The organism is Brevundimonas sp. TWP2-1 (genome assembly GCF_049897645.1).
In the GTDB taxonomy this organism is placed as follows: domain Bacteria; phylum Pseudomonadota; class Alphaproteobacteria; order Caulobacterales; family Caulobacteraceae; genus Brevundimonas.
Genome location: NZ_JAFCWR010000002.1, coordinates 1 through 55512 on the forward strand (window position 1 = coordinate 1; position 55512 = coordinate 55512).

The 55512-nt window shown below is 67.0% G+C and carries 57 protein-coding genes and 1 tRNA gene; 43 read left to right on the plus strand and 15 right to left on the minus strand.

What is annotated here, in order from left to right; translation table 11 throughout:
* Positions 1-205: 205 nt before the first annotated feature.
* Positions 206-631, minus strand: a complete 426-nt coding sequence (locus ACP7BH_RS10195) for a CBS domain-containing protein (protein ID WP_425984847.1) — start codon at positions 629-631, stop codon at positions 206-208.
* Between the two features lie 94 nt (positions 632-725).
* Complete coding sequence (locus ACP7BH_RS10200) at positions 726-1409, minus strand: rhomboid family intramembrane serine protease (RefSeq protein WP_425984850.1); 684 nt, start codon at positions 1407-1409, stop codon at positions 726-728.
* 118 nt (positions 1410-1527) lie between these two features.
* Here ACP7BH_RS10200 and hfaA point away from each other — a divergent pair, with 118 nt between their 5' ends.
* The 4 genes from hfaA (at position 1528) to ACP7BH_RS10220 (ending at position 7166) form a co-directional block, all read left to right on the plus strand.
* A complete protein-coding gene (gene hfaA, locus ACP7BH_RS10205; protein ID WP_425984852.1) occupies positions 1528-1968 on the plus strand; it encodes a holdfast anchoring protein HfaA in 441 nt (146 codons plus the stop codon).
* Positions 1965-2981: a holdfast anchoring protein HfaB gene (gene hfaB, locus ACP7BH_RS10210; RefSeq protein WP_425984855.1), complete on the plus strand. Its 1017-nt coding sequence runs from the start codon at positions 1965-1967 to the stop codon at positions 2979-2981. Before hfaA ends, hfaB begins: the two co-directional genes overlap by 4 nt.
* On the plus strand, positions 2908-4167 hold the full coding sequence (gene hfaD / locus ACP7BH_RS10215) for a holdfast anchor protein HfaD (RefSeq protein WP_425984857.1): 1260 nt from the start codon (positions 2908-2910) through the stop codon (positions 4165-4167). The genes hfaB and hfaD overlap by 74 nt, the downstream gene beginning before the upstream one ends.
* Before the next feature lie 110 nt (positions 4168-4277).
* Positions 4278-7166, plus strand: a complete 2889-nt coding sequence (locus tag ACP7BH_RS10220; protein ID WP_425984860.1) for a M16 family metallopeptidase — start codon at positions 4278-4280, stop codon at positions 7164-7166.
* Positions 7167-7295: 129 nt separating this feature from the next.
* Here the strand turns inward: ACP7BH_RS10220 and ACP7BH_RS10225 are convergent, their stop codons facing one another.
* On the minus strand, positions 7296-8213 hold the full coding sequence (locus ACP7BH_RS10225) for a hypothetical protein (protein ID WP_425984862.1): 918 nt from the start codon (positions 8211-8213) through the stop codon (positions 7296-7298).
* 301 nt (positions 8214-8514) lie between these two features.
* Here ACP7BH_RS10225 and ileS point away from each other — a divergent pair, with 301 nt between their 5' ends.
* From ileS to ACP7BH_RS10250, 5 genes are all read left to right on the plus strand, one after another.
* Positions 8515-11436 carry an isoleucine--tRNA ligase gene (gene ileS, locus ACP7BH_RS10230; protein WP_425984863.1) on the plus strand — a complete coding sequence of 974 codons (2922 nt, stop codon included), beginning with the start codon at positions 8515-8517 and terminating at the stop codon, positions 11434-11436.
* A 936-nt stretch (positions 11437-12372) separates the two neighbouring features.
* Positions 12373-13626 carry a cation:proton antiporter gene (locus ACP7BH_RS10235; RefSeq protein ID WP_425984865.1) on the plus strand — a complete coding sequence of 418 codons (1254 nt, stop codon included), beginning with the start codon at positions 12373-12375 and terminating at the stop codon, positions 13624-13626.
* Positions 13627-13666: 40 nt separating this feature from the next.
* Complete coding sequence (locus tag ACP7BH_RS10240; RefSeq protein ID WP_409714099.1) at positions 13667-13867, plus strand: DUF2093 domain-containing protein; 201 nt, start codon at positions 13667-13669, stop codon at positions 13865-13867.
* Positions 13864-14721 carry a M23 family metallopeptidase gene (locus ACP7BH_RS10245; protein ID WP_425984867.1) on the plus strand — a complete coding sequence of 286 codons (858 nt, stop codon included), beginning with the start codon at positions 13864-13866 and terminating at the stop codon, positions 14719-14721. Before ACP7BH_RS10240 ends, ACP7BH_RS10245 begins: the two co-directional genes overlap by 4 nt.
* Before the next feature lie 66 nt (positions 14722-14787).
* Complete coding sequence (locus tag ACP7BH_RS10250; protein ID WP_425984869.1) at positions 14788-15294, plus strand: response regulator; 507 nt, start codon at positions 14788-14790, stop codon at positions 15292-15294.
* Here the strand turns inward: ACP7BH_RS10250 and ACP7BH_RS10255 are convergent.
* Entirely contained in the window at positions 15240-16220 is a 981-nt protein-coding gene (locus ACP7BH_RS10255; protein ID WP_425984871.1) for a lysophospholipid acyltransferase family protein, read from the minus strand. The two genes, ACP7BH_RS10250 and ACP7BH_RS10255, sit on opposite strands and share 55 nt — an antisense overlap.
* A complete protein-coding gene (locus ACP7BH_RS10260; protein WP_425984873.1) occupies positions 16210-16980 on the minus strand; it encodes an SDR family NAD(P)-dependent oxidoreductase in 771 nt (256 codons plus the stop codon). The genes ACP7BH_RS10255 and ACP7BH_RS10260 overlap by 11 nt, the downstream gene beginning before the upstream one ends.
* 109 nt (positions 16981-17089) lie before the next feature.
* Here ACP7BH_RS10260 and ACP7BH_RS10265 point away from each other — a divergent pair, with 109 nt between their 5' ends.
* The gene (locus ACP7BH_RS10265; RefSeq protein ID WP_425984875.1) at positions 17090-18364 is read left to right on the plus strand and encodes an EAL domain-containing protein; all 1275 of its coding nucleotides are present in this window, start codon (positions 17090-17092) and stop codon (positions 18362-18364) included.
* A 61-nt stretch (positions 18365-18425) separates the two neighbouring features.
* On the opposite strand, the gene ACP7BH_RS10270 is transcribed toward ACP7BH_RS10265, so the two are convergent.
* The 4 genes from ACP7BH_RS10270 to ACP7BH_RS10285 all read right to left on the minus strand — a co-directional run bounded on the left by ACP7BH_RS10270 (position 18426) and on the right by ACP7BH_RS10285 (position 19721).
* Positions 18426-18731, minus strand: a complete 306-nt coding sequence (locus tag ACP7BH_RS10270; protein ID WP_425987059.1) for a hypothetical protein — start codon at positions 18729-18731, stop codon at positions 18426-18428.
* A 150-nt stretch (positions 18732-18881) separates the two neighbouring features.
* Positions 18882-19157: a DUF2312 domain-containing protein gene (locus ACP7BH_RS10275; RefSeq protein WP_135195123.1), complete on the minus strand. Its 276-nt coding sequence runs from the start codon at positions 19155-19157 to the stop codon at positions 18882-18884.
* 159 nt (positions 19158-19316) lie between these two features.
* Positions 19317-19442, minus strand: a complete 126-nt coding sequence (ykgO, locus tag ACP7BH_RS10280) for a type B 50S ribosomal protein L36 (RefSeq protein ID WP_008263184.1) — start codon at positions 19440-19442, stop codon at positions 19317-19319.
* Positions 19443-19644: 202 nt separating this feature from the next.
* Positions 19645-19721, minus strand: a tRNA-Ala gene (locus tag ACP7BH_RS10285).
* A gap of 182 nt (positions 19722-19903) precedes the next feature.
* Between ACP7BH_RS10285 and ACP7BH_RS10290 the strand changes: the two genes are divergently transcribed.
* Positions 19904-21187 (plus strand): lytic murein transglycosylase, encoded by a 1284-nt coding sequence (locus tag ACP7BH_RS10290; RefSeq protein ID WP_425984877.1) that lies wholly within the window; start codon positions 19904-19906, stop codon positions 21185-21187.
* A gap of 643 nt (positions 21188-21830) precedes the next feature.
* On the opposite strand, the gene cysS is transcribed toward ACP7BH_RS10290, so the two are convergent.
* Entirely contained in the window at positions 21831-23240 is a 1410-nt protein-coding gene (gene cysS, locus ACP7BH_RS10295) for a cysteine--tRNA ligase (protein ID WP_425984879.1), read from the minus strand.
* Positions 23241-23369: 129 nt separating this feature from the next.
* Between cysS and folE the strand changes: the two genes are divergently transcribed.
* The 16 genes from folE (at position 23370) to ACP7BH_RS10375 (ending at position 37278) form a co-directional block, all read left to right on the plus strand.
* A complete protein-coding gene (folE, locus tag ACP7BH_RS10300) occupies positions 23370-23987 on the plus strand; it encodes a GTP cyclohydrolase I FolE (RefSeq protein ID WP_425984880.1) in 618 nt (205 codons plus the stop codon).
* Positions 23988-24156: 169 nt separating this feature from the next.
* Entirely contained in the window at positions 24157-24591 is a 435-nt protein-coding gene (locus ACP7BH_RS10305) for a biopolymer transporter ExbD (protein WP_346496361.1), read from the plus strand.
* Positions 24592-24734: 143 nt separating this feature from the next.
* Entirely contained in the window at positions 24735-26576 is a 1842-nt protein-coding gene (locus ACP7BH_RS10310) for a gamma-glutamyltransferase family protein (RefSeq protein WP_425984882.1), read from the plus strand.
* 233 nt (positions 26577-26809) lie between these two features.
* Positions 26810-27538 (plus strand): SPFH domain-containing protein, encoded by a 729-nt coding sequence (locus ACP7BH_RS10315; RefSeq protein WP_425984884.1) that lies wholly within the window; start codon positions 26810-26812, stop codon positions 27536-27538.
* On the plus strand, positions 27535-27897 hold the full coding sequence (locus tag ACP7BH_RS10320; protein ID WP_425984886.1) for an MmcQ/YjbR family DNA-binding protein: 363 nt from the start codon (positions 27535-27537) through the stop codon (positions 27895-27897). Before ACP7BH_RS10315 ends, ACP7BH_RS10320 begins: the two co-directional genes overlap by 4 nt.
* A gap of 36 nt (positions 27898-27933) precedes the next feature.
* Positions 27934-28776, plus strand: coding sequence for an aldo/keto reductase (locus ACP7BH_RS10325; RefSeq protein WP_425984888.1), 843 nt, complete (start codon positions 27934-27936; stop codon positions 28774-28776).
* 15 nt (positions 28777-28791) lie between these two features.
* On the plus strand, positions 28792-29457 hold the full coding sequence (locus ACP7BH_RS10330; RefSeq protein ID WP_425984890.1) for a Pr6Pr family membrane protein: 666 nt from the start codon (positions 28792-28794) through the stop codon (positions 29455-29457).
* Positions 29458-29553: 96 nt separating this feature from the next.
* Positions 29554-29964, plus strand: a complete 411-nt coding sequence (locus ACP7BH_RS10335; protein WP_425984892.1) for a helix-turn-helix domain-containing protein — start codon at positions 29554-29556, stop codon at positions 29962-29964.
* Between the two features lie 30 nt (positions 29965-29994).
* Positions 29995-31524, plus strand: coding sequence for a UbiD family decarboxylase (locus tag ACP7BH_RS10340; protein WP_425984894.1), 1530 nt, complete (start codon positions 29995-29997; stop codon positions 31522-31524).
* Between the two features lie 30 nt (positions 31525-31554).
* Positions 31555-32187, plus strand: coding sequence for a hypothetical protein (locus ACP7BH_RS10345; RefSeq protein ID WP_425984896.1), 633 nt, complete (start codon positions 31555-31557; stop codon positions 32185-32187).
* A 38-nt stretch (positions 32188-32225) separates the two neighbouring features.
* Positions 32226-34058 (plus strand): M14 family metallopeptidase, encoded by a 1833-nt coding sequence (locus ACP7BH_RS10350; protein WP_425984898.1) that lies wholly within the window; start codon positions 32226-32228, stop codon positions 34056-34058.
* A gap of 3 nt (positions 34059-34061) precedes the next feature.
* Positions 34062-34469, plus strand: a complete 408-nt coding sequence (locus ACP7BH_RS10355) for an MAPEG family protein (RefSeq protein WP_135195108.1) — start codon at positions 34062-34064, stop codon at positions 34467-34469.
* Positions 34470-34508: 39 nt separating this feature from the next.
* A complete protein-coding gene (locus ACP7BH_RS10360) occupies positions 34509-35864 on the plus strand; it encodes a TldD/PmbA family protein (RefSeq protein ID WP_425984900.1) in 1356 nt (451 codons plus the stop codon).
* Complete coding sequence (locus ACP7BH_RS10365) at positions 35861-36658, plus strand: 3'(2'),5'-bisphosphate nucleotidase CysQ (protein ID WP_425984902.1); 798 nt, start codon at positions 35861-35863, stop codon at positions 36656-36658. The genes ACP7BH_RS10360 and ACP7BH_RS10365 overlap by 4 nt, the downstream gene beginning before the upstream one ends.
* Positions 36659-36764: 106 nt before the next feature.
* Complete coding sequence (locus tag ACP7BH_RS10370) at positions 36765-37010, plus strand: DUF4170 domain-containing protein (protein WP_135195105.1); 246 nt, start codon at positions 36765-36767, stop codon at positions 37008-37010.
* A 64-nt stretch (positions 37011-37074) separates the two neighbouring features.
* On the plus strand, positions 37075-37278 hold the full coding sequence (locus ACP7BH_RS10375; RefSeq protein ID WP_425984904.1) for a hypothetical protein: 204 nt from the start codon (positions 37075-37077) through the stop codon (positions 37276-37278).
* A gap of 154 nt (positions 37279-37432) precedes the next feature.
* Here the strand turns inward: ACP7BH_RS10375 and ACP7BH_RS10380 are convergent, their stop codons facing one another.
* The gene (locus ACP7BH_RS10380) at positions 37433-38098 is read right to left on the minus strand and encodes a fused DSP-PTPase phosphatase/NAD kinase-like protein (RefSeq protein WP_425984906.1); all 666 of its coding nucleotides are present in this window, start codon (positions 38096-38098) and stop codon (positions 37433-37435) included.
* 87 nt (positions 38099-38185) lie between these two features.
* On the opposite strand from ACP7BH_RS10380, the gene ACP7BH_RS10385 reads away from it, so the two are divergent.
* Genes ACP7BH_RS10385 through lpxK form a run of 5 tightly spaced genes read left to right on the plus strand, consistent with a single transcriptional unit; the run spans position 38186 to position 43564 of the window.
* Complete coding sequence (locus ACP7BH_RS10385) at positions 38186-38707, plus strand: hypothetical protein (RefSeq protein WP_425984908.1); 522 nt, start codon at positions 38186-38188, stop codon at positions 38705-38707.
* 31 nt (positions 38708-38738) lie between these two features.
* Complete coding sequence (locus ACP7BH_RS10390) at positions 38739-40568, plus strand: ABC transporter ATP-binding protein (RefSeq protein WP_425984910.1); 1830 nt, start codon at positions 38739-38741, stop codon at positions 40566-40568.
* Positions 40565-41248, plus strand: a complete 684-nt coding sequence (locus ACP7BH_RS10395; protein WP_425984911.1) for a lysophospholipid acyltransferase family protein — start codon at positions 40565-40567, stop codon at positions 41246-41248. The genes ACP7BH_RS10390 and ACP7BH_RS10395 overlap by 4 nt, the downstream gene beginning before the upstream one ends.
* A 10-nt stretch (positions 41249-41258) precedes the next feature.
* The gene (locus tag ACP7BH_RS10400; RefSeq protein WP_425984913.1) at positions 41259-42551 is read left to right on the plus strand and encodes a 3-deoxy-D-manno-octulosonic acid transferase; all 1293 of its coding nucleotides are present in this window, start codon (positions 41259-41261) and stop codon (positions 42549-42551) included.
* Positions 42548-43564: a tetraacyldisaccharide 4'-kinase gene (gene lpxK, locus ACP7BH_RS10405; protein WP_425987060.1), complete on the plus strand. Its 1017-nt coding sequence runs from the start codon at positions 42548-42550 to the stop codon at positions 43562-43564. The genes ACP7BH_RS10400 and lpxK overlap by 4 nt, the downstream gene beginning before the upstream one ends.
* Here the strand turns inward: lpxK and ACP7BH_RS10410 are convergent.
* Positions 43549-44874 carry an amidohydrolase family protein gene (locus tag ACP7BH_RS10410; protein ID WP_425984915.1) on the minus strand — a complete coding sequence of 442 codons (1326 nt, stop codon included), beginning with the start codon at positions 44872-44874 and terminating at the stop codon, positions 43549-43551. The two genes, lpxK and ACP7BH_RS10410, sit on opposite strands and share 16 nt — an antisense overlap.
* Here ACP7BH_RS10410 and ACP7BH_RS10415 point away from each other — a divergent pair.
* Positions 44774-45013, plus strand: a complete 240-nt coding sequence (locus ACP7BH_RS10415; RefSeq protein WP_425987097.1) for a hypothetical protein — start codon at positions 44774-44776, stop codon at positions 45011-45013. The genes ACP7BH_RS10410 and ACP7BH_RS10415 overlap by 101 nt on opposite strands.
* 17 nt (positions 45014-45030) lie before the next feature.
* Positions 45031-45681: a murein L,D-transpeptidase catalytic domain family protein gene (locus ACP7BH_RS10420; RefSeq protein ID WP_425984917.1), complete on the plus strand. Its 651-nt coding sequence runs from the start codon at positions 45031-45033 to the stop codon at positions 45679-45681.
* Between the two features lie 3 nt (positions 45682-45684).
* On the opposite strand, the gene purD is transcribed toward ACP7BH_RS10420, so the two are convergent.
* The 3 genes from purD to ACP7BH_RS10435 all read right to left on the minus strand — a co-directional run bounded on the left by purD (position 45685) and on the right by ACP7BH_RS10435 (position 47704).
* The gene (gene purD / locus ACP7BH_RS10425; RefSeq protein ID WP_425984919.1) at positions 45685-46959 is read right to left on the minus strand and encodes a phosphoribosylamine--glycine ligase; all 1275 of its coding nucleotides are present in this window, start codon (positions 46957-46959) and stop codon (positions 45685-45687) included.
* Positions 46960-47032: 73 nt separating this feature from the next.
* Complete coding sequence (locus tag ACP7BH_RS10430; RefSeq protein WP_425984921.1) at positions 47033-47464, minus strand: hypothetical protein; 432 nt, start codon at positions 47462-47464, stop codon at positions 47033-47035.
* Between the two features lie 15 nt (positions 47465-47479).
* Positions 47480-47704, minus strand: coding sequence for a hypothetical protein (locus ACP7BH_RS10435; protein WP_425984923.1), 225 nt, complete (start codon positions 47702-47704; stop codon positions 47480-47482).
* Between ACP7BH_RS10435 and xseA the strand changes: the two genes are divergently transcribed.
* The 9 genes from xseA (at position 47703) to ACP7BH_RS10480 (ending at position 55334) form a co-directional block, all read left to right on the plus strand.
* Positions 47703-49298 carry an exodeoxyribonuclease VII large subunit gene (gene xseA, locus ACP7BH_RS10440; protein ID WP_425984925.1) on the plus strand — a complete coding sequence of 532 codons (1596 nt, stop codon included), beginning with the start codon at positions 47703-47705 and terminating at the stop codon, positions 49296-49298. The genes ACP7BH_RS10435 and xseA overlap by 2 nt on opposite strands.
* Before the next feature lie 65 nt (positions 49299-49363).
* Entirely contained in the window at positions 49364-49870 is a 507-nt protein-coding gene (gene lspA / locus ACP7BH_RS10445) for a signal peptidase II (protein WP_425984928.1), read from the plus strand.
* A 71-nt stretch (positions 49871-49941) separates the two neighbouring features.
* Positions 49942-50508 (plus strand): DUF3035 domain-containing protein, encoded by a 567-nt coding sequence (locus ACP7BH_RS10450; RefSeq protein ID WP_425984930.1) that lies wholly within the window; start codon positions 49942-49944, stop codon positions 50506-50508.
* 74 nt (positions 50509-50582) lie between these two features.
* The gene (locus tag ACP7BH_RS10455; protein WP_425984932.1) at positions 50583-51026 is read left to right on the plus strand and encodes a PaaI family thioesterase; all 444 of its coding nucleotides are present in this window, start codon (positions 50583-50585) and stop codon (positions 51024-51026) included.
* Between the two features lie 109 nt (positions 51027-51135).
* Positions 51136-51816 (plus strand): Tat pathway signal sequence domain protein, encoded by a 681-nt coding sequence (locus tag ACP7BH_RS10460; RefSeq protein ID WP_425984934.1) that lies wholly within the window; start codon positions 51136-51138, stop codon positions 51814-51816.
* On the plus strand, positions 51817-53619 hold the full coding sequence (gene argS, locus ACP7BH_RS10465; protein ID WP_425984935.1) for an arginine--tRNA ligase: 1803 nt from the start codon (positions 51817-51819) through the stop codon (positions 53617-53619). It abuts the gene before it with no gap.
* A 50-nt stretch (positions 53620-53669) separates the two neighbouring features.
* On the plus strand, positions 53670-53906 hold the full coding sequence (locus ACP7BH_RS10470; RefSeq protein ID WP_425984937.1) for a FitA-like ribbon-helix-helix domain-containing protein: 237 nt from the start codon (positions 53670-53672) through the stop codon (positions 53904-53906).
* Positions 53903-54331, plus strand: a complete 429-nt coding sequence (locus ACP7BH_RS10475) for a type II toxin-antitoxin system VapC family toxin (RefSeq protein ID WP_425984939.1) — start codon at positions 53903-53905, stop codon at positions 54329-54331. Before ACP7BH_RS10470 ends, ACP7BH_RS10475 begins: the two co-directional genes overlap by 4 nt.
* Positions 54321-55334, plus strand: a complete 1014-nt coding sequence (locus ACP7BH_RS10480) for an adenosine deaminase (protein WP_425984941.1) — start codon at positions 54321-54323, stop codon at positions 55332-55334. Before ACP7BH_RS10475 ends, ACP7BH_RS10480 begins: the two co-directional genes overlap by 11 nt.
* The last annotated feature ends 178 nt before the right edge of the window (positions 55335-55512 follow it).

Genomic DNA, 55512 nt, shown 5'->3' on the forward strand with positions numbered 1-55512 from the left:
AGTGAAACCAACCGATGAAAGCAAGAAGTTTTTCGCTTCTGTCTTCCGTGAAACCGTGAGGATCAAGACCCCCGCAGCCCCGTCGGCCAGCCCGTTTCCGAGCGAGGCGGCTCTATACGGACCACCCGTTTTGTCAGCAAGCGGATTCTGACAAGACCGCGAAACTTTCTCAAAGAGTCACGGTCGATGATCATGACCAGCAGCATCAGCCCGCTATGTAAGTGCGCAAGCTCGCCGCCTCCTCAGCGTGCTCGGCGATCTGACATTTCACCACGTCGCCGATGGAGATGACGCCGACCAGCCGCTGGGCCTGCATAACCGGCAGATGTCGGATACGCCTATCGGTCATGCGGGTCATCAGGGCCGACATCTCCTCGCCGGGTTCGGCGAAGATCACCTTGGCGGTCATGTAGTCGGCGACCGGGCGATCCAGAGCCTTGGCGCCATCGGCGGCCAGGGCCTTGACCACGTCCCGTTCGGAGAAGACGCCGACGACATGGTCGCCGTCACAGATGACCAGCGCTCCAACCCGTTTCTGCTCCAGCTCCGCGCAGGCCTGCGTCACCGTCAGGTCGGGCGTGATGGAGAAGACGGCGTTTCCCTTGGTCTTGAGGATTTCGGCGACGAACATCGCGGCTCCTTCTCTCTATAGAAGAGACGACCGCAGGGCCGGAATGGCGACAGGGCCGCTCGGGAACCGATGATTGCTCAGCACACGCCAGGAATCAAACGCCGCCGATGGATTTCGACGCGACGCCCTTGCCGAACAGCCGACCCAGCGGCCCGATCGCCAGGAAGCCGACGACGAAACCGATGGCATGGGCCTCCCAAGCGATGCTCGCGCCCTCGACGCCCGGCGCATAGCCAATCAAGCCGGTCACCGCATTGATCGCCATCCAGGCGAGAGCTGCTGTCACCACGCGACGGTCGGTCATGGGCAGCACCCTGCCCTGCCCTCCAAGCAGCCGCGTCGCCGCCCCGATCAGGCCGAACACCGCGCCCGATGCTCCCACCATTGGCTCGGTCGAGCCCCAGTGGATCAGCCCATAGCCCAGCGCGGCCAGCACGCCGCACGCCACATAGAAGAGCAGAAAGACCGTCGGCCCGATCTTGTCCCCGAACAGCCGCGCCACCGGCGTTCCGAACGCCAGCGCCGCGACCGCATTCATGATGGCATGGGCCCAGCCGCCGTGAAGCAGCATGGCCGTCAGCAATCCGCCCCAGCGTCCCTGCTCCAGATCGATCGGCGCGAAGGCCATGCTCATGCCCCTGTCGGGCAGATCGCGCTGGAAGAAGAACAGCGTCGGCATCGACAGTACGATCAGCAGCACGACCAGCGGCACGTTGAACGCGGGTTCTCTGACGGGCTGGCTGTTCTGCGGGTCGAATCGACCGGGTGCGTCTGACATCGCGCACAAATGCTCAGTGACCCTCATCACATCAAGCGCTTCTTAATAACCTTAATGCAGGTTGGGGTGCGGATCTCCCCTGGGATCCGCCGTTCGTTTGCGCGCGAGGAACCCTGTAATGCCCGCCAAGAGGCTGTTTCTATCCACCGCCGTCATGGCTCTCGCCGCTGCGGCGAGCCTGCCGGCTGCGGCCCAGTCCACCGGATCCGGCAGCGCGTCGCGCTTCCAGCAGGGTTACGGCGGCGCGCGTTCGGCCGCCAGCACGGCGACCACAGGCTATACCCGCGACGCCAAGGGCAATCGCCTGATCGTCAACGGCATCATCCAGTCAGGCGCCTCCTCCTATTCCAGCCAGTCTGGCGGCGTCGCCTCGGCCTATGCTGGCGCGGGCTCGTCCAGCAACGGCGGCACGACCATCGGCGGCTCCACCGCCATCGGCAATCAGCTGAACGTGGTGGTCCAGGGCAGCCGCAACACCGTCATCGTCAACTCGACCCAGACCAACACCGGCGCCATCAACGCCGGCACGGCCCTGAACGGGAACATCGACCTGCCATGAGCCGCCGTCATCTCATCAAGGGGTCCGCCGCCGTGTCGGCCGTCGCCCTTCTCCTCGCCGGCTGCGTCAGCCCGGTCGCGGGTCCGTCGGGTCAGTATGCGACGCCGATCGGCAATGCGCCGGTGACGGCCAACCCCACCCCCTATTCCGCCGCGCTCTATTGCCTGGCCGACTACGCCCGTCGCTATAACCTGCCCTCGCCGCGCATGGCCGTGGGCCGGATCAGCGACTACACCGGCACGGTCTCTTCGGACGGCGGCCGTCAGATCACCGGCGGCGCCTCTCTGATGGCCAACTCGGCCCTGGCCAAGGCCGGCGCCCGCATCGTCGAACGCTACGACACCTCGGTGTCCGAGCTTGAGCTGCGCTACGCCAACAACAAGCTGATCGGCGACCAGGCTCCCGAAGCCCAAGGCCCCGAGGACACCCAGTATCGCCGCATCCTGGCCGGCCAGGTGCCCGGCTCGGACTTCTATGTCGTCGGCGGCATCACCGAGGTGAACTACAACATCCGCTCCGGCGGCTTCGACATCGCCGGCGGCGAGGTCGACAGCAACCGCCCGGGTTCGGGCATCGTCAACCACCGCGTCTATGTGATGAACATCGCCATGGACCTGCGCCTCGTCCAGACGACCACGCTCGAAGTCGTCGATGTCGTCTCCTATCAGAAGCAGATCATCGGCCGCGAGATTTCGGCCGGCGTGTTCGACTTCCTGAACGGCAACGTCTTCGACATCTCGGCCGGCACGGGCGGGATGGAACCGACGCAGCTGGCCGTCCGCGCCCTGGTCGAACGGGCCACGGTCGAGTTCATGGCCAACCTCTATGGCGCGCCCGGCCCCGAAATCTGCCTCAACCCCGCCAACGATCCGCTCGGCGATTCCACCGTCGGTCCGACCGGCGGCTATTATCCGGCCTACCCCACTCAGGACACCAACAATGGCCAGACACGCGCCGATCCGTCTCGCTGGCATGATGGCCGCGACGGCGACGTTCGCCGCACTCGCCACTGAAGCGAGCGCGCAACAGACGCCGGCCTGCGATCCGCAAGCCGGCGAAGCCTGTTCCAGCACCCAGACCCAGTCCGGCGACGTCACCGGCCTGGTGGACATCGACCTGTCCGTCGATCAGGTGACCGTCAGCACCAGCGCCCAGGGCAATTCGCTCGCGGGCGGGGTGACGGCCGCCTCCGCCGGTCTGGTCTCGCGCCAGACGATGACCGGCTCCGCCGTGGCGACCAGCAACGTCGTCGTTAACGGCGAGGCCGACGGTCAGCTCAGCGTCGAAACCACCGCGCGCGGCAACTATCTGGGCGTCACCACCAACGGCGCGACCTTCGCCGTCGATGCGACCCAGTCCGCGACCGGCGACCGCGTCCAGGCCGGAACCTATGTCCAGGCGCCGGGCGGGCGCGTGTTGCAGGGCGGCTTCGCGACCAGCACGGCCGTCGCCAACACCGTCGCCATGGGCGGTCCCTCCTCCTCCCTGACGGGCGTGATCGACCAGACGGCCCAGACCACCGTCTTCGCCGAGACCGTCGCCGACGTTCAGTACATCCCCGCGCCCGCCAACTTCTCGTCCCAGGCCGTCGCCAATGCGGTCCAGACCAACACGACCGGCGCCTCGCACCAGGACCTGGCCATCCGCCAGTCCAACGGCCCTTCGACGACCGAGGCCCGCACCGACGTCTATGTCGACAACGCCTGGGACCTGACGGTCGGCGCTAACGCCGGCGCCAACCAGGCCATCACGGCCAACGCCGGCGGCTCCATGCTGATCGCGACGGACCAGACCAACGCCGGCCGCGTTCGCGCCGACGCCCGCGTCCAGACCAATCTTCAGGGCCAGACGGTGCTGCGCGCCCGCAGCGTCGCCAACGAGACCGTCGCCGGCAACAACGACATCTATCTGAAGCTGGACAACACCCAACTGAACTCCGGCGGGGTCGAGGCCAACGCTGCCTATGTCGGCGTCAACGGCTATGACGCCTATGTCGGGGCCGACGCGGTCGGCAATGCGGTGACGGGCTACGCCTGTTCCCAGTGCGGCGGCGACGTCAACATCACCAACAACCAGACCAACAGCGGCAATGTCACCGCCACGACCAGCGCCACGGTCGCCTCCGGCCGCACTGCCGTCGTCGGCGCCAACGCCGTCGGCAACACCGCCAGCTTCTACATCAGCCGCCCGGGGGGCTGACCCAAACATGACAAGTCGGTAAGGTTCGTCGGTCCAGCTTGCCGGGAAGGCAAGCTCACTTTACACATCCGGGATCGCGCCATCGGGGGTTGCGGTTTCGGAGTGATACCATGCGTTCTGCGCGTCATCTGCTGCTCGTCGCCGTCTCGGGACTGGCCCTTACCACCGGGGCCTTAACCGCCCCTGCTCTCGCCCAGACCGCAGCGCCCACCGCCGCAGCAGCCGGCCAGGTCGCGCCGTCCGCCCCCTGGGCCCAGGCCGCCAGCGACATTCCCGCCGATCCCGCCGTCCGTTACGGCCTGCTGCCCAACGGCATGCGCTACGCCCTGCTGCACAATGCGACGCCTCCGGGCCAGGCGTCGTTCCGCCTGCGCATCGACGCCGGTTCGTTGATGGAGCGCGACGACCAGAAGGGTCTGGCCCACTTCATGGAGCACATGGCCTTCAACGGCACCAAGGAGGTGCCGGAAAACGAGATGCTGCGCATCCTGGAGCGCCTGGGCCTGGCCTTCGGCGCCGACACCAACGCCTTCACCAGCTTCGATCAGACCGCCTATATGCTGGAGCTGCCGAACACCAAGGACGAGACGGTCGATCCCAGCCTGCACATCCTGCGCGAGATGATGTCGGCGGCCCTGATGGCGCCGGACGCCATCGACGCCGAGCGCGGCGTCATCGTCGGCGAGGAACGCACCCGTGACACGCCGCAGCTACGCGTGCTGAAGACCCAGCTGGGTCTGCTGGCGCCCGGCCAGCGCCTGTCCGAACGCCTGCCGATCGGCGACCTCGACATCATCCGCAACGCCCCGCGCCAACGATTCGTCGACTTCTACGACGCCTATTATCGCCCCTCGCGCGCCACCTTCATCGCCGTGGGCGACTTCGACGTGGACGCCATGGAGGCCAAAGTCCGCGCGGCCTTCGCCGACTGGAAACCCACCGCCGCCGATGGCCCGGAACCCGATCTCGGAACTGTCGCCGCGCGTGAACCCCAGACCAGCATCCTGGTCGAACCGGGCATCCAGTCCTCGATCCAACTGAACTGGATCAAGAACCCCGACCTGGACCCCGACACGGTCGCCGAACGCGCCGCCGACATCCGTCGCGGCCTGGGTCTGGCCGTGCTGAACCGTCGCCTGGGCGAGATTGCCCGCGCCGACAACCCACCCTTCATCGGCGCCGGCGCCGGCTATCAGTCGCTGTTCGACAGCCTGGACGCCGGCACCCTGTCGGTCGCCTTCAATCCCGGCGGCTGGCAGCGCGCGCTTGAGACCGTCGAACAGGAAAGCCGTCGCCTAGCCGAATACGGCGTGACCGACGCCGAGCTTCAGCGCGAGATCGTCAACACCCGCACCGCCCTTCAGAACGCCGCAGCCTCGGCGGCGACCCGTTCGACGCCCGCCCTGGCCACCGGCCTGCTCGGCGCCGTCAACGACGATCAGGTGTTCAGCGCGCCCCAGACCAATCTCGACATCTTCGACAAGGCCGTCGAGGGCCTGACCGTCGATCAGGTCAATCAGGCGACCAAGGCCGTGTTCGAGGGCCAGGGCCCGCTGGTGCTGTTCAGCTCGCCGGTCCCGGTCGAGGGCGGCGAAGCGGCTGTCACGGCCGCGCTGGAGGCCTCGCGCAACACCCCGATCCAAGCCCGCGCCGTCGAGGCCGAGCTGAAATGGCCCTATGACAACTTCGGCGCCCCCGCCGTCCCGGCCTCGCGCACCGAGATCGCCGACCTGGGCGCCACCCTGGTCCGCTTCCCGAACGGCACCCTGCTGAACATCAAGAAGACCGACTTCCGCGCTGAACAGATCCTGGTCAGCGCCCGGACCGGCATCGGCGAACTCGGCCTGCCGTCCGATACGCTGTCGCCTCTGTCGATGGCCAGCACGGTCCTGACGCCGGGCGGCCTGGGCAAGCTCAGCCTGGACGAAATCAACCGCGTCCTCAGCGGCCGCACCTACAGCGCCTCGGTCAACCAGGCCGGCGACGCCTATATCTTCTCGGGCGCGACCAAACCCGCCGACCTGCAACTGGAGCTTCAGGTTCTGGCCGCCTATCTGACCGATCCCGGCCTGCGCGCCGCGCCGTTCGAACAGACCAAGGCCATGTTCCCACAGATCCTGGCCCAGCTGGGCGCCACGCCGCGCGGCGTGTTCCAGCGTGACGCCTCGGGCCTGCTGGCCGGCGGCGATGCGCGTGAGGTGACCCCGACGGCCGAACAGGTCGCCGCGATCCAGATCGACGACGTCCGCAACGGCGTCCGCTCGGCCCTGGCCCAGGGTCCGGTCGAGATCACCGTCGTCGGCGATGTGGACATCGACGCCGTCATCGCCGCCGTCGGCTCGACCTTCGGCGCCCTGCCCGCGCGCGGCGCCGAACCGACCCCGCCCGCCGGCTCGACCGAGCGCAAATTCGCCGCCCCCGTCGCCACGCCGGTCCAGCTGTATCACACGGGTCCGGCCGAACAGGCGCTGGGCTTCGTCGGCTGGCCGACCACCGACCAGATCGCCGATCGCAAGACCGCACGCCAGCTGTCGATCCTGTCGGACGTCCTGCAACTGCGCCTGAACGACGAGATTCGCGAAAAGCAGGGCCTGGCCTATTCGCCCAGCGCCGGCTCGACCGCCTCGGACGTCTATCCGGGCTACGGTTTCATCTCGGTGACGGCGGAAACCCCGCCCGCCGCCCTGCCCAAGCTGTTCGAGACGGTGGACGCCATCGCCGCCGACCTGCGCGACAACCCGGTCAGCGACGATGAGCTGAACCGCGCCCGCCGCCCGGCCGTCGAACGCCTGCGCCGCAGCATGGCCGACAACGGCTACTGGATGACCCAGCTGGCCGAGGCCCAGTCCAACCCGGCCACGCTGGACCAGACCCGCAACCAGGTCGCCACCCTGGAAGCCGTCACCGCCGCCGACCTTCAGACCCTGGCCCGCCAGTATCTGAAGCCCGACGCCGCCTGGCGCGCCACCGTCACGGCCCAGGCTGCAGCGGCTCAATAAGCGACCAAGAAAAAGGCCCCGGTTCTCGCGAACCGGGGCCAGTCGTCAGGATCGTCGACGGAGAGCCGACAGTCCTCTTGTCTCACGCACCGCCTGATCGGCGGCTGAACGCGCCTGTTAGGCCGCCGTTCAGAACACCCGGCCGCCGACGCCGCCGTCCAAGGTGATGACCCCGGTCAGCACGGTCGCGCTCTCGACCTGTTCCTCGCGGTATTCGGTGTATTCCTCTTCGCGATACATCGTCAGGATCTTCACCCCGGCGCCGTAGCGACGCAGCAGCGACCGCTCGTTGCAGTCGCGCTCGGGCTTCTCGGGACGGCATTCCAGCTTGCCGCCGGGGCCGTACCACAGCGCCTCATGCTTACGGCAGGTCAGGGTCGTGCCGTGGTCGAAGCTGATGTCGCCGTTATAATCCGCGATGGTCGCCTGCAGCCATGTGCCCGACAGGCAGCGATAAAGCTCGCCCTCGAATCCGTCCGCGATCTCGCGATCCGGCCGCACCTGCGAGGCAGGGTGCGGCACCTGGCGGGCGTCGATGCAGACTGCCTGGATGACGACCCGTTTCATCATGCTGCGGAAGGCGGTGTAGGGGGTGCGCACGGTCTGGGCGATCATGCCCTCGACGGCCAGGCCCTGGATCGTGGTCGGATAGGGCTGATCGACGCTGACATAGGCCGCGCCGCCGCCCCCGCCGTAGCTGCCCGAAAACCCGCCGGCCCGCGCATTCAGGTAAGACCGTGCGCCAGAGTTAGCGTTGGCGTTGGCGCCCGCGTTCGCATTGGCGCTCGCGCCAAGGTTCACGTTCACATTGACGTTGGTGTTGATGTTGCCGTTCCAGTTGCCGCCGCCGCCGCCGCCGCCACCACCGGGACCGCAGTTTCCACCCCCGCCGCACGGGGGCGGCTCGGGCGGAGGCGGCGGCTCGCACGAGGTGCAAGGCGGCGGCTCGCAGCCTGATGTGCATTGCGCCAGCGCCGCGCCGGCGCCCGCCGAGACGGCGAGACCGGCCGCCAGGCCCAGCATCCATTTCGTGATCCGCAGCCGCATCGGCGGGAACTCCCAAACGTAGATTTCGTGTCGACTGGGCAAGACGCCGGCCGATCCTGCATTCACCAAAACGACAAAAGCCTTTCGTTTCCGTTGATGACGCCTGCGCTTCGGGATGGCGCAATGCCGCATCCGTCTGCTAGACCGCCCGCATAATGACCGTCCGCGTCTCCATTCGCCTGATTTCGATTAGCCGCCCGGCGTAGCGCTTCTGGGCCGCTTGGCCCCGTGCACGCCGGGACGTCCGCCCATCAGGGCGAAAGAGAACAGCGAACGACAAATCTAGACGCCGAGACGACACATGGCCGACGCCACCGAATCCAAAGACACCCCTGCCGGCCGCGACTATCGCGACACCGTCTTCCTGCCCGAGACGCCCTTCCCCATGCGCGGCGGCCTGCCCCAGAAGGAGCCGGTCATCCTGGAACAGTGGGGCGACCTCTATGGAACCCTGCGCGCCGAGCGGCAGAAGCAAAACGCCCCCCTCTATGTGCTGCACGACGGCCCGCCCTACGCCAACGGCGACATCCACATCGGCCACGCGTTGAACAAAACGCTGAAGGATTTCGTGGTCCGCAGCCGGTTCCTGCTGGGCTATGACGTCGATTATGTTCCCGGCTGGGACTGCCACGGCCTGCCGATCGAATGGAAGATCGAGGAACAGTTCCGCGCCAAGGGCCGCCGCAAGGACGAAGTGTCCAAGGACGAGTTCCGCGCCGCCTGCCGCGAATACGCCGGCAAATACATCGATCTGCAACGCGACCAGTTCAAACGCCTGGGCATCACCGGCGATTTCGCCAACCGCTACGCCACCATGGACTTCACGTCCGAGGCGGCCATCGTCGCCGAGTTCCACAAGTTCAAGAACTCGGGCCAGTTGTATCGCGGCTCCAAGCCCGTCATGTGGTCGCCGGTCGAGCGCACCGCCCTGGCCGACGCCGAGATCGAATACCACGATCACGTCTCCCCCACGATCTGGGTCAAGTTCCCGGTCACCGGCGCGTCGGACGACCATCCCGACGACCTGCTGGCCTTCCGCACCAGCACCCCGTCCATCGTCATCTGGACGACGACGCCCTGGACCATCCCGGCCAACCGGGCCATCAGCTACGGCCCCGAGATCGCCTATGGCCTGTATGAGGTCACGGCGATGGAAGAGGGTCTGGAGTTCGCGCCCTGGGCCAAGCCGGGCGACCGACTAATCGTCGCCGACAAGCTGGCGGAAGACGTGTTCAAGGCCGCCAAGATCGCCGCCTGGACCCGCATCTACGACATCAATCCGTCGGGCCTGGAATGCGCCCACCCCCTGGCCGCGCTGGACAGCGGCTATGGCTTCTCGGTGCCTTTGCTGGCCGGCGACCATGTCACCGACGACGCGGGCACGGGCTTCGTCCACACCGCGCCGGGCCACGGCGCCGACGACTTCGAGGTGTGGAAGGCTCACGGTCATCACGAGGTGCCGGACACGGTCGATCCGGACGGTGCCTATTACCCCTCCGTTCCCCTGTTCGCCGGCCTGAAAGTGCTGGAGACCGAGGGCAAGAAGACCGGCAAGTTCGGTCCCGCCAACGGCGCGGTGATGGAGAAGCTGATCGAGGCCGGAAACCTGCTGGCGCGCGGCCGGCTGGAACACTCCTATCCGCACTCCTGGCGGTCCAAGGCGCCGATCATCTTCCGCAATACGCCCCAGTGGTTCATCCGCATGGACGAGTCCCTGGCCTCGGGCGACAGCCTGCGCGAGACGGCGCTGAAAGCCATCGACGACACCGCCTTCCACCCCGCCGCCGGCCGCAACCGCATCCGGTCGATGGTCGAGGGCCGTCCCGACTGGCTGGTCAGCCGCCAGCGCGCCTGGGGCACCCCCCTGGCCATGTTCATCGACAAACAGACCGGCCAGCCCCTGCATGACGCCGAGGTCGACGCCCGGATCGTTTCGGCCGTCGCCGAACACGGCGCCGACATCTGGTTCACCGCCCCGGACAGCGACTTCCTGGGCGCGCATGACCCGGCCCGGTATGAAAAGGTCGAGGACATCCTGGACGTCTGGTTCGATTCCGGTTCGACCCACGCCTTCACCCTGGACCCGCGCCTGCCCGAGCATGGCTATAAGGGCGATCGCCCGGCCCACTGGCCCGCCGACCTCTATTTGGAAGGTTCGGACCAACACCGCGGCTGGTTCCAGTCGTCCCTGCTGGAGGGCTGCGGCACCCGTGGCCGCGCCCCGTTCAAGGCGGTCCTGACCCACGGCTTCACCCTCGACGAGAAGGGTGAGAAGATGTCCAAGTCCAAAGGCAATACGACCGACCCCCTGACCATCATCAAGGAGAGCGGCGCCGACATCCTGCGTCTGTGGGTGTCGCTGGTCGACTATTCCGAGGACCAGCGGATCGGCAAACAGATCCTGCAGACCACGGTCGACGCCTATCGCAAGCTGAGGAACACCGTCCGCTATCTGCTCGGCGCCCTGTCAGACTTCGACGAGGCCGAGCGGCTGCCGCTGGATCAGATGCCGCCGCTGGAGACATTCATCCTGCATCGCCTGCATGAACTCGACGCCCATGTGCGCCAGGCCTATGCCGAATACCGCTTCCAGGACGTGGTGCGCCCGGTGCTGGAGTTCTGCTCCAACGACCTGTCGGCCCTGTATTTCGACATCCGCAAGGACGCCCTCTACTGCGACCGCCCCGACAGCCTGCGCCGTCGCGCCGCCCGCACGGTGATGGACGAGGTCTTCATGCGCCTGACCGCCTGGCTGTCGCCCCTGACGCCGTTCACGATGGAAGAAGCCTGGACGACGCGCTTCCCGGAGGCAGGGACCAACTGTGCGCGGGTGATTCCGGAGACACCGGCGGAGTGGAAGAATCCGGCAGAGGCCGAACGCTGGGCCGCGATCAACACCGTCCTCGAAGTGGTCAATGAATCTCTGGAAGCCGCCCGTCGCGAGAAGCTGATCGGCGGCGCCCTGGACGCCTGGCCTACGGTCACCACCCCGGCCTCGGCCTTCGCCCCGTTCGAAGGGCTCGACGCCGCCGAAATCTTCCGCACTTCGGGCGCCGACCTTGTCGAAGGCGAGACCATCTCCGTCACCGTCGCCACCGCCGACCACCCCAAGTGCGCCCGCTCCTGGCGCCGCGTCCCCGACGTCGGCTCCGACCCCGCCTACCCCGACCTCTCGGCCCGCGACGCTGATGCGGTTCGGTATTGGGACCAGACGCACGGCTGACGAACCCTTCTCCCCTCGGGGGAGAAGGTGGCTCGCGGAGCGAGACGGATGAGGGGGCTGTTTCCGCAGTCTCACCCTCACCGTTTCGAGGCGGACAGAAACCCTCATCCGAGGCCTCCGGCCCCACCTTCTCCCCCAAGGGGAGAAGGACGCGTGGCGGACGGTTGTCGAAGAACCGCAGGCGTCTCGCCTATTTTATAAGTCCGTCATCCTCGGCCTTGTGCCGAGAACCCACGGTAAGGCGAACTCGAACGTGGAAGAAGGCGCACAGCGGTTCATGCGCCCCGCCTGGTGACCATGCGGCCGAAGGGTGGGTCCTCGGCACAAGGCCGAGGATGACGGGTTTTGAGGGGCGTGAATTGCGCTCCAACCATCATAATGACGCTGGTCCATCCTGAACGAATCCAATCGCTTGCCGATTTATGTCCCCGTTCTCCCATCCCCCCTCCGAAACGCGCGTATTCTAAACCCGTCTCGTCGCATGGAGGGCTCGCTTGGCCTGCGACCTTGCGGCGGCGGGAGCGGATGGAGCGGGAGCGGGTCTGGAACGGCCCGCGCCGACATCGACTCATGGAGCGGTGTCGGAGGGTCGAGGGGGATACTCGATCGCACTCGGGACAGTCCTCGCAGGGGCTGCCGACCCGTCGCAGGCTTATGGGGTTAGGCGATAAGACCGCCACCGCTCGACGCCCCGAGCTTGCAGGCCAACCACCCGCGCGGAGCGTCATACCCTTCGTCGAAACGGTACTTACAAATTCACACTCCGGGCGAAGGCCCGGCGCTCCGCCCAGCCCTCCAATACCTTCGCAGCGAAAGCGCGAAGACGAAGCCGTTTTCCCGCCTCGCGCGACACTGCGTCATCTTGTCAAACCTAACCTCGCGCCCCAACTGCAAAGCCTAGCCAAAATCACACCTTCGCTCGCGACAGGAGCCCTGATGCCGCATGCCGACAGCCTGATCCTCACCCTGGTCGGCGGCTTCGTCCTCGCCTTCGTGTTCGGCATGCTGGCGCATCGGCTGAAACTGTCGCCCCTGGTCGGCTATCTGGTCGCCGGAGTCATCGTCGGTCCCTATACGGGCGGCTTCGTCGCCGACACCGAACTGGCGCCCCAACTGGCCGAGATCGGCGTCATCCTGCTGATGTTCGGGGTCGGCCTGCACTTTTCGCCCAAGGACCTGATGCAGGTCCGCAAGGTCGCCATTCCCGGCGCCCTGGTCCAGATCAGCGTCGCCACCGTGCTGGGCTGGGGTCTTGGCCGGTTCGTCCTGGGACAGGGCGACGTCGAGGCCCTGCTAATGGGCTTCGCCCTGTCGGTCGCCTCCACCGTCGTCCTGCTGCGGGCGCTGGAGGAGCGCAAACAGGTCAAGGGCGAGATCGGCCGCATCGCCGTCGGCTGGCTGATCGTCGAGGATCTGGTCATCGTCATCGCCCTGGTCATGCTGCCCATGGTGGTCATCCCCGCCGGAACCCAGACCGACCTGGGCACCCTGGGCCTGAACGTCGGCTGGACCCTGCTGAAGGTCATCCTGTTCGTCGTCGGCATGCTGGTCGTCGGCGGCAAGGTCATTCCGTGGCTCTTGATCCGCATCGCCCACACCAAGTCGCGCGAGCTCTTCACCCTGGGCGTTCTGGCCATCGCCCTGGGCATCGCCTGGCTGGCCTATTTCCTGTTCCACTCGTTTGCGCTCGGCGCCTTCCTGGCCGGTCTGGTCATGAACGCCTCGCCCCTGGGTCACAATGCGGCCGAGCGGTCGCTGCCGCTGCGCGACGCCTTCGCCGTCCTGTTCTTCGTCTCCGTCGGCATGCTGTTCGACCCGATGATCGTGGTGCGCCAGCCCTGGGCGGTCCTGGGCGTGCTGGGCATCATCATCGTCGGCAAGTCGGTCGCCGCCCTGGTCATCACCAAGACCTTCAAGCTGGATCGCCCGACCGGCTTCACCGTCGCGGCGTCGCTGGCCCAGATCGGCGAGTTCTCCTTCATCCTGGCCGCGCTCGGCGTGTCCCTGGGCGCCATGAGCCGCGAGACCCACGACCTGATCCTGGCCGCAGCCCTGCTGTCGATCTCGTTGAACCCGTTCGTCTTCCTGTTCGCCGACCGGATGGGCGGCAGGCCCAAGCCGCCCCCGCCCGGCGCGATCCGCCCCGCCGCCGCGGACGGCCCGATCACGGATGCGGTCGCCACGACCTGAACCCCTTTTCGCACCGCCCGCCGCCCGCTATCGTCCGATCATGGACATGACCGCAGCAGACCAGGCCGTTCTTCACTATGGCGACGGCGAGTTCGCGGTGCTGAAGCCCGGCCGCTTCGTGCGCTGCGCCGTGACGGACAAGCCGATCCCGCTGGAAATCCTCCGCTACTGGAGCCCGACGCGACAACAGCCCTATTTCGGACCGGCCGAATTCATCGCGGCACAGCAAGCCTCGACATGATCCCGTCGCGCCGCGCCCTGCTGATCGGCGCGGGCGCCAGCCTGATCGCCGCGCCGCTGGCGGCCCAAGATCGAAGCTCTCTTCCGCTTTCCCTGAACGGGGCCTGGCGTCAGGGCGGCTACGCCTTCGGTCGCACCACGCCGCGCGCTCTGATCTTCGTCGATGGCGAGGCCCTGACCACCGCCTCGGCCGCCGGCCTCTTCGTGATCGGCTTCGATCGCGACGCCGCCGCCAGCGTCCAGATCGAAGCCCGCGCGGATGGCCGCTCGGCCCGACGCACCCTCGACATCGCCCCCTACGCCTTCCCCTCGACCACCGTGAACGGTCTGCCGCCCTCCACCGTCGAGCCCAGCGATCCCGCCCTGCTGGCCCGCATCCAGCAGGAGATCGCCCTCAAGACCGAGGGCTTCGCCAGCCGCATCGACGACGACGATTTCAAGGACGGCTTCATATGGCCGCTGGAGAGCTATCGCGTCTCCAGCGCCTGGGGCGCCCAGCGCATCCTGAACGGCACGCCCGCCCGCCCCCACTACGGCATCGATCTCGCCGCCCCCCAGGGCAGCGTGATCCGCGCCCCCGCCGACGGCCGCATCGCCTTCGTGCGACCCGACATGCATTTCGAGGGCGGCCTGACCCTGATCGACCACGGTCAGGGCCTGATCTCCTGCTATCTGCACCAGTCGCGGCTGGATGTGCAGCAGGGCCAGCGCGTGCGGCGCGGCGATCCGCTGGGCCGCGTCGGCATGACAGGCCGCGCCACCGGCCCGCACCTGTGCTGGCGCATGAAATGGCGCGACCGCAATCTGGATCCGTCGCTGATGGTCGGCGCCTTCGCGCCGCAGACGCTGGCCTGATCAATGGCTACGCTTGCGGGACTAGGTATACCCCCTTAGCGTCCGGTCGCCATTTGTCGGGGACCGATGTTTTCTCTCAGATCGTTGAACGTCCTGCTGGTGGACGACAATCAGAACATGCGCGCCATCGCCGCCGCCGTGCTGCACTCGGCCGATATCCGCAACGTCCATGAGGCGGCCGAGGGCGCGACCGCCTTCGACCTGCTACGCCGGCACCCCATCGACCTGGCCATCGTCGACTTCAACATGTTCCCGCTGGACGGGGTCGAGTTCACCCGCCTGGTCCGCACCAGTCCCGACAGCCCCAACACCTTCCTGCCGATCATCATGATGACCGGCCATTCCGAGCGCAGCCGCGTCTATGAGGCCCGCGACGCCGGGGTGACCGAATTCATCGTCAAGCCGCTCACCGCCAAGGCCGTGCTGGACCGGATCAACGCCGTCATCATGCGTCCCCGCGCCTTCATCAAGACCGACGACTATGTGGGCCCCTGTCGCCGACGCCGCGAGACGCCGGACTACGCCGGGCCGTTCCGCCGCGCGTCAGACGCCTCCCGCTCCAACGCCGCATAGACCTTGTCGGGCCAGCGCTTGTGGACCCAGAACCAGTCCACGGGACGCTCCCTCACCCGGTCCTCCACGAAACGGTTCGCGGCCTGAATCCCCGCCAGCGTATCGGCCGCCTTGTCTTGGCTCTGGCTGACCACGATCGGTTCGTGCGCCGTCACCCGGAACCGCACGCCAGGCAGCCGCACCACCGACAGCGGCAGCATGACCGTGTCGAACTTCAGCGCCAGCCGCGCCGCACCGGGCGAGGCGTTCACCGGCTGGCCGAAGAACTCGACTTCCGGCCCCTGATTGTATTTCTGATCGACCAGCAGGGCGATGGAATCGCCGCGCTTCATCCCCGCCATCAGCTCGCGCGTCCCGTCGCCCTTGGGCGCGAACAGGCGGATGCCGTACCGTTCGCGGCTCTGGCGGATCAGGGCGTCCACATACGGATTGTTGGCGGCGCGATAGGTCACCTGGCACGGCACGCCCGAGGCCATGATCACCGCCGCCATCACCTCGAAATTGGCCAGATGGCCCGAGATCAGCACCGCCGGCCGGCCGCTGTCGCGCAAGGCGTGCAGCCGCTCCATACCGACCACCTCGACCCGCCCGCCCTCGGGCGTCAGACGGTCCATGACCGCCAGTTCGGCGAAGGTTCGCCCCGTCTGATCCCACTGGGCCAGCGCCAGCGCCTCGCGCTCGGCGGCTTCCATGTCGGGAAAGGCGATCCGCAGATTGCGCATCACCGTCTTCTGCGTGCCGGTCAGCGGCCCCAGGGTGCGCAGCAGCCAGCCGCCCAGCCCCGACGCGCCCTCGACGCCCAGCAGACGCAGGAAACCGAACAGCGCCTGGAAGGCCAAGGCCTCCAGACGCCAGATCAGATCTTGCTTTACACTCGCGGCGCGACCGTCAGTCGGGCTGCTTGAGCGCGTTTCTTCACCAGGCAATCGTCAATCCACCGTCCACCACTAGGGTCTGGCCGGTCACATAGGCCGACGCAGGGCTGCACAGATAGACCGCCGTGCCCGCGATTTCATCGGGCTGGCCGATCCTTTTCAGCGGCGCGGGCTCCGTCACCGTCTTCAGCAGCTCGGGGTTCTCCCACAGATATTTGGCGAAGTCGGTCTGCACCAGGCCCGGCGCGATGCAGTTGACCCGCACGTTCGACGGCCCCCACTCCACCGCCAGGTTCCGCACCAGCTGCATATCGGCCGCCTTGGAGATATTGTAGGCGCCGATCAGGGCGTTGCCGCGCAAACCCCCGATGGACGAGATCACCAGGATCGCCCCGTCTTTCCGCTCCACCATCTGCGGCGCGACCATCTGGATCAGCCAATGGTTCGAGATGACGTTATTCTGCAGGATCTTGTCGAACTGATCGTCGGCGATGCCCGCCATCGGCCCGGCATAGGGATTGGTCGCGGCGTTGCAGACTAGGATGTCGATCTGACCAAAGGCGGCGTTGGTTTCGTCCACCAGCCGCTGCAGGTCTTCCTTCGACGCGATATTGGCCGGCACCGCGATGGCGCGTCCCTCGCCATACTTGCCGTTGATCTCGGCGGCGACCTCGTCGCAGGGTCCGGCCTTGCGCGACGAGATGACGACCTTGGCGCCATGCTCCGCCAGCCGTTCGGCGATCGCCTTGCCGATTCCGCGCGACGATCCGGTGATGATTGCGACCTTGCCGGTCAGATCGAACAGTTCCATTGCGTTTCCCGTAGGTTTGGCGGGGATATTTGTTTTCCCGCTCTAGCCGAATGACATTGATAGCCTGATACTCGGGCGATTCCATCCGGGAGTGGCCGACCGCCAGCCGATGCGCAACGTAACAACGGGCTTTCTGTATTTCGCCTACCTGTTCCTCGGCATGACTGTGGGCGCCTTCCTGTGGCGCGCCGGCCTCGGGATCGGCGCAGGCGTGGCCGGAACGCTCGGCGCGCTGGGCCTGCTGGGCGCCTTTCACGGCATCGTCACCGGCATCGCCGAGCGCCGCGTCCTGAAGAAGGAAATCGGTCAGGTCCGCGAGGCCCACCGCCTGCTGGCCGATGCGATGGAGTCCACACAAGGGGCCCTGACCGAGCTGGCCCACGCCATCGAGAGCGGCGTCCTGTCCGACACCGACGCCCTGACCGGCGAGGTCCGCATGCTCGAATCCCTGGTCCAGCAGATGAGCGAGAGCATCGACGAACGCCTGTCGGCCGCGCCCCACATCGGCGTCGAGACCTTCGAGGGCCGTCGCGTGGCCCAGTCCAACGTCCTGCTGCGCACCATCCATGAGGCCCTCAGCGAAGGTCGCGTCGATCTGTATCTCCAGCCGGTCGTCTCCCTGCCCCAGCGCCGGACCATCTTCTACGAGAGCTTCACCCGCCTGCGGGACTCGACCGATCGGGTCATGATGCCGGCCGAGTATCTGTCCCTGGCCGAGGGCGAGGGCCTGGTGCCGGCCATCGACAACCTGCTGCTTTTCCGCTGCGCCCAGATCGTCCGCCGCCTGGCGCGCCAGGATCGCAAGGTCGGCGTCTTCTGCAACGTGGCCCTGACCTCGCTGGGCGATGAGACCTTCTTCCCGCAGTTCCTGGATTTCCTGTCCGAGAACCGCGACCTGAACCAGGCCCTGATCTTCGAGCTGGGCCAGGCCACCTTCGACGCCCGCGGCGCGGTCGAGGCCCGCAACATGGCCAAGCTAGCCGACCTCGGCTTCCGCTTCTCGCTGGACAAGGTGCAGACGTTGGATCTCGACTTCGCCGACCTGCAGCGGTCCGACGTCAAGTTCATCAAGGTCTCGGCCGACCTGATGATCGAACAACTGCTGGACCTCGACGGCGGCGCGCCCCTGCGCTCCATGCCCGACATCCAGGCCGCCGACTTCGCCGCCCTGACCCGTCGCTACGGCGTCGAGGTGATCGCCGAAAAGGTCGAGAACGAGCGCCAGGTCGTCGACATCCTGGAGCTCGATGTTGCGATGGGCCAGGGCCACCTGTTCGGCGAACCCCGCGCCATCAAGGACGAGGTCCTCGCCGAGACCGACCCCCCGGCCGAATTCCTCCGCTCCACCCTGCGCAGCGCCGAACAGCGCCGGCGGTTCAGCTAGACCTTTCGGACCTCTCCTCGTCTTGCGGAAAGCCGCCGCCGTTGCTCGACGGCGGCTTCGATCAGTTTTCGCTTGACGTCGCTTCAGAGCCGCCACGCCTCTTTCGCCCCCACCGGCGCCGGGGGTCTTCACCGTTGGCCTTGGCGGTGATTTCCTTGAGCTTGCGTCCCTGCATCGCGGACAGAGCCTGACCCGGCGCGCCCTTTTCCGGGTCGGCGAAGGCGCGGCCGTGGGTCTTCACCCGCTCGCTGACCGAGTCGATGAACTCGCCCTCCCATTCGGACAGCGAAACGCCCGCCTTCTCTGCCGAGCGGCGGGCGCGTTTCAAAGCATTCAGCGCGGCGCGTTTAGCCGCCTCGCGCTGCATCTCGAAGGGGCTGGGCGCGGACTTTTTTGAAGCGTTACCGCCCTTCGGGCTGCTTGAGCGCAGCTTGGATGCGCCATCGCCCTTGATGCCGCCTGAGCGCGACAGCCCGCCTCCTGGCTTGAAGGGGGTGCGCTTCAAGCCGGGTCAGCCTCAGATCTCGCCGAGGGCCGACAGATAGAGGTCCAGGATGGCGTCCTCTTCCTGGCGCTTGGCCTTGTCCTGCTTGCGGATGCGGATGACCTTGCGCAGGATCTTGACGTCGTAGCCTTCGCCCTTGGCCTCGGCGAAGACCTCCTTCATGTCGGTCATGACGGCCTGCTTGTCCTCTTCGAGGCGCTCAAGGCGTTCGATGATGGTGCGCAGGCGGCCCTGGGCCGTCGCGTTGAGAATGTCGGGACCACCGTCGAAGGACGCGTCGTCAGCCATGAGGGATACTCCAGAAATCAGGCGCGGACGCTAACCATGCCGACAGGTGCGACTCAACCGCGAACACGAAAAAGGCCGCGGACAAACATCCGCAGCCTGTGGATCGTAAGTAGGACCCAACGTGCGCACGCCGCCGAAGCGACGTGCTGCAAACGCTGCTTAGCCCTGCTTCGCCTTGAAGCGCGGGTCGGTCTTGTTGATGACGAAGACGACGCCCTTGCGACGCACGACCTTGCAGTCGCGGTGGCGGGTCTTGAGGGACTTGAGGGAGCTACGGACCTTCATCGTCGGACGTCCTGAGAGAAACCAATAAGAAAGCCGCTGACCCGGTCGGATCGCGGCGGAGGCGGTCGTATAGAGAGAGGGGTTCGGAAGGTCAACCCGCCAAAGGCCAAAACCGCATAGAACCCAGGCTCAGCCTGCCTGGCGACGCATTTCCTCTCACGTGCTCAAGTAGCCCGAAGGGCGATAGCACGTTCAAGAACTATGGAGGCCTGACCTCCGAGTCGAACGGAGGGTTTACGGGGTTGCACGCCCGTTGCGTCGCCACTCCGCCATCAGGCCGTCAGAGGGACTGCGCTAATACGCCGCATGCCTTTAAGGCGTCGATCAAAATCGAGGTTAATGACGCCAACGAGGGAGCGACAGGGCAACGCTTTCGCCTCATTGGCGCTTTATGGCCCTGAAATGGACGTTCTCGCGGATGTCATTTCACGTCTGACCCTGGGGGCTTTAGTTTGAATCTCATGCGCTTTTCCTATCGCCTTCTCCTCATCGGCTGTGTTTCGGCCTGCGCCCCCATGTTGCCCGAGCCGCAGGTGGGTTTGCCGACGCCGCAGCCCCAGCCGCAACCGGGCGCCCCCGTCACAGCCCCTGCCCCCGCGCCGCAGACGCCGCCGCTGGCCGCCTATGACCAGCAGGGCTTCGAGGGCTGGAAACAGGGGTTCCTGGCGCGCAAGGGCGGCGCCCGCCGCGCCGACTACGCCCGCGAGCTGGACGGCCTCGCGCCCGATCCGACGGTGATCCGTCTGGACCGCAACCAGCCGGAGTTCTCCAAGCCCGCCGGCGCCTATATCCAGAACGCCGTGACGCCGGTGCGAATCGCCCAGGCCAAGCAGCGAATCGACCGGGTGCCGTGGTCGGTGGTCCAGCGGTTCGGCGTGCCCAGCGAAATCCTGGTCGGCGTCTGGGCGCAGGAGAGCGCCTTTGGTCAGGTCCAGGGCGACTATGACGTCATCCGCTCGCTGGCGACCCTGGCCTATGACGGTCGCCGCCGCGACTGGGCCGAGGGTCAGTTGAAGGATGCGCTGGACATCGTCGTGGACGGCCGACGCGAGCGCGCGGGCCTGAAGGGCAGCTGGGCCGGGGCCATGGGCCAGACCCAGTTCATGCCCGACAACTATCTGCGACTGGGCGTGGATCAGGACGGCGACGGCAAGGTCGACATCTGGCGTGACGACGCCGACGCCCTGGCGTCCGCCGCCAACCTGCTGGCCCAGGCCGGATGGAAGCGTGGCCAGAGCTGGGGATACGAAGTCACCCTGCCCTCTGGCTTCGACTATGCCGAGGCGGAAGGGCCCAAACACAATTGGGCCTATTGGGCGGCCAAGGGCGTGCGTCTGGCGCAGGGCGGCACGCCGAACGGAGCCGAGGCGTTGGAAGAGGCGACCATCCTGCTGCCGCAGGGGGCAAACGGCCCGGCCTTCCTGGCCCTGCCCAACCACTATGTGATCCGGCGCTACAACAACTCGGTCAGCTACGCCCTGGCGATCGGCCTGACGGCGGACGGGATCATGGGCAAGCCGGCCCTGAGCAAGGCCTGGCCCAACGATCCGTCGATGTCGCGCGAGCAGAGGATCGGGGCGCAGCGGGCGCTGACGCAGCTGGGTTATGACACCCAAGGCGTCGATGGGGTGATCGGGACCAACACCCGCGCAGCCCTGCGCCGCTGGCAGGTGGCGACGGGTCGGATCGCCGACGGCTATCTGACGCCGACGCTGGCGGACGAACTGATCCGCCGGGCGAACTGAGGACGTAAATCCGGGCATGGTTCGGCGCTCCTGCCTTTGCGGGCGGAGATGTTGGAGGGCTGGGCGGAGCGCCGGGCCTTCGCCCGGAGTGTGAGTTTGTAAGTACCGTTTCGACGAAGGGTATGACGCTCCGCGCGGGTGGTTGGCCTGCAAGCTCGGGGCGTCGAGCGGTGGCGGTCTTATCGCCTAACCCCATAAGCCTGCGACGGGTCGGCGGGGTCTGCGAACCCCGTCCCGAGTGCGATCGAGTATCCCCCTCGACCCTCCGACACCGCTCCATGAGTCGATGTCAGCGCGGGTCGTTTCAGACCCGCTCCCGTTCCATCCGCTCCCGCCGCCGCAAGGTCGCGGGCCTTACGAGCCCTCCGATGCGACGGAACGGGTTTAGAATACGCCGGTTTCGGAGGGGGGATGGGAGAACGGGGACATAAATCGGCAAGCGATTGGATTCGCTGAGAATGGACCAGCGGCATTGTGATGGTTGGCGAGCGTTCTCTCCCTCCCCTTCATGGGGAGGGGCGGCGAAGCGGAGCGAAGCCGGGGTGGGGCAGTATGAAGCGTCTCCGCTGCCCTCACGGCCCCACCCGGATCGCTGCGCGATCGTCCCTCCCCATGAAGGGGAGGGAGAGGCGTCTGTGGGGCTTCAGCCCTTCATCCGCCAGGTGGCGCCTTCTGGGCCGTCCATGACGACGACGTTCAGTTCGTTCAAGCGGTCGCGGATGCGGTCGGCCTCGTGCCAGTCCTTGGCGGCGCGGGCGGCGGCGCGTTGCTCCAGCAAGGCCTCGACCTCGACGCGCAGGGCGTCGGAGACGTCGCCTTCCAGCCAGGCGGCCGGGTCGGCCTGGAGCACGCCCAGGATGGAGGCGCAGGCGACCAGGCGGCCGCGAGCCTGGGCCACGGCGGCCGCGTCGCCGGCCGTCATGCCGCGCTCGATCTCGCTGGACAGGGCGAACAGGGTCGCCATGGCGCCCGGCGTGTTCAGGTCGTCCTCGATGGATTTGAGGAAGTCGGCGGGCGGATCGAGATCGACGACCTCGACGCCGCTGGAGCGATGCAGGGCGCCGTACAGGCGATCCAGCGACTTCTTCGACTGATCCAGCAGCCCCTGGTTCCAGTCCAGCGGCTGGCGATAGTGGGCGCTCAGCAGCGCCCAGCGGACGACCTCGCCCGGCATGGCCTGGACCAGGTCGTGCAGCAGCAGGACGTTGCCGACGGACTTGGACATCTTCTCGGCGTCCACGGTCAGGAAGCCGTTGTGCATCCAGTAGCGGGCGTATGCGTCGTGGGCGTGGTCATCATGGGCGTGGCCGTGGGCGCAGACGCCTTGGGCGATCTCGTTCTCGTGGTGGGGGAAGACCAGGTCGATGCCGCCGCCGTGGATGTCGATGGGCAGGCCCAGGGTCTGTTCGATCATGGCCGAGCATTCGATGTGCCAGCCGGGCCGCCCCTCGCCCCAGGGCGACGGCCAGGACGGTTCGTCGGTCTTGGACGGCTTCCACAGGACGAAGTCGTGGGGGTTCTTCTTGTAGGGGGCGACCTCGACGCGGGCGCCGGCGATCATGTCGTCCAGGTTCCGGCCCGACAGGGCGCCGTATGATTTGTAGGACGAGACGTCGAACAGGACGTGCCCCTCGGCCGCATAGGCGCAGCCGGCGTCGACGATGGCCTGAATCTGATCGACGATGGCCGGGATATAGTCGGTGACGTGGGGGGCGAGGTCAGGCGGCGACACGTTCAGCAGGCCCATGTCGGCCAGATAGGCGGCCTCGTAGCGGGCCGTGACCTCGCCGATGGGCACGCCCTCGCGGGCGGCCTTCTGATTGATCTTGTCGTCCACGTCGGTGACGTTGCGGGCGTAGATGACCTTGTCGGCGCCATAGGTCCGGCGCAGCAGCCGCACCAGGACGTCGAACACCACCGGCGGGCGCGCATTGCCGATATGGGCGTAGTCATAGACCGTCGGGCCGCAGACATAGAGGGTCACCCGGTTCGGATCGCGCGGTTCGAACAGGCGCTTTTCACGGTGCAGGGTGTCGTGGATGTGCAGCGGCATAAGATAGCTAGACTTCGTTTTCTTGCAGGACGGAGGGTCCGTCCCATATAGCGGCCTGATATACAGTCCCGACGGATTGTAGAAGGTAAACCGGGCGCACCCGCCCGCCCCGGCCGGAAAATCGAGTCCATGAGCGTCATCCCCGCCAAGCCCGTCCTCGTCAGCAGCGATGAGACCGTTGTGCGTCCCAGCCGCGAACAGGCGCTGGAGGCCGTGCGGACCCTGATCGCCTGGGCCGGCGACAATCCGAACCGTCCCGGCCTGATCGACACACCGAAACGGGTGGTGGACGCTTACGGCGAATGGTTCGACGGCTATGACGCCGATGCGGGCAAGGAGTTGAGCCGCACCTTCGAGGACGTGACCGGTTACGACGACATGGTCATCCTGCGCGACATCGAGGTCGAGAGCCACTGCGAGCACCACATGGCTCCCTTCCTGGGCAAGGCCTATGTCGCCTATCTGCCCGGCGAGAAGGTGGTTGGAATCTCCAAGCTGGCGCGGGTGGTCGAGATCTATGCCCGGCGGCTGCAGAACCAGGAAACCCTGACCAACGACATCATCGACGCCATCGAATCGCACCTGCAGCCGCGCGGCGTGGCGGTGCTGGTGGACGCCGAGCATCAGTGCATGACCACGCGTGGGGTGCATCATCGGCACGTTTCGACCATCACGACCCGCTTCACCGGCGCCTTCAAGGACGATCCTGCCTTGGCGGACCGTTTTCTGAAGCTGGCCAAGGCCTGAGGCCTGAACTCGGGGACGACTGTCGCGTATAATTGACGTTCGGGAACGGCAGATCGTTTAGAACCGCTTTACAAGCCCGCATCGGGACGCCAAGAACCGATCAAGCCTTCGGGCGATCCATAGGGAAATGTCGGCGCGGATTGCAGCCGGCGAGTAACGGAGACGATGCATGGCTGCCAAGCTGGGTGGTTCCGGTGGGGACAAGCACACGATCGAACAGACGGCGGATATCAACATCACGCCGTTCATCGACATTCTGCTGGTGCTCATGATCATCTTCATGGTCGCCGCGCCTATGGCGACCGTGTCGATCCGTCTGGACCTGCCGCCGGCGCAGCCGCCCACCAATCCGACCGAGGAAAAGGAACCGGTGTACATCACCATCCAGGACTCGGGTCAGCTGTTCATCGCCGAGAACCAAACCTCCATCGACAACCTGGCCGCTGACGTCTGCACCGCCCTGGGCGGCGGTTCCTGCCAGGAAGAGCGCGTCTTCGTCCGCGCTCAGCCGGAAGTGAAATATTCGCAGTTCATGGAAGTCATGAACACGATGCAGGAGAACGGCTTCTTCAAGGTCGGTCTGCTGAACGAAGACATCGAATAGGGCTTTTGTCAGTTCAAGAATTTGGGCCGCGTTCCGAAAGGGACGCGGCCTTTTTCTTTGGCTGCGTGCTCGACGAGATTGGGGCTTGCCGGATGGACCGGACCCCGCCTTGATGCCCCATCGGCCGTTCGAGGAGTTCGCCCATGCATCGTCGCACCTTCCTGTCCGCCCTGCCTGCTGGAGCCTTGACGGCCGGAGCAATGGCGGCGTCGGCGGCTCAGGCCCGACAAGCCTCCCCGACCGCCAAACCGACCGAAGCGGCCCCCGCCCCCGCCCGTCCTGATCCCTATGCCGGCGTCGGCATCGGCGACCGGATCACCGGGCCGAAGTTCATGGGGCGGTCCACCGTCTGGGGCGCGAACGGGGCGGCGGCCACGGCCCACCCGGCAGCCAGCCTGATCGGGATCGACACCCTGAGACGCGGCGGATCGGCCATCGACGCGGCCATCGCCATCAATGCGGCGCTAGGCTTTCTGGAGCCGGTGGCCAACGGGATCGGCGGCGACGCCTATTGCATGCTGTGGGACCCGAAGCAGAAGAAGGTCGTCGGCCTGAACGGCTCGGGCGCCAGTCCGCGGGGCCTCAGCCTGGCGACCGCGCGGTCCAAGGCCATCGACGGCTATCTGCCGCGCTATGGCGCGGTGACGGTGAACGTGCCGGGCACTGTGGACGCCTGGTGGAGCGCGCATCAGAGGTATGGGAAACTGCCCTGGAAGGATGTGCTGCTGCCGGTCGCCGAACTGTGCGAACAGGGCGTCCCCATGCCCCAGGTCATCGCCTACTACCTGGAACGCAATATGGCCGCCTTCGACCGGGGCGTGATCCCGATTGAGGAGAACGACAACAGGAAGCGCATCTGGGCCGCGAACGGCGCGACGCCGAAAGTGGGCGAGATGTTCGCCAATCCCTTCCTGGGCAAGACCCTGCGGATGATCGCCGAGGGCGGGCGCGACGCCTTCTACGACGGCCCCCTCGCCGACCAGATGGAAGCCTATTTCAAGCGGATCGGCGGCTGGATGACCCGCGCCGATATGGCCGCCCACCACACCGAATGGGTCGAACCGATCCAGACCAACTATCGCGGGGTGGACGTCTTCGGCCTGGGTCCGAACACGCAAGGGCTGTCGACCAACCAGATCCTGAACATCTGCGAACAGTTCGATCTGAAATCCATGGGCTTCCAGTCCGCCGCCTCGCTGCACGTCCAGGCCGAGGCCAAGCGGCTGGCGTTCGAGGACCGGGCGCGCTGGTTCGCCGACGACCGGTTCTCAAAGACCCCGGTCGAATGGCTGAACTCCAAGGCCTATGCCGCCGAACGGGCGAAACTGATCCGGCCGGACCGAGTGATGGACCGGGTCATGCCCGGCGACGCCCCGCACCATGGCGACACCACCTATTTCAGCGTCGCCGACGCCGACGGAATGATGGTCAGCTGGATCCAGTCCAACTATCGCGGCATGGGCTCGGGCCTGGCGCCGGACAATGGGTCGGAGCCGCTGGGCTTCATGTTCCAGGACCGGGGCGAGCTGTTCGCCCTGACCGACGGCCATCCCAATGTCTATGCGCCCGGCAAGCGCCCGTTCCAGACCATTATCCCCGGTTTCGCGGTCAAGGACGGCGAGCCCTGGATGGCGTTCGGCGTCATGGGCGGCGCCATGCAGCCCCAGGGCCAAGCCCAGATCATCATCAATATGGTCGACTATGGGCTGGAGCCCCAGGCGGCCGGCGACGCCCCCCGCTGGCAGCACTATGGCTCGTCCGAGCCGACCGGCCAGCCGCAGGAAGGAACCGGCGTGCTTCATCTGGAAAGCGGCGTGCCCGAGGCGACCAAGGCGCAGCTGCGGGCCATGGGCTGGACGCTTGGCGAACCTGACGGTGGGTTCGGCGGCTATCAGAACGTCATGAAGCAAATGAACCCCGGCGGTCGCTGGACCTATGGCGCGGCGACCGAGATGCGCAAGGACGGGATCGCATTGGCCTACTGAAGGCTGGACGATGGGTCGCGTGGCGCTAAGGTGAGGCGGGGCTCTTGCCCCGTCAGAGGCCGTCTCGGCGCGACGCCCGGTCACGGGCGCGGTCAGCCAAAAAGGGGCGCCTCTCGTGTTTGGTCACAAGAAGGACGCCCGGCGCCGGCCGAAAGGCAAGCCGTGGACGGGCCCTGCGGGCTTCGCGCCCCCGCCCCTCCGCTGCGGCGCCGGGCATCCCGATCGGAGGATGCATGTTCGATCCCTGGGGTCTGCTGGCCGTCGCCGTCGTCGTGGTGATCGCCTTCGGTGTGGCGCTGCTGCTGAGCGGCCGTCGGCGCATCAGGATCAACGCCTGGCAGCGCGGGGCCCTCTATGTGGACGGTGTCTATGAGCGTCTGCTGGATCCCGGCGTTCACTGGCTGTGGAAGACCGGCCGCAACCTGCATGTCCAGCCGGTCACCCTGGATCGTCAGGTGCATGTGATCCGCGCCGACGTGATGTCGTCCGAACGCATGGCTTTGAGGCTGTCCGCCGCCGTCATCTACCGGATCGAGGACGCCGAAAGGTCGATCCGGGAACCGGTCGAACCCCTGCTCGACCTGGCCGCCGGCGTCGCCCTGACGCGGCTGGCGGGCGAGATGACGCTGGAGACCCTGCTGGCGCAGTCGCCCGACGCCGACGCCGCCTTCGCCGCCCTGCTGGGCGACACGGTCGGCGCCGCACGCATCGAACAGGCCCAGATCACCGGGGTCATCCTGCCGCCGGAGTTGCGCCGCCTGATGACCGAGGTCGAGCGTGCACGTCTGGAAGGTCTCGCCGCGCTCGAACGCGCCCGTGGCGAACAGGCCTCCCTACGCTCCCTCGCCAACGCCGCCCGACTGCTCAAGGACAATCCCGAACTGGCCCAGTTGCGCCTGCTCAAGACGGTCGAGAACGCCAAGGCCGCGACCGTAGTGCTGGGCGACGACCGACGCCGATGACCCGCGACGAGGTCCGCGCCCTGCTGCTGTCGTTTCCGGGCGTCGAGGACGGCGTGTCCTATGGTGAGGCGTCGTACAAGGTGGCGGGCAAGTTCTTCACTTGGATGCGGCCCCAGTTGGACGACAGCATCCTGGTGCATCTGGACAATCGCGATGAGCGTGACCTGCTGATCGAGATGGACCCGGCGACGTTTCATTTCACCGACCACTATCGCGACTATCCCATCGTCCTGGCGCGCATCGCGACGGTCGATCCGGTCTGGCTGAAGGCGGCGCTGGACAGGCGATGGCGCAAGGTCGCGCCGAAAAGTCTGTCGAAACAGCATCCGCGTCTTACCGGAACGGGATCGGGCGCCTAATTACACGCTCCCCTGAACGCAGCGAAGGCGCGCCCCATGGCCTATGGCGACCAACCCACGATCACCGTCGATGGAATCGAAATCCCCCTGCTCGGCTTCGGCACCTGGCAACTGGAGCCGGCGGATGCGCGGCGCATGGTCGCCGAGGCGTTGCGGATCGGGTATCGCCACATCGATACGGCCTGGATCTACAAGAACGAGCAGGCGGTGGGCGAAGGCATCAGGGATTCCGGCGTGGCGCGCGAGGACCTGTTCCTGACGACCAAGATCTGGGTCGAGCATTTCACCCATGACGCCCTGCTGAAACAGGCCAAGGAATCGGCCGACAGCCTGGGCACGACGCCGGACCTGTTGCTGCTGCACTGGCCCAAGACGACGCCGTCGTTCGAGGAGACGCTGGGCGCGCTGAACGCCGCCAAGGACGAGGGGCTGACCAAGTCGATCGGCTTGTCCAACTTCCCGTCCAGGGAGTTCCGCCAGGCGCAGGGCCTGTCCAAGGCGCGATTGATCACCGACCAGGTCGAGCACCATCCCTATCTCGGCATCGACCAGCTGGTCGCCACGGCGGCCGAGCTGGGCTCGTCGATCACCGCCTGGTCGCCGCTGGCCCAAGGCAAGATCGCCGACGACGCCACCATCAGCGAACTGGCCAAGGCGCACGGCAAGACCAACGGTCAAATCACCCTGCGCTGGCTGATCCAGCACGGGATCATCGCCATTCCCCGCACCACCAAGGAAAGCCGGGCGCGCGAGAACTTCGACATCTTCGACTTCGCCCTGACGGACGAGGAGATGCAGCGGATGGATGCGCTGGATCGCGGCGAAAGACTGGGCGACTGGCTGGACCCCGCGTTCGAATGGGACAAGACTGCCGCCTGATCGACGGAGGCGCCGGTGTTTCGCAAACGGGACCAGCCCAGGCTGTGGCGCGCGACGTTCGCCGTCGTGGGCTGGACCGCGCTCGCGCTTCAATATCTGCTGATGGTGGCGCCGGTTCAGGGATGGTCGGTGCTGGAGCGGACGATCAACTATTTCAGCTTCTTCACCATCCTGACCAACATCCTGGTCGCCCTGGCCTTCACCGGCCCGCTTTTGGGCGAGGGCTCCAGACTGGGCCGTTGGAGCGCCAGCGAGGGCGTCCGCGCGGCCGTCGCCATGTATATCGTGGTGGTCGGGGTGGTTTATCATTTCCTGCTGCATCCCTACTGGAACCCCACCGGCTGGTCGCTGCTGGTCAATGTGGTGCTGCATTACGTCATGCCCGTCGCCTTCGTGCTGGACTGGCTGTGGTTCACGCCCAAGGGCCGTTTGCGCTGGATCGACCCGGCGAAATGGCTGGCCTTTCCCTTGATCTATGGCGGGTGGACGCTGATCCACGGCCTAGCGACGCATTGGTGGCCGTATGGGTTCGTCAATGTGGATCAGCTGGGTCTGGGGCGGGTCGTGATGATCTTCGGCGGGCTGCTGGTCTTCTTCCTGCTGGTCGGACTGGCGCTGGTCGGACTGGATCGCGTGTTCGGCCGGGCAGTGCGTGACAGCGAGGCCGCAGCCATTCGCTAGTTGATCAAGAAAAACGACCAAGACAGGAGTTAGATTTCTCTTGCTTATTCACTTTATTTTTGAAAAATGGAGTGAGTTTAAAGCTGGAATACATTTATGACCCAATTTTCTGATCGTTTAGTTGAGGCCTGTGATCGAAAAGACATCATGGGACATGGCCGTCAAAGCGAAATCCGACGAAAGTTGAAAACTAAATTTGATTTAGACCTAAGCGCCCAGTGTGTAAGCAACTGGTTTAAAGGAGCCACCACACCTCGAGGCGGTCATCTTGAAAAACTAGCTGAAGTTCTCTCTGTCTCGCCCTCGTGGTTGATATTTGGGAATGACGCCGAACCGTCGCCGCTGATTGACGTAACGGCGCAGGAATCCAACGAGCGTAATGTCCGCTTAACCGACGGACTGTGGCAGTTCGTCGATGATCTCGTGGCATCCGGCGGCTATGAGGACAGCAGTGATGTTGTTCGTGCGGCGTTGCGCAATTTCAAGATTGAGCAGCCCCCTGCTTAGTTCGACATCCGACACGGATAATAGCGAGCCATGGCCTACAAATCCCTGCGTGACTTCATCGATCAGCTGGAAGCCCAGGGCGAGCTGGTGCGGGTGTCCGAACCCGTCTCCACCGTGCTGGAGATGACCGAGATCCAGACCCGGCTGCTGCGGAACGGCGGGCCGGCGGTGCTGTTCGAAAAGCCGGTCATGCCGGACGGAACGATCAGCCCCATCCCCTGCCTGGCCAATCTGTTCGGCACGGTGAAGCGGGTCGCCATGGGGGTGACGCTGGAGGGCAAGAACCGGACGACGGCGGGCGAGCTGCGCGAAGTCGGGGAACTGCTGGCCTTCCTGCGCAATCCGACACCGCCGCGTGGGCTGGGCGACGCGATGGAGATGCTGCCGCTGATGCAGACCGTCATGTCGATGCGGCCCAAGGTGGTGAAGAAGGCGCCGGTGCAGGAGGTGGTGCTGAATGGCGACCAGATCGACCTGACCGCCCTGCCCGTCCAGTCCTGCTGGCCCGGCGAGCCGGCGCCTCTGATCACCTGGGGCCTGGTCGTGACCAAGGGGCCCAGCGAGGACCGCGAGGATGATTTCAACCTGGGCATCTATCGGATGCAGGTCCTTGGCAAGGACAAGGCCATCATGCGCTGGCTGGCGCACCGCGGCGGGGCGCAGCACTATGCGCGGCACAAGAAGGCCCGGCCCGCTGAGCCCCTGCCCTGCGCCGTGGTGCTGGGCGCCGATCCAGGAACCATCCTGGCGGCGGTGACGCCGGTGCCGGACACCCTGTCGGAATATCAGTTCGCCGGCCTGATGCGCGGCGCCAAGGCCGAGCTGGTCGCCTGCAAGACCGTGCCGCTGATGGTGCCGGCCCAGGCCGAGATCGTGCTGGAAGGCCATGTCCTGCTGAACGAGTTCGAGGACGAAGGTCCGTATGGCGACCACACCGGCTACTACAATTCGGTCGAGAAGTTCCCGGTCTTCCAGGTCAGCGCGATCACCATGCGCAAGAACCCGATCTATCTGACCACCTTCACGGGCCGCCCGCCCGACGAGCCGTCGGTGCTGGGCGAGGCGCTGAACGAGGTGTTCATTCCGCTTTTGCGCCAGCAGTTCCCGGAGATCGTCGACTTCTGGCTGCCGCCCGAGGGGTGCAGTTACCGGATCGCCGTGGTGTCGATGAAGAAGGCCTATCCGGGCCACGCCAAGCGGGTGATGCTGGGCGTCTGGAGCTATTTGCGCCAGTTCATGTACACCAAATGGGTCATCGTGGTGGACCACGACATCGACGCCCGCGACTGGAAGGACGTCATGTGGGCCATCTCGACCAAGATGGACCCGGCCCGCGACATCACCGTGATCGAATCGACGCCCATCGACTATCTGGACTTCGCCAGCCCCGAAAGCGGTCTGGGCTCCAAAATCGGCCTGGACGCGACGGACAAATGGCCGCCTGAGACCAAGCGCGAATGGGGCGAGGAAATCCGTATGGACGAGGCTGTGATCGAACGGGTTTCCGACATGTGGGACCGGCTGGGCCTTCCCGGCGACGGAACACCGATCTGGAAGTAAGCTTGGCTCTTGGTCACGCCGGGGGGCGATGTGAGCGCGTTCGAATTCTTCTTCAGCTTTTATGGCCTGCTGCTGGGCCTTTCGGTCGCCGAACTGGTGGGCGGGTTTGCGCGGGTGCTGCATGAGAAGCAGCGGATCCGGTTCGGCTGGCTGACGCCGATGCTGGCCCTGTTTGTGGCTATCGACATCGCCACCTTCTGGAACCAGGCCTGGGTCATCTTCAGGGGCGCGCCGTTCAACACCTTCGTGCTGATCGTCTCGCTGGCCATCGCCGCCACCTTCTACGTTGCGGCCAGCGTGACCTTCCCGCGCGTCTCGGCCGAAGGCGGCGACGAGCGGATCGACCTGGACGACCATTTCTGGGCCCACCGACGGCTGGTGTTCAGCTGTATTCTGGCGGCCAATCTGATCGTCGCCGTGATCGTGATCATCCTGGCCCAGCTCAATCCCGGCTTTGCCCAAGTCGCCAGTTCGGTGCGCCTGTGGACCGGCGTCGCCATCTTCGTGATCGGCACGGCGACGGCGGCGTTCGCAACCTGGCGCAGGGTTGCGGTCGGAGCACTGGTCGTAGTGCTGCTCTACAGTCTTTGGCAGATGGGGAACTCGGCGGCGCTGCTGCTGAAGGCCGGCGGGTGGGCGCCCGCGCTGGGCGGCGGCGGTTGACGCCTTGTCAGGTCGAAGCAATCGGCCCACGAAAGGCCATGCAGTCCCCTCTTCTGGTTTCGGCGCTGGTCGCCGCCCTTGCCTGTAGCGTGAGCCCCGCCATGTCCCAGACGATCCCCAACACCGCCCCCTGGGACCAAGCCTTCCTGCCGCCCGCGCCGGCCTGGGACGGGGCGTCAAAGAGCCTGTTGCGCCCCGCCTCCGACCCCTGGGTCACGGCGTTCGAGGCCGATCCGGGCCATGACTTCAGCCCCAACTATGCCGACACCCGCACCTGGTTCGAGCGCCTGGATCAGGCCAGCGACCTGATCCGCATCGAACAGTTTGGCGTCTCGCCCGAGGGACGACCGATCTATGCGGTGATGGCGTCCAAGGATGGGGCGACCTTCGATCCGACCAAGCCCGTGCTGATGATCCAGGCCGGCATCCACCCCGGCGAGATCGACGGCAAGGACGCGGGCATGATGGTGCTGCGCGACATCGCCTTTTACGGCAAGGACGCCCTGCTGGACCGGGTCAACTTGATCCTGATCCCGATCCTGAGCGTGGACGGGCACGAGCGGGCCAGCGCCTATTCCCGCCCCAACCAGCGCGGGCCGCGCATTCAGGGCTGGCGCAATACGGCGACAAACCAGAACCTGAACCGCGACTATCTGAAGCTGGATCAGCCCGAGATGCGGGCGGTTCGCGGCCTGATCCTGAAATACCGGCCGGACCTTTACGTGGACGTCCACGTCACCGACGGCCTGGATTATCAGTACGACGTCACCTATGGCTTCAACGGCGAGTACGGGTCGTTCAGCCGCTCGCCGAACGGCTCAGCCTGGCTGGATTCGGTGTTCAAGCCGGCGATGAACACGGCGCTGGAGCGCGAGGGGCACATCCCCGGCGAGCTGGTTTTCGGCATGGATGACGACGAGCCCAGGAAGGGTCTGTCGGACGGCGGGCTGGGCGAGCGATTCTCGAACGGCTGGGGCTCGGCGGCCCATGTGCCGACGATCCTGATCGAGAACCACAGCCTGAAGCCGCACGAGCAGCGGGTCTTGGGCACCTATGTCTTCATCGAGGAGGCGATGCGGCTGCTGGCGGATCAGGGCGCTGGGCTGCGGGCCGCGACCGAGCAGGACAAGGCCCTGCGCCCGGCGCAGATCCTGGCCAACTTCGAGGCCGAGGAGACGCCGTCATCCACCCGTCCGTTCAAGGGCATCCTGTACGAGATGTACGACAGCGCGGCCTCGGGCCGTCAGGAAATCCGCTGGCTGGGACAGCCCGATCCCGAGCTGTGGCAGATGCCCTTCTATGGCTCCAGACCGACCCTGACCCTGACGCGGCCGACCGCCTATTGGGTGCCAAGCTATCGCACCGACATCATCGAGCGCCTGAAGATCCACGGCGTCGAGATGGAGACGGTCGAGGCGCCGCGCACGGCGAACCTTTCGATGTTGCGCCTCGTCGAGCCCAAGCTCGCGACGCGGGCCAACGAAGGTCACGTCCAGGCCTCGGTGAAGACAGTCGAGGTCGAGCGCCGGGACTGGACCTTCCCGACCGGATCGGTGCGGGTGCCGACCGATCAGCCGCTGGGCGACATCGTCGTGCTGCTGCTGGAGCCGCAATCCAGCGAGAGCTTCTTCGCCTGGGGCATGTTCCCCGAGGTCATGAGCCGGGTCGAATATATCGAGGCCTACGCCATCGCGCCGCTGGCGGACAAGATGATGGCGGCGGACCCTGCGCTGAAGGCCGAGTTCGAGGCGAAACTGGCTGCCGATGCGGCGTTCGCGGCCGATCCCCAGGCGCGTCTGGCCTGGTTCTACGAACGCACGCCCTTCTATGACGACCATTATTTGCTCTACCCCGTCGGGCGCGAGGACTGATCGATGACCACACCGCTGATGTACGCCGTCCAGGCCGCCGCCCTGTGGAGCGGCCTGCTGATCCTGATGATGCTGGTGCTGTCGGGCATCGTGGTCAGCGGACGGCGCAAGCACATGGTGTCGTTCGGAGACGGCGGGAACCCGGACCTGATGGCCGCCAGCCGGGCGTTCGGCAATCTGGTGGAATATGCGACGCCGGGCATGATCGCCATGCTGCTGCTGGCCGCCGTGGGGGCGCCGGCCTGGATGGTGCACGGGGTGGGTGCGACCCTGCTGGTCGGACGGGTGGTCCATGCCCTGGGCCTGCTGTTCCAGACCGGGCCGTCGCTGGGACGGGTGATCGGCATGTTGCTGACCTGGGTGGCGCTGCTGAGCGCCGCCGTCGGCCTGATCGCCTTCGCCGTCGTCTGACGCGGTTGCGGTGCAGCAAGCCGTCCGCCATATCGGGGCATGACTGAAACCCTGGCTGCGCCCGTTTCCACCGATCTTCTCAACGACATCGTCAGGGCGGCCCTGAGGGCCGGCGCCGACGCCGCCGAGGCGGTCAGCGCCGATCGCCGCTCCCTGTCGGTAGGGGTGCGCAACGGAAAGCTGGAAGACGTCGAACGCGAGGAGTCGCGCGACCTGGGCCTGAGGGTCTTCGTGGGCCAGCGCCAGGCGTCGGTCTCGGCATCGGACCTGTCGCCCGCGACACAGGCGCGGCTGGTCGAGCGGGCCGTGGCCATGGCCCGCCTGGCGCCGGAAGATCCCAACGCCGGTTTCGCCCCGCAAGATCGTCTGGCGCGCGGGCCGTTCGTCGACCTGGACCTGTTCGATCCCACCGAACGTAGCGCCGAAATCCTGGAACAGGCCTCGGCCGAGGCGGAAGCGGCGGCCCTGGCCGTGACAGGCGTGGCGCGGTCGGAAGGCGGCCATGCCTCATGGTCGTCCAGTCGCTGGCGGTTGGTGACCTCGCACGGGTTCGACGGCGCCTATGAGGGTTCGGCCTTCTCGCTGGGCGTTGGCGTCATCGCGGAAAAGGACGGGGCGATGGAGCGCGGCGGCGAGAGCCGTTCGATGCGCCACCTGTCCGACCTGCCCGGCGCCGAATTGATCGGACGCACGGCCGGCGAGCGCGCGGTCGCCCGCACCGGCGCGCGCAAGATCGCCTCGACCACCGCCCCCGTCATCTTCGACAACCGCATGTCGGGCCAGATCGTGTCTCCAGCCATCGGCGCCATTTCCGGCCCCTCCATCGCGCGCGGCACCTCCTTCCTGAAGGAGCGGCTGGGTCAGCGGGTGTTCGCCGAGGGCGTCACCCTGATCGACGATCCGTTCCGTCCGCGCGGCATGGGCTCCACCCCGTTCGACGACGAAGGCGTGGCGGTCGAGAAGCGCGCCCTGTTCGACGACGGCGTCCTAACGACCTGGCTGTTGAACAGCGCATCGGCACGGCAGTTGGGTCTGCAATCCACCGGCCATGCGTCGCGGGGCCTGGCGGGACCGTCGGGCGTCTCGACCCACAACCTGCACATGGAGCCCGGCGAGCAGGATCTGGCGGGCCTGATGGCCGATGCGGGGACCGGCCTGCTGGTGACCTCGATGTTCGGGCCGTCGCTGAACGGAAACACCGGCGACTGGTCCGCCGGGGTGTCGGGCCTCTGGTTCGAGAACGGCGTGATCGCCTATCCGGTCAACGAGGTGACAGTGGCCGGCAAGCTGACCGACCTGTATCTACGCCTCCAGCGCGGATCGGACCTGGAGTTCCGGGGCGGGTTCAACGTGCCCAGCCTGATGTTCGACGCGGTGGCCATCGCGGGCAAATGACCGATCTTGAATCCGATCTCGACCTGATCCGCCAGGCGGCCATCGACGCCGGGGCGCTGGCGATCGCCGAACGCGAGGCCGGGCTGAAGATCGAGTCCAAGGTCGGCGGCTCGCCCGTCACCAGCGGCGACCTGAAGGTGGACGCCATGCTGAAGGACCGGCTGCTGTCGGCGCGGCCCGACTATGGCTGGCTGTCGGAGGAGACGGCGGACTCGCCCGAGCGGCTGTCGAAGCGGCGCATCTTCATCGTCGATCCCATCGACGGGACCGTCGCCTATATGAAGCGGACGCCGTGGTGGTGCGTGCCCATCGCCGTGATCGAGGACGGCGAGGTCGTCGCCGCCGTCATCCACGCGCCCGAAGTCGAGGAGACCTATGTGGCTGTGCGCGGCGGCGGGGCGCGGCGCAACGGCCGGGCGATCAGGGCCTCGGACGTGGATACGCTGGAGGACGCCTCGATCCTGGGCGATGCGCGACTGATCGAAGCGCCCTATTTCGACGACGAGCCCTGGCCGCCGATGCGGTTCGAGAAGCGCAACGCCCTGGCCTATCGGATGGCGCTGGTCGCCGCCGGCGCCTTCGACGCCGCCTTGGCCCTGACGCCGAAGTGGGACTGGGACGTCGCCGCCGGCTGGCTGATCGCCCAGGAGGCGGGCGCCAAGGTCAGTGATCACCACGGGCGGCCATGGGCCTTCAACCGGCCCGATCCGCGCCAGGCCAGCCTTGTCTGCGCGGCCCCGATTATCCAGCCGATGATCGTGCGGCGCTGTAAAAACGTGCCTTTATCGACCTAAGGCGAGGGCGGAAAAACCCTGCTCCACATTGATCCTTGGGCGTTCTCGGCCTATGCCGCGCGCAAACCTCCTCCCCAGCCTTCGGGCCCAGCCTTCAGGATTTCCGATGACCGATCAGAACGCCGTCCCGCCGCAACTTCTGCACATCGTCATCGGCGGTGAGCTTCGTCACCTGGGCGAGCCGACCTTCCGCGACCTGTCGCAGGTCGAATTCGTCGGCGCCTTCGGTAGCTATGACGAGGCCAAGAAGGCCTGGAAGGCCCGCGCCCAGGCGACCGTGGACAACGCCCATATGCGCTATTTCATCCTGCACGCCCACAAGCTGATCGACCCGCGCGGCGACGTGGCCTGAGTGCGGCATCGGGGAGCCGAACCGGCGCCCCGATCCGACGTTTAGTCTGTATGCGAGGACGATCATGAACCTGGAACCGCAACAGATCTTTCAACTGGTCAGCCTGCTGGCGGTGCTGGCGCTGTTCAGCTTCTCGCTGCGCGGGCACATCAACTACGCTCGCTGGTTCAAGAGGTGGGAGGCCGAGCGCAAGGCGCGGCGCGACGCCGAACTGGCGGCCGAGGCGCGCGCGAACGGCGACGAGCCGAAGACCGGCCCCTGGGGCTGAGGCCTACTCTCAAATCCGTCATCCTCGGGCTTGTCCCGAGGGCCCACCGTTAGGCTGACGCGACCAGAGAAGCCGCGCTACGCCTCTGATGTTCGAATGCGCGGCCGCCGTAGGCCCTCGGGACAAGCCCGAGGGTGACGGGTGGATAGCTGCCCTACTCCCGCCGCAGCAGCTTGTCGGTCAGCAGCGTGCCCCACCAGCCGGCCTTGAACTCGGCGCGGATGGCCTTGGGATCGTAGTCGGGGCTGTCGACCCAGTCGATGAAGCTGATCCCCCGAGGCTCGATCTCGGCGACGTATTTCTCCAGCGTGTAGTCGAGCACGCCGGTCAGCCCCTCGCGCGAGTGCAGGTATTTCTTGGACAGCTGTTTCATGGCGACCGAAATCGGTTCGCCTAGGTGGAAGTGGCGATAGAAGACCGCCATCATCCCAGCCCGGTCCGCGCCGGACTTGCAGTGGATAAGCACCGGATACTGGATCGTCCTGAAAAGGTCGCGGGCGCGGTGGATGCGGTCTGTCTGAGGCGGATCGCGCGAGTCCAGGGGGGCGTCGATCAGGGTCAGGCCCAGCCGTTCGCAGGCCTCGCGCTCCAGCCAGTAATAGCCCTCGTCGCGTTCGCCGCGCAGGTTGATGACGGTCTTGACGCCCTTCTTCTTCCAATAGGCCAGCTGGCGCGGCGATGGCTGGTTGGTGCGCACCAGGTCCGGCCCCAGCCAGTGGGCGTTGGAAAACGCCACGCGCAGAAACGCGTGGTCGGCCCAGAAATAATGCCAATGCGCCCGGAAACGGCCCATCGCGGTCGAGAGGTCGAAGCGCGCCATGCCCGCCAGATAGCGATCCGAGGCCGCCGCGTCATCCGATCTCGATCCTGATGCGTTGGAATGTTCGTCGAGAACAGGAGGCCACGTATGAAAACCCTCGCCGCAACCGCCGCCGTCGTGGCCAGCCTTTGGGCGGGCGCGGCCCTCGCCCAGACGCCGCCGCCCGAGGATGCGGCGCTGGTCGCCTATCTGCGCGAAAGGGTGCAAGGGGCGCTGGACACCACACGATACACGGCCGCGATCACCCCTGACGGCGCGACCACCCTTGTCTATCTGACGGGACCGAACTGGTGCGGGTCGGGCGGGTGCCGGCTGTTGGTGCTGGACCGCACCGGCGAGACCTATCGCTCAGTCGGCGAGATCAGCGTCGCCCGCACGCCCATCCGCCTGCTGGAACAGCAGACCCACGGCCGTCGGGATCTGGGCGTCTATGTCGCCGGGGGCGGGATCACCCAGGGGTATGAGGCCGCCGTGCCGTTCGACGGGCGTCGCTATGCCCCGAACCCGACCGTCGCCCCTGCCGTCAGGATCGAGGATGCACCGGGCGAAACCCTGATCCGCGCCGACGAACAGGGCCGCACGCTGGAACCGTCGCCGGACAAGCCTTGACTTGAACGGCGGCTCGGACGACCGAGAGGCGATGACCGTCGCCGCCTCAGACACCATGCCCCTGCGCGCCCTGCTGGCGCGGATCTGGCGCGACTATCTGTCCCGGCACAAGGGAGCGCTGATCGCGTCGGTGCTATGCGCGGCGATGACGGGCCTGCTGACGGCGGCCTTGTTGAAGCTGCTGGAGCCCGCGATCAACGGGCTGTTCCTGGGCGGGACGGAGCCCATCAGCATCTTCGGCGTCTTCAGCTTCCCGGCCGACAAGGCGGTGATCTGGATCCCGGTCGCCATTCTCGCGGTGGCGGTGGCGCGCACCCTGGCGGCGCTGGGCCAGGCGGCGCTGGTCAACCGGCTGGGCCACACCATCGTCGGCGACATCCAGGTCCGTCTGTTCGGCGCCATGATCCGCGCCGACCTGGCCCGGCTGCGCAGCCAGCATTCCGGCGGCTTCGTCTCGTCCGTTCTATTCGACGCCAATATGGTGCGCGAGGCCTTCACCTCGGGCGTCGTCAACTACACCCAGAACCTGCTGACCCTGATCGCGGTGCTGATCTACATGGGGTTCATCGACTGGCAGTTGACGATCGTGGTGCTGCTGGGCGTGCCGCTGGTGGCGCTGGTGCTGCGCCGGTTCGGGCGCAAGACGCGCAAGGCCGCGGTGGGCGCTATGGCCGAGACCGAGAACCTGTCCACCGCCCTGATGGAGAACCTGGACGGGGTTCGCCTGATCAAGATCGAAAACCGCGAGGCGGCCGAACAGGACCGCGTCGCCGAGGTGGTGGCCCGTCGCCAGCGCCACGTCATCAAGGGCGCCAACGCCCGCGCCTTCGCCGGGCCGTCCAGCGATCTGGTCGCCTATATCGTCGTCGCCGCCGTCATGGCCTATGCCGGATGGCGGGCGCAGTCGGGCGAGATGACCGTCGGCGGGTTCGCCGCCTTCATCGGCATGTTGCTGGCGGCCGGCCAGGCGCTGCGCCAGGTGACCAATCTGGCCACGGTCATGAGCGAAGGCTTCACCGCCGCGCGTCGGCTGTTCGGGGCATTGGACATCCAGCCGGAAATCCGTGAGGCGGCCGACGCCGCGCCCCTGGCCGCCGGGCCGGTCGAGGTCGTGCTGGACCGGGTATCCTTTGCCTATGCCGGGACCGATGCGCCCACGCTGGACGGCGTGTCGCTGCGGGTCGCGCCGGGGGAGACCGTGGCCCTGGTCGGTCCGTCGGGCGGGGGCAAGAGCACGATCCTGAGCCTGCTGCCGCGCTTCTATGACGTGACGGGCGGGGCGGTGATGATCAACGGCGCCGACGTGCGGTCGCTTCGCATCCACGACCTGCGCGACCATATCGCCCTGGTGACGCAGGAGCCCTTCCTGTTCGACGACACCATCGCCGCCAATATCGCCTATGGCCGCCCGGGCGCGACCCAGGCCCAGATCGAGGAGGCCGCGCGGTCCGCCGCCGCCCACGACTTCATCACCGCCTTGCCCGAGGGTTATGACACCCGCGCGGGCGAGGCGGGCCTGCGCCTGTCGGGCGGCCAACGCCAGCGGATCGCCATCGCCCGCGCCTTCGTCAAGGATGCGCCGATCCTGCTGCTGGATGAGGCGACCAGCGCCCTGGACACCGAGAGCGAGGCCTTGGTGCAGGCGGCGCTGGAACGGCTGATGGAAGGCCGCGCCACCCTGATGATCGCCCACCGGCTATCGACCGTTCGCAACGCCGACCGCATCTATGTGATCGAGGCCGGTCGCGTGGTCGAGGAAGGGTCGCACGACGCCCTGGTCGCCAGGGGCGGCCTCTATTCCCGCCTGGCCCGCCAGCAGTCGCTCGACGGTGTCCCGGTAAGTGTCGGGACCGTCGCGTGAGGCCGCTGCGCAATCCCGTCATCCAGTCCGCCCTGGCCTGGACCCTGGCGCAATGGATGCGGTTCTGCTTCGCCACCATCCGCTGGACGCACGAGAACCGTTCGGTCGCCGAAGAGGTCTGGCGCGCGGGCGGCGGGGTGCTGTGCGTCTTCTGGCATTCCCGGATCGGGCTGGCCCCCGCCTCATGGCCGCAGGGCGAGGCCCAACCGGCGAAGGGCTTGATCTCACTGTCGGCGGACGGCGAGTTCTTCGCCAAGGCCGTGGCGCGCCTGGGGATTCCCGCCGTGCGCGGATCGTCGGCCAACAAGGACAAGGCGGCGGCGGCCAAGGGCGGATCGCAGGCGCTGCGCGACGGCTTGAAACAGTTGAAGGTCGGAGCTCTGGCCATCACGCCCGACGGGCCGCGTGGTCCTGCCAAGGTCATGGCCGAGGGCCTGCCGCTGATGGCGAAGATGTCCAAAGCGCCGGCCCTGTTCATCGGAATCTCCTGCAGCCCGGCGATCCGGTTGAACAGCTGGGATCGCGGCGTCGTGCCTATGCCGTTCGGCAAGGGCGCCATCGTCTGGGACCGCGCGGACTATCCGCAGGGCGCCGACATGGCCGAGGTGATCGCCGACTGGACCGCACGGCTGAACGCCGTCGAGGCGCGGGCCGATGCGATCACGGGCCTAAAACCGTGAGGATGCAACCGTGACGCCCCTGCCGTTGATCGCCTATCGGCTGGCGACCCGCGCGCTGGAGCCGTTGGCGCCGCGCCTGCTGGATGCGCGCGCGCGGCGGGGCAAGGAAGACCCCGTGCGGGTGGACGAGCGGATGGGCTTCACCCGCACAGAGCGACCGGCGGGCGATCTGGTCTGGCTGCACGGCGTCAGCGTGGGCGAGAGCCTGTCGCTGCTGCCGGTGGTCGAGCGGTTCGTGAAGGCGCGGCCGGACCTGACGGTGCTGGTGACGTCCAGCACCGTGACTTCGGCTCAGATCCTGGCCCAGCGCCTGCCTGAAGGCGTGATCCACCAGTATGCGCCGGTCGATGCGCCGGGCGTGGTCGAGCGGTTTTTGGATCACTGGCGGCCGGGCCTTGCGGTGTTCGTCGAGAGCGAGCTGTGGCCCAATCTGTTGCTGGAGGCGCATCGGCGGGGCGTGAAACTGGCCCTGGTCAGCGCGCGGATCACCGAGAAGACGGTCGAGGGCTGGGCGCGGTTTCCGGCCTCGGCGCGGGCGCTGACCGGCGCCTTCGATCTGGTCTTGCCCCAGGATGCGGTCTCGGCCCAGCGGCTGGAGGGCATGGGGGGGCGAATCGACGGCCTGGTGAACCTGAAGCTGTCGGGCGAGCCTTTGCCGCATGACCCGGCGGCCTTCAGCCATCTGTCCGCCGCCATCGGCGACCGGCCGGTGGTTGTCGCCGCCAGCACCCATGAGGGCGAAGAGGTCGCCATCGTTCGGGCGCTGGACAAGTTGGGCGACCGCGTCTGCCTGATCCTGGCGCCGCGCCATCCCGAGCGCGGACCGCACATCGCCCAGGCCCTGCAACGCGAGGGATACGCCTTCGCCATGCGCTCGCGCGGCGAGGTGATCGGGCCCGACACCGACATCTATCTGGCCGATACGCTGAACGAGATGGGCCTGTTCCTGCGGCTGGCGGACGTGGTGGTGATGGGCGGCTCGTTCGCGCCCGCCCTGGGCCTGCCGCCGGTCGGGGGGCACAATCCGCTGGAACCGGCGCGACTGGGCAAGCCGACGATCACGGGACCGGATGCATCCAACTGGGCGCCGGTGACCTCCGCGCTCGCAGAGGCGGGCGGGCTGGTTCTGGTTCAGGCGCCGTGGGACCTGCCGGCCGTGATCGAACCGCTGCTGGCGGACCTGGACGCGGCCAAGGCCATGGGCGAGCGCGGACGTCGCGCGTCGGTCGAAGCGGGTGGCGGGCTGGAGCGGCTGTGGGCGCTGCTGGCCCCGCTGACGCCGCAGAGGCGGGCCCGGCGATGAAGCTGAACACGCCACGCTGGTGGTATATCCGAGACAGCAACCATGCGCGTGTGACGCGCACCGTGCTGAAACCGCTGGGCTGGATCTGGGCCGCCGTGACCGCGCGTCGGATCGCGCGGACGCAGCCGGTCGATCCCGGCTGTGCGGTGATCTCGGTCGGCAATCTGACGGTGGGCGGATCGGGCAAGACGCCGGTCGCGCGCGAGACCCTGAGGCTGCTGCGGGCGGCAGGTGTTGAGGCGCAAGGCCTGTCGCGCGGCTATGGCGGGCGGCTGGAAGGCCCCGTGCGGGTCGATCCTGAAATCCATACGGCCGAGGATGTCGGGGATGAGCCGCTGATGCTGGCGCAGGGGGCCCCGACCTGGATCGCGCGGGATCGTGTGGCGGGGGCCAGGGCTGCGGTCGCGGGCGGGGCGCAGGCCCTGGTGCTGGACGACGGCCATCAGAACCCGGCGCTAAAGAAGACCGTCAGCCTGATCGTCGTGGACGGCGAGACGCGCGGCGACGAATGGCCGTTCGGCGACGGATCGATCTTTCCTTCCGGCCCGATGCGCGAGCCGTTGAAGGCCGGGCTGGCGCGCGCCGACGCCGTGGTTGTCATGCTGCCGACCGATGTCGACGAGGCCGATCCCGAACTGATGGCGGTGTTCGGCGCCCTGCCCGTCTTCGTCGCGCGCCTGACGCCAGAGGGGCCGCCGCCGTCGGGGCCTCAGGTCGGGTTCGCCGGCATCGCCAAGCCGTGGAAGGTCGAGCGGTCGCTGAAGGCGGCGGGGTGCGACCTGGCGGACTTCGTCCCATTCCCCGATCATGCGTCCTATAGCGCCGAGACCATGGCGTTCCTGACAGATCGGGCGGCGGTGTTCGACGCCGGCCTGGTGACCACCGAAAAGGACTGGGTCCGGCTGACGCCCGACCAGCGCGCGCATGTCACGGCCTGGCCGGTCGTCGCCCGGTTCGAGGACGAGGCGGCCTTCGCCGCCTTCTTGACCCCCAGGATTCAGTCGGCGCGATAGACCACGCCGGACTTCATCACGAACCTCATCCGCTCCAGCTCGGTCACATCCGACAGCGGATCGCCCGAAACGGCGACGATGTCGGCGGGCATGCCCGGCGCGATCTTGCCCGCCTCGTTGGAAATCCGCAGATGTTCGGCGGCGCCGACCGTGGCGGCCTGAATGGCCTCCAGCGGCGTCAGGCCGGCGCGGACCAGAAGCGCGAACTCTTGCGCATTGTCGCCGTGGGCCGAGACGCCGCTGTCAGTGCCGAAGGCGATCTTGACCCCGCCCTCATGCGCGCGGCGCGCCATGTCCAACATCTTTGGCCCTGCCTCCAGCGCCTTGGCCGTCTGGGCGGGGGTGAAGAAATTGTTCGGGCCGGACGCGATCCGGGCGACGAAATCGCCGGCCAGCAGGGTCGGCACCAGCCAGGCGCCGTTCGACTTGAACAGGCGGATCGACTGGTCGTCCAGATAGGTGCCGTGTTCGATGGAATCGCCGCCCGCGCGCAGGAAGGCGTTGATGCCGTCCACCCCGTGAGCATGGGCCGTGACCTGACGGCCCATGCGGTGGGCGCTGTCGACGATGGCGGTCAGTTCAGGGTCGCTGAACTGCTGGCCCAGACCGGCGGCGGTGTTGGACAGAACCCCGCCCGTGGCCGTGATCTTGATGATGTCGGCGCCCGCGCGAACCTGGGTGCGGACGGCGCGCATGCAGTCCTCGGGGCCCGAGCAGATGCTCTCGGACGACAGCAGGTGCATGACGTCGTCGCGATAGCCGTTGATGTCGCCATGACCGCCATGGATCGAAACCGACGATCCCGACGCGATGATGCGCGGCCCCGGCACGTCGCCGGTCTTGACCGCATTCCTCAGCGCGAAGATCGCTTCGTTCGAGGCGCCCAAATCGGCCACGGTCGTGAAGCCGGCCATCAGGGTGCGGCGGGCGTAGCGGGCGCCGACCATGGCTTGGTCCGCATCGGACAGGGTGACCTCTTCCAACCGCGAATTCGGATTCTGCTGGCCGGTCAGATGGACGTGGCTGTCGATCAGTCCGGGCAGGACGAAGGCCTGCCGAAGGTCCACCACCTTGCCTTGAGAAGGATCGCCGACGAAGCCGTCGCGCACTTCGACGACCTGGTTCCCTCTGATCACGAGAGTTTTACCGCGCTGCACAACGCCGTTCGACGGGTCTGCCAGCAACCTTCCGGCCTCGACGAACGTTGTCGTGGGTTTCGATGAAACCCCAACGCCCGTGAAGCTTTGCTGGGCCTCAGCGCCCGCGGCCGACGCCATCAGCGCGGCCAGCGCGATTCCGAAACGCTTCATCGATCTCTCCCCGCGACACGTTGGCCGCAAAATGGCCCCACAAGGCTCAGGTTGCCTCGGCCGTAACCAACTGAAACAAACACGCCTCAAGACCAACCGCAACGAGGGCGTCGCATGCGGCTATCGAGACGAGGGCTAATTCTGGGTGGATCGGCCATGCTGGCGGGATGCGCCAGCGCAAGCGCCAAGGCGCCGCTGACCACGGCTCAGACCGGAGCCCCGATCGCGATGCCGCAGGTCGGATTGCCGACGGTCCAGACCGCCGCCCTGACACCTCCGCCGCTGGATCCCCGCGGTCACGTGCGCAAGGAACTGATGGAGCGCGCCATGACCGCGCTGGACACCCATCACCGCCACCTGCCGCTGCGCGACCGTATGTATCTGGTCGATTTCCAGAAGTTCTCGGGCGAAGAGCGTCTTTACGAAGTCGATCTGGTCGCCGGCGAGGTCAAGGTCCTGCGCACCTGCCACGGTCGCGGGTCCGATCCGGCCCACACCGGCTTCGCCCAGCGGTTCTCGAACACCCCCGATTCCAACATGTCCTCGGTCGGCGCTTACGCCACCGCCGGCGCCAACTGGGGCGCCCAGCAGGGCCCCAACGTCCTGCTGGACGGACTGGAATACTCCAATGACAAGGCGCGCGAGCGGGCCATCATCATCCACGGCGCCGACTATGCCGACCCGGATTTCCTGGCGCGCGAAGGCAAGCTGGGCCGCAGCTACGGCTGCTTCTCCGTCGCCCACACCGACCTGCCAGGCTTGCGCGAACGCATGGGCGAAGGCCGGCTGCTGTTCGCAGCGGCGTAAGCTTCAGCCCCGCTCCAGCGCTCGCCAGCCGATGTCGGAGCGGTTGAAGCCGCCGGGCCAGTCGATCTTGCGGATCGCGTCATAGGCGCGTTCGCGGGCCTGGGCGATGTCGTCGCCCTCGGCGCAGACGTTCAGGACGCGACCGCCAGAGGCGGCCAGCAGGCCGTCCTCGCGGCGCTTCGTCCCGGCGTGGAAGACCTGGACGTGAGGACCGAAGTCCTGATCGGCGCCGCGGATGATCGAGCCTTCCAGCGGGCTGTCGGGATAGCCCTTGGCGGCCATGACCACGCAGATGACGGTCTGGGGCTTGAAGGCCGGGGACGCCAAACCCGAGACATCGCCGCGCGCACAGCCCAGCAGATACGGAACGATGTCGCCCGCCATCCGCATCATCAGCACCTGACATTCCGGATCGCCGAATCGGGCGTTGAACTCGACCACCTTGGGACCGTCCTCGGTCGCCATTAGACCGGCGTAGAGGACGCCGCGATAGGGCGCGCCCTCCTCGGCCATCTTGCGGATGGTCGGCTGCACAATCAGGTCGTCGGCCTGCTGCACCAGGTCGGGCGTAAAGACGGGGGCGGGCGAATAGGCGCCCATGCCGCCGGTGTTGGGGCCCAGGTCGCCGTCGAAGGCGCGCTTGTGGTCCTGGGCGCCGCCGAACAGCAGGGCGCGCTGACCATCGCACAGGGCGAACAGCGAACCCTCCTCGCCGTCCATGAACTCCTCGATCACGACACGGGCGCCGGCTGCGCCGAAGCGACCACCCAGCATCCGCTCGATCTCAGCCTCGGCATCGGGGCGGTCGGGGCTGATGGCCACGCCCTTGCCCGCAGCCAGACCGTCGGCCTTGATGACGTAGGGCGGCTTGAACACGTCCAACGCGGCCTTGGCGTCCTTGACCGTGTCATAGACGCCGTAGCCGGCGGTGGGGATTTCATGGCGTTCGAGGAAGGCCTTGGAGAAGGCCTTAGAAACCTCAAGCTGCGCCGCCTTGGCCGTGGGGCCGAAACAGGGGATGCCCGCCGAGGCCAGACGGTCGGCCAGACCGGCGGCCAGAGCCACTTCGGGTCCGACCACGACCAGGTCGGCCTTGATCTCGCGCGCCAGGGCGGCCAGGCCATCGGCGTCGTCGGCCTTGATGGCGCGAAGCTCGCACAGTTTCTCGATGCCGGGGTTGCCCGGCGCGGCGACCAGGCGCGTAACGAGCGGCGACTGGGCGATCTTCCAGGCCAGGGCGTGTTCGCGGCCGCCCGATCCGACGAGAAGAATGTTCATGAGACCGGGCAATGACCGGCCGTCGCCGGCCGGTCAAGCGCCCGTCAGACTTAACGCCGCATTCAGCGGCTGATCAGCGTGCGGGCGGCGTCCAGGCCGGCAGGGCTTGGAGCTGGCCCGCAGTCAGGTCAGTGACCAGATCCCTGTCGCCGTTACGGTCGAGCGGGGCCACGTCGGCGACCGGCACCTGCACCTTCATGTCGCCCGGCCCTTCCAGCTCGATCACCAGATGGGTCAGGGCGCCGGAGGCGTCCAGCACCAGGGTTTCGACATCGCCCAGATCGACATCAGCGCGCGAATATAGGTCCGCGTCCTCCAGCTGGTCGCGGGTCATGTTGAAGGCCAGGGCGGCGTTCGTCGCCGCCGTATCGGCCTGCTGGTCCGGCAGGGCGACGGGTGCGGCGCCCGGCGCGGGCGCCTGGACGACATCGTCGTCGCGATCCGAACAGGCGGCGACGGCCCCGGTCAGGCAAAGGACGGCGGCGAGCGGAATGAGACGGTTCATAGGTTTCCTGACGATCTAGAGCAGGGCGGAGGCGACATAGACGCCTAGCCCCAGCAGAATGATGCAGCCGATGATCAGCCACGGGCTCATGGCGCCGCCGCCTCCAGCGCGACGTTCGAGGTCACGCTCACGCGGGTTCTGGTCGGACGGATCGGTTCCGGACGGGTCGGCCATAAAAGTCGAACGGCGGGACGCGTCCGCCGTTCCCGCGCGGATCGCCGCAGGGTAAGCTGACACCATGAGCGACGACTCCTACGTATTCGAGGGACCGGCCGAGGCCCCTGCCCCGCGCGACAACAATCCGCCGCTGTCGATTTCGGAGCTGTCCTTTGCGCTGAAACGCACGCTGGAGGACCGGTTCGGCCATGTGCGGCTGCGCGGCGAGATCTCCAAGGTCAACCGCCACGCCTCGGGCCACATCTATCTGACGCTGAAGGACGACAAGTCGGCCATCGACGGCGTGGTGTGGAAGGGATCGGCGCGCGGCCTTGGCGTGCAGCCCGAGGCCGGGCTGGAAGTCATCGTCACCGGAAAGATCACCTCCTATCCGGCGCGGTCGTCCTATCAGATCGTGATCGAGAGCATGGAGGCGGCGGGGGCCGGCGCCCTCCTGGCCCAGCTGGAGCGGCTGAAGGTTCGGCTGCGCGAGGAAGGCCTGTTCGAACCGGGCCGCAAGAAGGCCCTGCCCGCCTTCCCCGCCGTCATCGGCGTGATCACCAGCCCGACGGGCGCCGTGATCCGCGACGTGCTGCACCGGATCGCCGAACGCTGGCCCTGCCGGGTGATCGTCTGGCCCGTGGTGGTTCAGGGCGAGGCGGCGTGCGGACAGGTGTCCAACGCCATTCGCGGCTTCGACGCCATGACGCCGAATGGACCGATCCCGCGCCCGGACTTGCTGATCATCGCGCGGGGCGGCGGGTCAGTCGAGGACCTGTGGTGCTTCAACGACGAAGGCCTGGCCCGCACGGTGGCGGCGGCGCGCATCCCCATCATCTCGGCCGTGGGGCACGAGACGGACACGACCCTGATCGACTTCGTGTCGGATCGACGGGCCCCGACCCCGACCGGCGCGGCGGAAATGGCGACGCCGGTGCTGGCGGACCTGAGATATGCGGTCGCGGACATGGATCGGCGGATGCTCCAGGCGGGCGGCCGGCTGATCGAGGATCGGCGCACGCGCCTGCGGGCCGTGGCGCGCGGCCTGCCGGCGCGGCCGGAGGACTTGCTGGCCCTGGCGCAGCAGCGGCTGGATCACGTATCGAGTCGCCTGGGGTCGGGGCTGCAACGCAACGTCGCCCTGCACGAACGGCATCTGGCGGTGACGGGCGGCAAGCTGAGCCCGGCCCTGCTGCGCACGCGGATCGAGCGGGGCAAGGACCGGCTGCGGGGCGCCGGCGACCGGCTGGGCGCGGCCCTTCAGGCCAGCGTGGCGCGGGGCGAGCGGCGGCTGTTGCAGGTCTCGGCCCGCCTGTCGCCCGAACCGCTGCACCGACGACTGGATCAGCGTGAGGCCCGGCTTCACGCCGTGGGCGCCCGGCTGGACGGCGTCATGCCGCGTCGGCTGGAGCGGGACGCCGACCGTCTGGCGGCTCTCACGCGGGCGCTGACGACGCTAGATCCCGGCCGGCCCAAGCCCGGCTTCGCCCGCGTCGAGGATTCGGACGGCGGCTGGATCACCTCGGCCAAGGCGCTGGAGGCCGGTCAGGCGGTCAGGCTGGTGTTCGGCGACGGCTCTCAACCCGCAACCATCGACGGCGGCGAACCCCGCCCGGCCTCGCCGCGTCCGGTCGCCAAGCCGAAGCCGCCTGCGGCCGGTCAGGGCAGTCTGTTCTAGGGCGACCTGTTCTGATGCGCCGTTTTCCGCTTCGCCCCGGCGCCGCTTCCTGCTAACCGCGCCGCATGAAGATCACGCGCCTCGCCGTCACCGCCTATGTGTTCGCCCTTCTGATCATCGTCCTGGATCAGCTGACCAAGGCCTGGATCATCAGCGGCGTGATGCTGCACGAGGTCGGGCGCGTCCCCGTCCTGCCGCCCATCCTGAACTTCAGCTGGGTCGAGAACACCGGCGTAAGCTTCGGCCTGTTCGGCGGCGGCGAAGCCCGCTGGGGCCTGGTGATCTTCTCCATCGTCGTCTCGGCGGGCCTGGCCTGGTGGGCGACCCAGTCGAACCGTCGCCTGCTGATCACCGCCATCGGTTTCGTGATGGGCGGGGCGCTGGGCAATGTGATCGACCGGATCCGCTTCGGCTATGTCGTCGACTTCATCGACTTCTCGGGCACGGGCGTCTTTCCCTGGGTGTTCAACGTCGCCGACAGCGCCATCACTATCGGCGTGGTCCTGCTGATTCTGGACAGTCTGGTGTCGGACAAGCCCGCTAAGGTTGGCGTAGCCCCCGAAAAGTCGTAATCACCCCGTCTTCACTATGCCAACAGCGCCCTCGCGGCGCTTCGTGCATCAGCCGACCAGAGCCTGAAACCATGCGTATCCGCAGTGTCGCCGTCCTGACCCTCGTCGCCTCCTCCGCGCTCGCCGTTTCGGCCTGCGGCAGCCTGAAGCAGGGCATCGGCCTGACCAAGGTCGTGCCGGACGAGTTCGTCACCGTCTCCACCGCCCCGCTCAGCATTCCGCCCGAGTACGGCCTGCGCCCGCCCGCACCCGGCCAGCCGCGCCCGCAGGAACTGGCCCCCGAAAGCGCCGCGCGTCAGATCCTTCTGGGTCAGCGCCAGGCTGTCACCCGTACGCCGGGCGAGCAGGTCCTGGTGGCCCAGGCCGGCGGCGAACAGGCCGACCCCCTGGCCCGGTACGTCATCGACGACGAGTTCGGCGACCTGGCGCACAAGGACGAAAGCTTCGCCAACCGCCTGATGTTCTGGCGTAAGGACGATGCCTCGACCCAGGCCCCCACCACGCGTCAGACCGCCGAAGGCCAACAGACCATCGACGCCACGACCGAGGCTGCGCGTCTGCAAGCCCTGACCGGCGGCCAACAGGCCATCACGATCCAGCCGCGCCGCAGCGGCGGCTTCAAGCTGCCCGGCCTGTAAGACAAGCAGACGACGGACGCTTGCCACGGCGGCGTCCGTCCTTATTGTAAACGGACCTGACCGGAGCCGTTTGCATGACCGACACCCCAGATATCGCCGCCCTGTCCGGGGTGGAGCAGCTGCGCCTCGGCCTGACCGGCGGGATGATCGCCCCGATCGCGCGCACCGTCGGTTTCGAACTGACCGAGGTCGAGGAAGGCCGCGTCGTCTTCGAGGCCATCCCCACCACCGCGGTCTATAATCCGCTGGGCAGCGTCCATGGCGGCTGGATCGCGACCGTTCTGGATTCCGCCTGCGGCTGCGTCGTCCATTCGACGCTGCGGCCGGGCCAGACCTATACGACGCTGGAACTGAAGACCGTCTTTCACAAGGCGCTAAGCGCCGGCACGCCCGTCCGGGCCGAAGGGCGGATCGTTCAGACCGGCCGCCGCGCCGCCTTCTCCGAGGCCGATCTGCGCGGGCTGGACGGCAAGCTTTATGCGACAGCGACGTCCACATGCCTGATCATGGAGCGCTGAGAGGCAGCGAAGGTTTGCCGCGCCTCGCTTTAGCCGCTATCAGCGGCGAGCGTTGATGATCGGCCGCCGATCATCGTGCGCCCTCTCTCGCTGTCGGAAAAATAAGCTGATGCGTCGCGTGTTCACCGCCCTGGCCGCCCTCTCGATTGCGGCCTCCGTCCTGCCCGCCGCCGCACAGGCTCAAACCTCGCCCCGCGACCGTGGGGGACAGCAGCAGCCGGCCTCGGGCGAACAGGCCGCCCCCAGCCGCGCGCCGCGCATCGCGCCGCTGCGTCGTCGAGCCAACGCCGGCCCCTGCCCCTATGTGAAGATCCTCTACGACGCGGCCCGCTACGTCGAGCTGGAGGGCGGTCGCGCCGCAATTTCCAACGTCGGATATACCGGCGAGATCGAAGGCATCACCTCGGACTGCGAATATCGCGAGGCTGATCCGATTCGCGTCGATATCGGCATGCTGTTCCAGCTGGGCCGCGGGCCTCAGGCGGCCAGCGACCAACGCACCTATCGCTACTGGATCGCCGTGACCGAACGGAACAGCGCCATCCTGTCCAAGGAATATTTCGACGTGCCGGTGAACTTCGAAGGCCAGCGCACGGCCTCGGTCACCGAGGAACGCACCATCGTCATTCCGCGCGCCGGCGTGGACACCAGCGGCGGCAACTTCGAAATCCTGGTCGGTTTCGACGTCACGCCGGAAATGGCCGAGTTCAACCGCTCGGGCAGCCGCTTCCGCGTCAACGCCGGCGCGACGCCCGCCGCGCCCGCCCCTGCCTCCGCACCGAGCGAATAAATGGCCGATCTGAAGACCGTCCTCAGCGAAGCGGTCGCCGCCGCCTTCGCCGCCGAAGGCGTGGATGCGGCCCTGGCCCGCGTCACCCCGTCGGACCGCCCCGACCTGGCCGACTTCCAGTCGAACGGCGCCCTTGCCGCCGCCAAGGCGCTGAAGGCCAATCCGCGCGAACTGGCGACGAAGATCGCCGAACGCCTGACCGCCGATCCGCGCTTCGCCTCGGTCGAGGTGGCGGGACCAGGCTTCATCAATCTGAAGATCGCCGACGCGACCCTGGTCCAGCGGGCCACCGAAGTCGCCGCAGACGCCGATCATGCCGGCGCCGCCGTCGTGGCCGATCCGCGCAAGGTGGTGATCGACTACGGCGGTCCCAATGTCGCCAAGCCGATGCACGTCGGCCACCTGCGCAGCGCCATCATCGGCGAAAGCCTGAAGCGGTTGTTCCGCTTCCGCGGCGACCACGTCACCGGCGACGCCCATTTCGGCGACTGGGGCTTCCAGATGGGGCTGCTGATCACGGCCTGTAGCGACGAGGGCGTCGCGGACGCTTTCATGGCCGACGGCGAAGGCCCCTTCCCGGCCGAAAGCCCGGTGACCCTGGCCGACCTGGACCGGCTGTATCCGCTGGCCGCCGGCAAGGCCAAGGAAGACCCGGCCTTCCGCGACCGCGCCCGCAAGGCGACGGCGGAACTGCAGAACGGCCGGCCCGGCTATCGCGCCCTGTGGGCCCATTTCGTGGCCGTCAGCCGCGAGGCGCTGAAGCGCGAATACGGCGACCTGTCGGTCGATTTCGACCTGTGGAACGGCGAGAGCGACGCCGATCCGCAGATGCCCGAGATGCTGGCGTACCTGAAGGCGACCGGCCTGCTGGTCGAAGACGACGGCGCCCAGGTGGTGCATGTCGCCAAGCCGGGTGAGACCCGCAAGAAGAAGATGGCCGACGGATCGGTGATCGAGGCGCCCTCGCCCCCGCCCCTGCTGGTGATCAGCTCGGAAGGCTCGGCCATGTACGGCACGACCGATCTGGCGACGATCCTGGACCGCAAGAAGGCGCTGTCGCCCGACCTGGCGCTTTATGTCGTCGACGAACGCCAGGCCGAACATTTCGAACAGGTGTTCCGCGCCGCCTATTTAGCCGGCTACGCCGTCGAGGGGTCGCTGGAGCATCTCGGCTTCGGCACCATGAACGGTCAGGACGGCAAGCCCTTCAAGACCCGCGCGGGCGGGGTGCTGAAGCTGCGCGACCTGATCGATCAGGCGACCGAAAAGGCGCGCGAACGCCTGCACGAAGCCAAGCTGGGCGACGACCTGTCGCCGGAAGAATTCGAGGCCATCGCGCACAAGGTGGCCATCGCCGCCCTTAAGTTCGCCGACCTGTCGAACGCGCGCACCACCAGCTACGTCTTCGATCTTGACCGCTTCATGAGCTTCGAGGGCAAGACCGGGCCGTATCTGCTTTACCAGTCGGTCCGCATCAAATCCCTGCTGCGCAAGGGCGCCGAACAGGGGCTAACGCCCGGCGCCATCGTGATCGCCGAACCGGCCGAACGCGACCTGGCCCTGACGCTGGACGCGTTCTCTACCGCCGTGTCCGACGCCTACGACAAGCGGATGCCGCACCTGGTGGCCGAACACGCCTATCGGGTGGCGCAGTCCTTCTCGAAATTCTACGCCGCCTGCCCAGTCCTGATCGCGCCGGACGAGGCGACCAAACGGTCTCGCCTGGCTCTTTCGGCCGCCGCATTGAGACAACTGGAAATCGCCCTGAACCTGCTGGGGATCGACACGCCGGAGCGGATGTAGCGACGACGCCTGCGGTATGATAGCATTGCTATCGTCTGTTGGAGACCGTCATGAACATCCATGTCCGTCATCTGGACGAAGCCACGGTCCAGGCGCTGAAACAGCGGGCGGCCCGTAACGGCCGGTCGGCCGAGGCCGAGTATCGCGCCATCCTGACCGCTGCGGCGGCCGAGGAAGCCGACGGCTTCGACTGGATTCGGGTTTCCGACGACCTTCGCGCCCGCTCGGCCGGTCGGCATCATACGCCCTCCGAAGTTCTGGTTCGGGAAGGGCGAGACGAGCGGTGAAGGCCGTCATCGACTCCAGCGTCGTCGTCAAATGGTTCGTAAAGGAGGAGGACGCCGAGGCGTCGCTCGACCTGCGTTTCCTTCCTCTGGCCGCGCCGGACCTGCTTCTCGTGGAATGCGCCAATGTGTTCTGGGAGAAGGTGCGCAAGGATGAATACGCCGCCGACGACGCAGCCATGGCCATTCGCGCCATCGACCGCGCCCGCATCAGTCTCTCGCCCGCTCATGGTCTGACTAGCCGCGCGTTCGAGATCGGGCGTGCGCTGGACCATGCGGTCTATGACTGCTTCTATCTGGCCCTGGCGGAACGCCTCGGCCTGCCGCTCATCACCGCCGACACCAAGCTGAAGACAAAGGCGACCGATTTTGCTCCGGTCCAAATACTCAGCCTGTCGAACTGGAAGACTGCCCTCAATGCCGACTGACCTCGACACCTATATCGCCGGCCTGCCCAAGGCTGAACTGCACCTGCACATCGAGGGCAGCCTTGAGCCCGAACTGATGTTCGAACTGGCGCAGCGAAATGGGGTAGCCATTCCCTACGACAGCGTCGAGGCGGTGCGGGCGGCCTATGATTTCTCGAACCTGCAGGATTTCCTGGACATCTACTACGCCGGCGCGGCCGTGCTGCTGACCCGCAAGGATTTCGAGGATCTGGCCTTCGCTTATTTCCAGCGGGCAGCCGCCGACAATGTGCGCCACGCCGAGATCTTCTTCGATCCCCAGACACATACCGACCGGGGCGTGGCCTTCCGCGTGGTGGTCGAGGGGCTGATTGCGGGGATGGACCGGGCCAAGGCGGAACTGGGCGTCAGCAGCGGCCTGATCCTCAGCTTCCTGCGCCATCTGACCGAAGAAGAGGCGTTCGCGACCCTGGAGGCGGCCAAACCCTATCTGCATCATTTCATCGGCGTGGGGCTGGATTCGTCGGAGGTCGGCCATCCGCCGTCCAAGTTCCAGCGCGTCTTCGCCGCCGCGCGTGAGCTGGGCCTGAAACTGTGCGCCCACGCCGGTGAGGAAGGCCCGCCCGCCTATGTGCACGAGGCGCTGGACCTGCTGCACATCGACCGAATGGACCACGGCAATCGCTCGATGGAAGACGAGGCCCTGGTCGAGCGTCTGGCGCGCGAGCAGATGACCCTGACCGTCTGCCCGCTGTCGAACTTGAAACTGTGCGTGGTCGACGACCTGAAGAACCACCCCGTGCCCGAGATGCTGCGCCGGGGCCTGCACGTCACCCTGAACTCGGACGATCCGTCCTATTTCGGGGGGTATGTGAATGACAACTACAGCCGGCTGGCGGCGGCGGTCGGGCTGACGAAGGATCAGGTGACGCTGCTGGCGCGCAACAGTTTCGAAGGGTCGTTCCTGGACGAGGCTGAGAAGGCGGCGTTCCTGGCGGAGGTGGAGGCCTACGCGGCGGTCTGACGCCATCCCCTCCCCACCCGTCATCCTCGGCCTTGTGCCGAGGATCCACCCGTCCGCCGCACCGTCATGGGTTCGAGCGCGCGAGCGGCTGTACCTCCCCCCTGGATGCTCGCATGCGCCTAACCGTGGGTCCTCGGCACAAGGCCGAGGATGACGGGTTAGTAGAGTGCGGCGCACG

Coding starts and splice junctions, on each gene's coding strand:
- ACP7BH_RS10420 (WP_425984917.1), top strand. CDS start 45,031: ATGCTGGCGGGATGCGCCAGCGCAAGCGCCAAGGCGCCGCTGACCACG.
- ACP7BH_RS10430 (WP_425984921.1), bottom strand. CDS start 47,464: ATGAACCGTCTCATTCCGCTCGCCGCCGTCCTTTGCCTGACCGGGGCC.
- ACP7BH_RS10235 (WP_425984865.1), top strand. CDS start 12,373: ATGCCGCATGCCGACAGCCTGATCCTCACCCTGGTCGGCGGCTTCGTC.
- ACP7BH_RS10315 (WP_425984884.1), top strand. CDS start 26,810: ATGTTCGATCCCTGGGGTCTGCTGGCCGTCGCCGTCGTCGTGGTGATC.
- ACP7BH_RS10310 (WP_425984882.1), top strand. CDS start 24,735: ATGCATCGTCGCACCTTCCTGTCCGCCCTGCCTGCTGGAGCCTTGACG.
- ACP7BH_RS10370 (WP_135195105.1), top strand. CDS start 36,765: ATGACCGATCAGAACGCCGTCCCGCCGCAACTTCTGCACATCGTCATC.
- ACP7BH_RS10450 (WP_425984930.1), top strand. CDS start 49,942: ATGCGTATCCGCAGTGTCGCCGTCCTGACCCTCGTCGCCTCCTCCGCG.
- ACP7BH_RS10380 (WP_425984906.1), bottom strand. CDS start 38,098: ATGGCGCGCTTCGACCTCTCGACCGCGATGGGCCGTTTCCGGGCGCAT.
- ACP7BH_RS10290 (WP_425984877.1), top strand. CDS start 19,904: ATGCGCTTTTCCTATCGCCTTCTCCTCATCGGCTGTGTTTCGGCCTGC.
- ACP7BH_RS10355 (WP_135195108.1), top strand. CDS start 34,062: ATGACCACACCGCTGATGTACGCCGTCCAGGCCGCCGCCCTGTGGAGC.
- ACP7BH_RS10410 (WP_425984915.1), bottom strand. CDS start 44,874: ATGAAGCGTTTCGGAATCGCGCTGGCCGCGCTGATGGCGTCGGCCGCG.
- ACP7BH_RS10390 (WP_425984910.1), top strand. CDS start 38,739: ATGACCGTCGCCGCCTCAGACACCATGCCCCTGCGCGCCCTGCTGGCG.
- ACP7BH_RS10250 (WP_425984869.1), top strand. CDS start 14,788: ATGTTTTCTCTCAGATCGTTGAACGTCCTGCTGGTGGACGACAATCAG.
- ACP7BH_RS10225 (WP_425984862.1), bottom strand. CDS start 8,213: ATGCGGCTGCGGATCACGAAATGGATGCTGGGCCTGGCGGCCGGTCTC.
- ileS (WP_425984863.1), top strand. CDS start 8,515: ATGGCCGACGCCACCGAATCCAAAGACACCCCTGCCGGCCGCGACTAT.
- ACP7BH_RS10220 (WP_425984860.1), top strand. CDS start 4,278: ATGCGTTCTGCGCGTCATCTGCTGCTCGTCGCCGTCTCGGGACTGGCC.
- ACP7BH_RS10265 (WP_425984875.1), top strand. CDS start 17,090: ATGCGCAACGTAACAACGGGCTTTCTGTATTTCGCCTACCTGTTCCTC.
- ACP7BH_RS10195 (WP_425984847.1), bottom strand. CDS start 631: ATGTTCGTCGCCGAAATCCTCAAGACCAAGGGAAACGCCGTCTTCTCC.
- ACP7BH_RS10200 (WP_425984850.1), bottom strand. CDS start 1,409: ATGTCAGACGCACCCGGTCGATTCGACCCGCAGAACAGCCAGCCCGTC.
- folE (WP_425984880.1), top strand. CDS start 23,370: ATGAGCGTCATCCCCGCCAAGCCCGTCCTCGTCAGCAGCGATGAGACC.
- ACP7BH_RS10455 (WP_425984932.1), top strand. CDS start 50,583: ATGACCGACACCCCAGATATCGCCGCCCTGTCCGGGGTGGAGCAGCTG.
- xseA (WP_425984925.1), top strand. CDS start 47,703: ATGAGCGACGACTCCTACGTATTCGAGGGACCGGCCGAGGCCCCTGCC.
- ACP7BH_RS10350 (WP_425984898.1), top strand. CDS start 32,226: ATGCAGTCCCCTCTTCTGGTTTCGGCGCTGGTCGCCGCCCTTGCCTGT.
- hfaA (WP_425984852.1), top strand. CDS start 1,528: ATGCCCGCCAAGAGGCTGTTTCTATCCACCGCCGTCATGGCTCTCGCC.
- hfaB (WP_425984855.1), top strand. CDS start 1,965: ATGAGCCGCCGTCATCTCATCAAGGGGTCCGCCGCCGTGTCGGCCGTC.
- ACP7BH_RS10260 (WP_425984873.1), bottom strand. CDS start 16,980: ATGGAACTGTTCGATCTGACCGGCAAGGTCGCAATCATCACCGGATCG.
- ACP7BH_RS10375 (WP_425984904.1), top strand. CDS start 37,075: ATGAACCTGGAACCGCAACAGATCTTTCAACTGGTCAGCCTGCTGGCG.
- ACP7BH_RS10305 (WP_346496361.1), top strand. CDS start 24,157: ATGGCTGCCAAGCTGGGTGGTTCCGGTGGGGACAAGCACACGATCGAA.
- cysS (WP_425984879.1), bottom strand. CDS start 23,240: ATGCCGCTGCACATCCACGACACCCTGCACCGTGAAAAGCGCCTGTTC.
- ACP7BH_RS10240 (WP_409714099.1), top strand. CDS start 13,667: ATGGACATGACCGCAGCAGACCAGGCCGTTCTTCACTATGGCGACGGC.
- ykgO (WP_008263184.1), bottom strand. CDS start 19,442: ATGAAGGTCCGTAGCTCCCTCAAGTCCCTCAAGACCCGCCACCGCGAC.
- argS (WP_425984935.1), top strand. CDS start 51,817: ATGGCCGATCTGAAGACCGTCCTCAGCGAAGCGGTCGCCGCCGCCTTC.
- ACP7BH_RS10320 (WP_425984886.1), top strand. CDS start 27,535: ATGACCCGCGACGAGGTCCGCGCCCTGCTGCTGTCGTTTCCGGGCGTC.
- ACP7BH_RS10480 (WP_425984941.1), top strand. CDS start 54,321: ATGCCGACTGACCTCGACACCTATATCGCCGGCCTGCCCAAGGCTGAA.
- ACP7BH_RS10340 (WP_425984894.1), top strand. CDS start 29,995: ATGGCCTACAAATCCCTGCGTGACTTCATCGATCAGCTGGAAGCCCAG.
- purD (WP_425984919.1), bottom strand. CDS start 46,959: ATGAACATTCTTCTCGTCGGATCGGGCGGCCGCGAACACGCCCTGGCC.
- ACP7BH_RS10270 (WP_425987059.1), bottom strand. CDS start 18,731: ATGCAGCGCGAGGCGGCTAAACGCGCCGCGCTGAATGCTTTGAAACGC.
- ACP7BH_RS10385 (WP_425984908.1), top strand. CDS start 38,186: ATGAAAACCCTCGCCGCAACCGCCGCCGTCGTGGCCAGCCTTTGGGCG.
- ACP7BH_RS10335 (WP_425984892.1), top strand. CDS start 29,554: ATGACCCAATTTTCTGATCGTTTAGTTGAGGCCTGTGATCGAAAAGAC.
- hfaD (WP_425984857.1), top strand. CDS start 2,908: ATGGCCAGACACGCGCCGATCCGTCTCGCTGGCATGATGGCCGCGACG.
- lpxK (WP_425987060.1), top strand. CDS start 42,548: ATGAAGCTGAACACGCCACGCTGGTGGTATATCCGAGACAGCAACCAT.
- ACP7BH_RS10245 (WP_425984867.1), top strand. CDS start 13,864: ATGATCCCGTCGCGCCGCGCCCTGCTGATCGGCGCGGGCGCCAGCCTG.
- lspA (WP_425984928.1), top strand. CDS start 49,364: ATGAAGATCACGCGCCTCGCCGTCACCGCCTATGTGTTCGCCCTTCTG.
- ACP7BH_RS10275 (WP_135195123.1), bottom strand. CDS start 19,157: ATGGCTGACGACGCGTCCTTCGACGGTGGTCCCGACATTCTCAACGCG.
- ACP7BH_RS10325 (WP_425984888.1), top strand. CDS start 27,934: ATGGCCTATGGCGACCAACCCACGATCACCGTCGATGGAATCGAAATC.
- ACP7BH_RS10470 (WP_425984937.1), top strand. CDS start 53,670: ATGAACATCCATGTCCGTCATCTGGACGAAGCCACGGTCCAGGCGCTG.
- ACP7BH_RS10360 (WP_425984900.1), top strand. CDS start 34,509: ATGACTGAAACCCTGGCTGCGCCCGTTTCCACCGATCTTCTCAACGAC.
- ACP7BH_RS10460 (WP_425984934.1), top strand. CDS start 51,136: ATGCGTCGCGTGTTCACCGCCCTGGCCGCCCTCTCGATTGCGGCCTCC.
- ACP7BH_RS10365 (WP_425984902.1), top strand. CDS start 35,861: ATGACCGATCTTGAATCCGATCTCGACCTGATCCGCCAGGCGGCCATC.
- ACP7BH_RS10435 (WP_425984923.1), bottom strand. CDS start 47,704: ATGGTGTCAGCTTACCCTGCGGCGATCCGCGCGGGAACGGCGGACGCG.